Here is a 57,671-nt window from a genome sequence, read left to right as displayed (position 1 = left end):
TGGCGCCTTTGGCATACTGTTAGCCATCAGTAAAGGTGGCAGCATGCTGGCAAACCTCACCAGTAAAGGCGTGTGTGGCGGTTTATTGCTCTACCTTGGTTTTGTTGGAACCGTCTCTCAAGTGAAAAAACTGTTCTCTTGGGCAGAGGGAATAGGGATGAGTCACATCGCTTTTGTCGTGATCTTTTGCACCATTATTTTATATGCACTACTTGAACATTTTCGTAAGCGTTGGCTAGCCGTCCCTCTTAGTTGCTTGCTAGGTGGTACTTTAGCTTTTGCCATGGGGGCCCCGTTTTCTTTTCAAACTGAGCCGGGCTTACCCAATATGAACCCTATGTATTGGTGGGGGGAAGATACGGGATGGATGCTAGGTTTACCGACGATTGAACATTTCATGGTGGTACTGCCTTTTGCTATTTTGGCCGTAGCCATGTGGTCGCCAGATTTTTTAGGGCACCAAGTGTTCCAAAAAATCAGCTATCCAGAGCGTACAGAAAAAGTACATATGAACATCGACGATACCATGACCACCGCTTCAATTCGTCAGACGTTCGGCTCTCTGCTCGGTGGTACTAACTTTACGTCTTCGTGGGGGACTTACATCGTTCCGGCGGCTATCGCTAAACGTCCTATTCCTGCTGGTGCTTTGCTAACGGCACTGTTCTGTATCATCGCTGCGGTTTGGGGCTACCCAATGGACTTAGCGATCTGGCAACCAGTACTTTGTGTTGCGCTCATTGTTGGGGTATTTGTCCCTTTGCTAGAAGCAGGAATGGAAATGACGCGTGAGGGTAAAACCACGCAATCGGCGGCGATTGTTGTATTTTCTTCGGCACTCGTGAACCCTGCATTTGGCTGGTCTCTCACAATGCTGCTAGATAACTTAGGCTTAGTCGGCTGTAAAGAACGTAGTGGGGAACTCAGTAAAATGAGCCGTTGGGTGTTGCCTGGCATTATGTTTGTTGTGCTAACAAGCGTAATGGCGTTGGTTGGTCTATTACCGGGAATTCCAGCGATTATCCCAAGTTTTCGTTAGATAGGCTCATCGTACGATTTATGGTTTGAAGACCCTTTTTCAAACCTGATAGAAACGGTTTAGTTCTGTTGATCTAAACCGTTTTTGGTTCCGAATTGCTCCGGTGATAAAAATGGTTTTCATTGTTTAGTACCTAAATTCATTCAAACTAAGAATGAACTGGTCAATACAGAGCATCGACCAGCTTCTAATGGACATTACAAGACTTATTTCACAAGTACGCTTTTTTCTGACAAATGAATTGTTGTACGTCTATCAAGACTACCACTGACTTGAGTCAGAGCCAGCGCAACGAGAACTATCACGGCACCAATCCAAGGGGTATGCATTAGCCCCATTTCAGACACGATCATACCCCCTCCCCAAGAACCAAGAGCAATACCAACGTTAAACGCCGCAATGTTTAGACCAGATGCGACGTCTACCGCATCAGGAGTGTATTTTTCAGCTAGTTTCACTACATAAACTTGTAGACCAGGTACATTACCGAATGCAAAAGCCCCCCAAATTAAAATGGTCGCTACCGCTGTGATAGGGTTAACTGCAGTAAAGTTAAATATAACTAGGATAGTGGCGAGCCCAGAAAAAATAATTGTCAGCGCTTTAATTGGTCCCATCTTATCGGCCATTTTACCGCCCCAAATGTTACCAATCGCCACGGATACACCGTATACCAGCATAATAAGGCTGATAGCATTGGCGTTGAATCCTGTTTTCTGTTGCAAAATTGGAGCAAGGAAAGTGAAAGCAGTAAATGTACCACCGTAACCTAGCGCTGTAATCGCATAAACGAGTAGGAGTCTTGGTTGAGTTAACACTTTTAACTGTGATGACAGTTTAGCCGCAGGAGGCTGTTTTAGGTTGCGCGGAACTAAGAAAGCACTACCAACCAACGCAATTAGCCCCAATAACGCAACAATCAGAAAAGTTGATTGCCAACCAAAGGTTTGACCGATGTAAGTCCCAAGTGGTACGCCTGTCACTAGCGCAACAGTTAATCCTGTAAACATAATCGCAATCGCACTTGCTGCTTTTTCTTTAGTCACAAGACCTGTAGCGATTGTAGAACCGATAGAGAAAAATACACCATGGGCTAAACCAGTCAAAATGCGAGCAAAGATAAGAGTGTTATAACCAGGTGCTTGCCAGGCTAATAGATTGCCGATCACAAATAGTGACATAACCGCAAGTAACACGTGTTTACGGTTCATCTTACCTGTTAAGGCTGTCAATACAGGTGCGCCTACTGCAACACCCAGTGCATAAAGGCTCACCAACAGTCCTGCGGATGGTAGTGAGACATTTAAGTCAGAAGCCATCGTTGGGATCAACCCAACGATCACAAATTCTGTTGTTCCAATGGCAAAGGCGCTAAGCGTCAATGCGAGTAGTGCTAATGGCATTTCATTTACTCTCTTGTTTGTTAGGTGCAAGTACATAGCAACGAATGTGTTTATCAAGATGTTGCTGAGTCCTGGTTTGGTGGAGAGATTCTGCGTTGAAATTCCATTGCAAAAAATAGGTTATTTAACAAATGATATTTGTTATAAATGCAATAATTAAAATTAAACCGTTCAGAAAATAGTAGGCAAAAATGCGCACAAAATCGGATGATTTAGAAATTCTACTTTCTGTGATCGATACTGGCGGATTTACAGCGGCAGCAGATAGTTTAAATATACAGGTGGCACGGGCATCGCGAGCGGTAAGTAAGGTGGAAAGCCAACTTGGTGTGACGATATTAAACAGAACGACAAGGCGGATTGAATTAACGGATGAGGGGCGACAATTTGTTGATTCGGTACGAATAGGATTGATGCAGTTGCAGTTGGCAGAAGATGAGATCATATCCCGTGGCGAATTACCCAAAGGTAAGTTGCGCGTCGATGCCGCCAGTCCATTTGTCTTTCATCAGTTAGTGCCTTTAGTACAGTCATTTAATCAAGCTTACCCTGATATTGATTTGGAGCTGACCTCCAACGAAGGGTTCGTAGATTTGCTAGAGAAGAAAACCGATGTCGCTATTCGAATCGGTGCATTAAGTGACTCAACGTTACATGCGAAGCCTTTGGGTAGAAGTTTACTTTACATTGTGGCTTCACCTGATTATTTAGCAAAACGTGGCTTTCCGAGCCAAAGTAGTGATTTAGAGCATCATAGTACGATAGGGTTTTCAACGCCGAAAACGCTCAATGAATGGCCTTTGAAAGGTTTTTCTGGGCTAATACCAACGCTAACTTCAAGTAACGGTGAAACAGTAAGGCAACTTGCTTTGATGGGAAATGGAATCGCCTGTCTGTCAGGGTTTATGGTTAAGAAAGACATTGCTGAGGGAAGACTAATTTCTTTATTAGAGGGAGATAAAATTAGTCATTCCGACCGAGAACAAATCAATGCGGTTTATTATAAATCTTCTTCCGTCGCCAAGAGGATTTCTGCGTTCATTGATTTTATTCAGCCGAAGTTGGATTTGTAGCTCGTTCAAAGCGAGACCATCACTGAACTCATCATTAATGTATCGGTTGAGGTTGGAGTCGTTGTATGAGTTTGATGCCTCTGATGAAATATATTGCTCCACCGTATTCCTCTAGTGAGACAGATTAGACTCTTCCAATTTCTACGTTCTTCATGAATTGCTAATGTTCAATTCTTAGTAACGCATTTTTGTCCAAAGGCGTGCTGATGAGGCATGTAACACGAAATTGCCCCAAACCGTGTTTGCTGCCTATCTTCGTTAGTGATAAAACGAGATCGAAGATAAGAAGAACGCCCTCTCACTAGCTTCTCGAAACCACATTTCCATAAATTTTGCGTCTTTTCTGCGGTGAAAGCGTCTTATTGATATAACCAATTAATAGGAAGCTTCTATGAGCATAACGTTCATTGTTTTGAGCGCACTTTTCTTCGGATTCTATGCGCTTCTAGTGACATTTAAAAAACAGAAAAAAACATTCAACTTCAGAGTGTTAAGCGCACTGGCTGCTGGATTGCTATTTGGTGGTGCTATTCAAGTGGTATTCGGGATAGAAAATACTGCAACGGTGGGTTTTGCTGAGCTTATTTCATTGTTCGGTAAAGGGTACATTAAGCTGCTGCAAATGATTGTTATTCCATTGGTATTTGTCGCCATGATTTCATCCATTATGAATGTGGATGGAAATGGTGCCTTATCTAAGATTGCTCCTAAGATCATTGGCGTATTAATAGTGACCGTAGCCATTTCAGCGGCCGTAGGTATTGCAAGTGTTTACCTATTTGGTATTGATGCGAATGCACTCGTAAGTGTAGTGGGTACTAACAGTGCTATTGAAGCTCGAGGTGATTCACTGCTTGCCACACAAGATGCAATGGCAAATACGGGTCTTTCGGGGTTAGCGCTGTCGATTATCCCTACCAACATATTTGAAATGCTGACTGGGTCTGAGCGTACGTCAACATTATCGACCGTACTGTTTGGCATGTTACTAGGATACAGCGTTCTACAAGTGAAGAAACGTAAGCCAGAAAAAGTAGAAAACTTTGTCGCTTTCATTAACTCGGCAAAAGAAGTTGTGCTGTCCATGGTACGCGAAATTCTTAAGCTGACCCCTTATGGTGTGTTTGCGTTAATGACCTCATTTATGATGACTAACGACTTGTTTGCATTGGCTGAAATGGGCCGATTCTTATTGGCTAGTTACGTAGCGATTGGCGCAATGTTTGTGATTCACTTTATCTTAGTGTCGGTATTTGGTTTATCTCCAATCACGTTCATGAAAAAAACATGGCCGGTGCTCGTTTTTGGCTTCGGCTCTCGTTCAAGTATGGCTGCGATACCACTAAACGTTGAAACTCAAACTCAACGTCTTGGTGTTGATGAAGAAACCGCAAATATGTCCGCTACGTTTGGTACCAGTATTGGCCAAAATGGTTGTGCCGGTATTTACCCAGCCATGCTCGCCATCATGGCTGCACAAGTCATGGGTGTACCTGTTGACATCAGTTTCATTATGCAACTGATCTTGGTGATTGCGATTGCGTCATTTGGTATTGCTGGTGTCGGAGGCGGAGCGACGTTTGCTGCTGTCGCTGTACTCACCATTATGGGGTTAGACATTACCGTGGTTGCCATTCTAGTTTCAATCGAGGCATTAATTGATATGGCACGTACTGCACTGAATATTTCAGGGTCAATGCTCTCTGGTGTGCTCACCTCTAAGACAAATGGTTCACTGGATATTGAGCAATACGCCGCTGACAGTGCAACGGCAACAAGCAATGAAATCGCAGCGTAGAGCAGATTGAAGCCTATCAGCATTTAGAACAGCTTAAGAGAAGTACGTCTCTATTCGTCGTATTTCTCTTACTTACCTTGTTCAACTTTGGAAATATGAGATGAAAGTAGTCGTTATTGGCGGAAACGCCGCAGGAATGAGTTTCGCTGCAAAATACAAAAGAAACCAACCATCAGATGATGTTGTTGTGATAGAAAAACGGGATTACCTCTCTTTTGGAGCGTGCGGATTGCCTTATTTCGTGGGGGGGATGTTTGATGATACCGAGCGAATGATTTCACGAACCCCAGAGCAGGCGATAGCCTCAGGGCTAGAGGTTCGAATGAACACCGAAATGTTGTCAGTCAATCGAGTTGAAAAGCAGGTATTGGTGCGTCATCAAGGTGTTGAGAGTGTACTCGATTACGATCGTTTGATCATCGCCACAGGTGCTCGCCCAGTAGTGCCAAATTTTGGCGAATACAATGATGAATATGTGTATACGTTAACCAGTCAAGAAGATGGCTTGGCGGTCAAAAATGCATTAAAAGACAGCCAGAAACAGCGTGTAGCAGTGATTGGAGCAGGTTTCATCGGGTTAGAAGTGTTCGATGCGGCGCATGAGCTTGGTAAACAGGTCACGATTATTGAGCGTGAATCACAGATCATGAGTCAGCAATTTAGCCCTGAAATGATTGATGTGGTTGAAGAGGCGATTCGTGATTCAGGGGCTGATTTAAAAACAGGCACCAGTGTATCGGCTATACGAGATTCAGAGCAAGGTGGCTACATTATTCACACAAGTAACGGTGATGTTGAAGCGGATATCGTTGTGCTGTCACTTGGGTTTAAGCCGAATACCGAAATGTTCTCACTCCCTAAAGCGGCCAACGGTGCCTTGCTGGTCGATGAGTTCGGTGCGACTGAAGATGCTCACATCTATGCGGTGGGTGACTGCGCAGTAGTGCATCACTTAACACTTGGCGAAACTACCTATTTACCGCTAGCGACCACGGCGAATAAACAAGCTCGTATGATGGCAGATAAATTGGCAGGCAAAGACGCGCACATGGCGGGGTTCTTGGGTTCGTCATCGCTCAAAGTTCTTGATTATGAATTGGCGCGTACTGGCATTTCAGAACGGATGGCGCAGGCTCACAACGTGAATGTCAGTGTTTCGGCCATAGCCGACAAAAATCAAACCGATTACTACCCAGGTCAAGAGGATATTAAGGTCAAATTGATCTATCAGCCAGACACGAAAGTGCTTCTTGGCGGCGAGATCATTGGTAAAAAAGGTGCGGTAAGTCGCATCAATGCACTAGCGGTAGCTATTACCGCCAAGTTTACCACCGAGCAGTTGGGCTATTTAGATTTTGCCTATGCGCCGCCATTTTCGCGCACATGGGATGCCTTAAATGTGGCAGGCAACGTCGCAAAATAACGATGTTGCTATTTATGAATGGTTAATTAATTTATATGAGAGAAAACGTGATGGTGCAAAAAATTACCAAAGGCATTAAAGAGCTGACCGAAGAAGCGCGTAAGACAGTACAAGACATGTCGATTGAGCAAGCAAAAGCTCTGTATGCTGATGAGCGGTATGTATTTGTCGACGTTCGTGAAGCACAGGAGAGAGAGAAACAGGGTTTGATTCCTGGTGCGTTCACATGCCCTAGAGGTATGTTGGAATTTCTTATTGACCCAGAATGCCCGGCTCATAACAAAGTATTTGCCCAGGATAAAACCTATGTCTTTTATTGTGCTCATGGGCTGCGCTCACTCTACGCCGCTAAGATCGCCAGTGAAATGGGGATACATTCTGTGAAGAACCTTGCGGGTGGTTTTGCTGCATGGCAAGAAGCTTCAGGGAAGATACAACAGAGTGGTTGATTAAATTGCTTGGTCTTTGCGCTTTACATTTTTTATATTTCTACTATTATCGAAATATTGTGCGTATATATCGATAATTGAGGAAAAGCTATGTTAGCGGAGTGGATGACACACAAAGACCAACTAAGAAGTTACATAGTGAAAAAGACGGGTGATCTTGATTTGGCTGATGACATCTTGCAGGAGGTCTACATCAAGGCCAGTCAAAAGATTGAACAGCTAGAAACAAGAGATAAGCTTCAGAATTGGCTGTATCGCATAACTCATAATACGATTATGGACTTCTATCGGACCCACCAACCTCACGAAGAATTGGTCGACAACCAAGTAGAAGAAGAAACCTCTTCTGAGTTAACGAACCTACAAGAGATGGGGCAGTGTTTACGCCCTATGTTTGATTGCCTGCCTGAGAAATACCGTCAAGCGATGATTCTTGCTGAGCTTGACGGACTATCGCAGCAGGCGGTTGCTGATCAACTAGGTTTGTCGCTCTCAGCAGCGAAAAGTCGAATTCAGCGTGGACGTACAAAACTAAAAGATGTTTTAACTGATTGCTGCAACATCGAGGCTGGCAGTGAAGGAATCGTAGACTTTCACCCTAAGCCGGAATGTGCAAACTTCGCCAAAAACAACAAGTGCAGTGAATGAACTTGATCGTGAGTCGGTGCGGGTGGTCACTACAGTGATTTCTTAAAGATGGGGCGTCCGATTGCGTGATATTTACTATGACGCAGTTGTGACAATCTCCACCAGCTTATTCAATGGCACATTCTCTTTTCCCCTTACCATCAAAATTAATATCAAATAGAACGACATTTTTTGCGTCTTTTAACAGCTAGCTGCGTCTATAAGTAACGAAAGAAAATATGATGCGGAGATAATCAATGTTTAACGTAGAACCAAAAAACAAAGATATTAAAAACAACTTTATTAAGAAAGATAACCAGATGCTCAACCAAATGTGGGGGAGTGATGATGTTGTACCGTACTGGGTCGCGGATATGGATTTTCCAATTGCGCCGTCTATCACACAAGAGCTGCAACGTTTGGTGACACGTGAAACCTTCTCTTATGAGTTCGATTCCGAGTCGGTTTTTGCCTCTATATCTAAGTGGAACAGCAAGCGACATGGCTTAGATCTCAACCCCAAAAACTTTGTACAAGTACCAGGCGTATTGAGCGCTATAGGGTTGTTGATCCGCGAATTTTCTGCTGAAGGTGAAGGCGTTCTTATTCAGACTCCGGTTTATCATCAATTTCGTCGTTTGATCGAATCAGCAGGTAGAGTTGCAGTCGATAACACTTTGAATCTGGTTGATGACCATTATCAAATCGACTTTGATGATTTTGAAGCAAAACTTCAGCACTCTAACGTTAAGATTGTGCTGTTGTGCAATCCTCACAACCCTGTGGGAAGAGTTTGGAAGAGAGGTGAGCTAGAGAAGTTAGTTGCCATCGCCAAGAAATACCAAACCTTGATCATCAGTGACGAGATCCATGCTGATATTGTTTTTGAGGGCTCTGAATTCACAAGTATTGTGTCACTGGGTTACGGCAACACGATTTCTATTATTGGCTCTCCGGCTAAAAATTTCGGACTCAGCAGTATCTCAAATGGCTACATCTATAGCGATAATGCTGAGTTGCACACAAAAGTGAAAGCGATGTCAGCATCAATGTCGTTGGACCATGGTAATGCGCTGACAACTTATGCAACGATAGCGGCTTATCAGCATGGTGAAGAGTGGTTTAATGAGTTTCTAAACTACACGCAAACCAATATGAACTGGATTACATAGTTCTTAGAAACGAATCTCCCTCAGATTAAGGTATACAAGCCTGAAGGAACCAACCAAATCTGGTTAGATTTCACAGGGCTTGGCTTAAAGCCAGAACAACTTAAAGAACTGCTAGTGATGAGAGCAAAAATGGCGCTGACACCTGGCAGCTGGTTTGGAGAGCCGGATAGCAACTATTACAGAATGAACTTTGCCTCACCGTTACCTCAAATTAAAGCGTCTCTGAATCTACTGCTCAGTGAGATTCAGAAGCTTTCATGATAAGAAAACGCCTTCGCGATAATTGATCTTTTGATTAACATGCTGCTTAAAAGTCGCTCTGCTGTTCAGGTCGACTTTTTCTTTTGTTAGACAGATCTGTTCGCTCAGGAACTTATATATCTTCTTTTTAAAAAAACGAAAAAATGTGCGTCTTTTTCTGTTTTGTTGCGTCTTAACTGAGTGAATAACATTTTTATCGAATAAGACGAATGAAAAAAGAAGCCTTCCCCAATGAAATGCACACTCTGACTAATGAGTCGTTGTTAGCCTTTATCACAAGTGATGATGTAAAAAAGACTCTGCAAGGTGTTCGCCGTGGAGTTGAGCGCGAAATGGTTCGAGTGTCACAAAGTGGTGCGCTTTCTCAGCGCCCTCACCCTGAATCCCTAGGTTCAGCACTGACTCACCCATACATCACCACTGATTTCTCGGAAGCCCAGCTGGAGCTGGTGACACCTGCGGTGACGGATAGAACAGAGACCTTTAGAACCTTGTCTTCATTACACCACTTTGTTGCATCACATCTAAATGACGGTGAATCTATGTGGCCGGCGAGCATGCCTCCACTCCTGCCCGTTGATAATGATATCGCGATAGCAAATTACGGAACATCAAATGCTGGTATTGCGAAGATGCGTTATCGAGAGGGGTTAGCGAACCGTTATGGAAAGAGAATGCAGCTGATTTCAGGCATTCATTACAACTATTCGTTACCAGACTCTTTCTGGAAGGCGCTTCATACTCATACTGAAAGTCAGTTGCCGTTAGAAACCTTTATTTCTGAGCGATACTTTCATCTGATTCGCAATGTTCTACGCCATGGTTGGATTATTCCGTATTTGTTTGGCGCTTCACCGGCGGCGGATAAGAGCTACCTGCAAGATCGACCTCACGCATTAAACCAGTGGGATAGCACGACAGATTACTTACCATGGGCTACATCGCTACGATTGAGTAACTTGGGCTATGGGAGTAGTGAACAGTCTCGTTTTCCGATGAGCTTTAATAATATACAAGACTATCTAACCGGCCTATGCCACGCATTAACTCAGCCAAGTGATCTGTACGCTCACCTCACTGAACATCAGCAGTTGAATAGTTCAGTTCTTCAACTCGAGAATGAATTGTACGGTTCTGTTCGACCTAAAATTGTTAATGCACAAATGCGTCCTTTGGTTGCCATGTGTCATTACGGAGTGGAATACATAGAGTTGCGCAGCTTGGACAACAACCCTTTGTTGCCATTTGGTATTGATGAACTTCAAAGTCAGTTCATCGACCTATTTTTGCTGTATAGCGCACTCACACCAAGCCCTGAAATGAGTGAGCAGGAAAGCCAACTGATCATGCAAAGACAAGAACTGGTGGCAATGCAGGGCAGGAAGCCGAGTTTGATGCTTCCTACCGTAAATGGCGACATGTTACTGACAGATTTAGCTAAGCCACTAATGGGTATGTTAGCTGAAATGGCAAAAAGCCTGGATGACGCGCAGGAAACCAATAGCTATGTAACGGCAGTAATGCGTGAACAAGCAAAGTTTGACGACAGCCAATTAACGCCTTCTGCACAGATCCTAGCGGTTATGGAACAAGAAAACATCAGCTTCACAACGTTAATGAGAAGGTATTCAGGCGAGCACAAGCAAGGTTATTTGAACAATACGCTCTCTGTCGATGACATGACGCAACTGCAATCGATGGTGGACAACTCGCTAGTTGAGCAAAAACGCCTAGAGTCTGAAAACGAAACCAACTTTGATGATTATTTAGCTCAAAAAAATCAAATTGATTGTGGAGTCCCTTCTCGAGGTGATGCCTCACAGTCAATGTCAGAACATTTAAACTCATCTCAAGGTAATAAAGAGCACGTAAACCCATTATGAATATTCTTTGGAAGCTAAAAGACTACTTAACAATGTTTGGCCGACACTATCTGATTGCCCTTGTGGCTCTGCAGTTGGTGGCTTTGGTCAACTTGGTTCCTTCATGGTTGATTGGTCGAATAGTCGATGGCATTAGCGAAGGAACATTAGATACACAAACCCTAGTTATCCACGTAGGTGGGATCATTGTTTCGGGCGCGGCAATGTATGGTCTGCGTTTTGTATGGCAAAGCAAGTTATATGGGGCGTCTATTGCGATTACTCGTGTGATGCGCGGTGAGCTATTTCAAAAGTTCTCACAGCTCCCTCCAGCCTTTTATGCCCGCCGCAGTACCGGTGATTTAATGGCGCATGCCACCAATGATCTGAATGCTGTCGAAGAAACCATGGGCATGGGTATTATGACATTGGTGGATTCGTTCATCGCAGGCATGACCGTCATTTTAGGGATGATATTTGTTGTCAGCGGGCAGCTCACGACCATTGCATTGCTTCCCTTCCCGTTGTTGGTGCTGATCACTCGTCGTTATGGTGTGCAGCTACATAAAGCCTTTGGCAAGGCGCAGGCTGCATTTTCTGATTTGACAGAAGAGACACGAGAAACAGTAGCGGGTATTCGTGCGGTTCGTTCACATGGTATTTCTGGTCGTCAAGAACAACGTTTTGGACAAACCTTAGATCAAACGGTTGATGCCAATCTAACTGTAGCGAAAGTGGATGCAGCGTTCGCTCCAACAATCCAATTGGTTTATGGCTTGTCGTTTGTGATCGCTCTTGGGTACGGCGCATGGCTAATCGAACAAGGTAGCATCACCGTCGGACTCTTTACGACTTTTACTTTGTACCTTGGTCAATTGCTGGGGCCATTCATGCAGTTTGGTTGGCAATTTAATGTCTTTCAACGCGGCAAAACATCTTGGCAGCGACTAGAGCAATTGTTTGCTGAAAACCTAGAAGTCGTCGAAGGTGACAAAACGCTAGCTGCCGATTCGGATTCAAGTATGTCATTTGATATCTGTGAATTTACCTATGAGCAAGCAAATCGAAGAGCTTTGGACAACGTAAAGTTTGAACTGCCGTCAGGTGGGTTAGTGGGCATTACTGGACCAACAGGCGGTGGCAAAAGCACACTCCTGCATCTGGCGTTGCGTCAATTTAAACTTGAGAAGCCATCTAGCATCCACATTTCAGGTATGCCAAGTGACAGTCTCACCTTTGATGCCTTGCGCAGCAAGTTGGCATGGGTTCCTCAAAAGCCGTATTTATTTTCCGGCACTATCGCAGAGAACATTGCGTTATCGAAACCGAATGCGTCACTGTCAGAAATAAAACATGTGGCGGACATGGCGGACATTCTAGCAGAGATTGAAGCGATGCCCGATGGTTTTGATACCCCGCTTAGAGAGGGAGGAACAAATCTATCAGGGGGCCAAAAACAGCGATTAACGCTTGCCAGAGCACTCCTGTCAGATGCAGATATCCTGTTGTTAGATGACCCTTTCAGTGCGTTAGACATGAAAACAGAGGTGCAAGTACGCCGAAATTTAAAAGCGCATTATTCTCATAAAACGATGCTGCTTGTTACCCAGCGTTTGACCAACCTTATCGAAGCTGACCATATCTTAGTCTTAAATGATGGTCAGATAGAAGAGCGTGGCTCTCACTATGAATTAATGGCAAATCAAGGTTGGTATTCGATGGTTTATCAGCGCCAAAGTCAGTTAGGAGGCAAACAATGAAAAATACTACCATTTATCGTCGGTTGTTGGCGTTTTCCTTGCCTCACAAAGCCCGTTTTGGCTTTGCATTCCTCATGTTGGGGCTAGCGGTTACTGCTGAAATGACGATCCCTTGGTTGGCGAAAATCGTCCTTGATGAGGTGATTGTGCCTCAGCAATTTGAATGGCAACAGCTTATCACTTTGATTGGACTGGTTATGGTTTTCTACGTATTAGCTGCGGTGTTCGGGTATTTGCAAGCTATCGCGTTTAAACACGGTGCATTGCTGGTGGTCAAAAATGTGCGAGAGCAGTTATTTCGCCATGTGTTGAACTTTCCGATAGCGACCTTCGACAAGTTGCCGACAGGGAAACTGGTTTCTTACATTACTAACGACACCGAGTCGCTGCGAAATATGTTCGTGTCGACGCTCCCAACTGTTGTTCAAGGCGCCTTACGTATCTTAGCGATCTTCATCGCCATGGCGTTATTGGACTGGCGTTTGATGTTATTGAGTTTGGTGTTGATCCCCGTGTTACTTATGACCATGCATCTGTATCGCAAGATTTCAACACCAGTATTTGATGGAATTCGAGTTCAAGTCAGCAACATTAATGGCCAAATCAATGAGTCATTACAGGGAATGGCGTTGATTCAAGCGTTTCGCCAGCAAAAAAACTTTCAAACCAAGTTTGAGAAAGAAAATCAAAGCTGGTTTAACTTCAGAACCAAGTCAGTAGCCATTGATAGCTTAATGTTGTTACCACTGACGCGTTTAATTGCGACGCTGACTGCAGCGGGTATTGTCGCCTGGTTTGCTGGGGCTTCAATGTCGACCGTTGTTGAGGTCGGCACCTTATACGCCTTTTTGAATTATGTTGAGCGATTCTTTGACCCGTTCCGACAGTTATCGATGGAACTGCATAAATTTCAGGTTGCCACGGTATCGTCAAAACGTATTTTTGAGTTACTAGACGATGAGTCTGAGGTTCATAACCAAGTGATGCCTGAAGTAACGTTCAACAATCGTCACGATATTGAGTTCCGCAATGTCACTATGGGGTACGAAGAAGATAAACCCGTGCTTAAAGACGTTAGCTTTACAGCAAAAAGCGGTGAGTTCACCGCTATTGTAGGGCATACCGGTAGCGGGAAAAGCTCTGTGATCAATCTGTTAATGCGTTTTTATCAACAGCAGCAGGGTGACATTTTCATTGGCGGGCAATCGCTTCAAACTCTGCCAGAAGCACAATTGCGTAAGTTGTTTGGCTTGGTATCGCAAGACCCAACCATCTTTAGTGGCTCAATCGAGGAAAACATTAACTTATCTCACGGTTTAGTTAGCACAGGTGACACAAATGAAAACGCAGCAGCGAAAAGCCGAGAGAAAGCGGTCAGTGCAGCCGAAATGGTGCAAGCAGATCGTTTCATTCATCGTCTGCCTGATGGCTTTGGACATAAACCGGGCAATGGCGGTGCCTCACTTTCAGTTGGGGAAAGGCAGTTATTAGCGTTAGCTCGGGTAATTTCCCACGATCCGAAAATATTTCTGCTAGATGAAGCCACGGCGAATATCGATAGTGAATCAGAGGAAGCGGTAAAACAGGCGTTAGAGAATATCCAGGATGGTAGGACTGTCATTACCGTTGCACACCGTTTATCAACGATTCAAAACGCTGATCAAATCTTGGTGATGAACAGTGGCAAGGTCGTACAAAGAGGCACACACCGAGAGCTGATTGCTCAAGATGGCGACTATCGAGATTTGTACCTAAGTCAAAAAGCACAAGAAGAACATGACACTCAGAACAGCACGCTTGGCTTAACCACCGTCAGTGCAGCATAAGTGATTAATTATGAAGAGAAAGAACATTATGAACAACCAAACAATATACATCGAATCTAATGATACTGCTCAAACACAATTTGTATCTGAGCAAGTGATTGAAGATATCCTTGAGTGGGAAATCATGCACGGTGTAGCCTTTCGTCAGACCGACAATACCGCAAGGCATGTACCATTTAGTATTGCCCCGATGACAATGGAACGTTCAGCCTATGACCACCTACGTAAGGTCACACCATTGATTGCTAAGTTGGTGAGCAACGTTTCTGAAGATCATCGTTTTCTGCAAAACTCATTGAGTGAGATGGCGAAAGCCGACCCGTTCTTCGGTCGCTTAATGGAGCTGCACCAGCAAGCTCATGGTGATGCAACCTCCCCCAAGCAACCTGAACGTCAGCCACTGTTATTAATGAGAACAGACTTTATGGACGATCGCCAATACGGAGCAAAAGTCATTGAATTTAATGGCATAGCCGCAGGAATGGGACCTTTCGGTCAACGTGCTTACGAGCTGCATAGCTTTGTGAAAAATCAATGGAACGAGGTTTACCGAGAGTGGCTAGAAGATGATTCGGCGACTCCTGCAGATAATCAAGGGTTGGAACAATTAGCCTTAGGCATCGCGACAGCTGCAAAAAAGGTTCAAGCTCATTTTGCAGATTCAAGTGCTAATAGTGACAGCAAAAATCCTGCTCAAAAGCCGACATTCTTAATGATCGTTCAAAAGGGTGAGGATAATGTGTATGACCAGCACCTTTTGGAGGTGGCCTTACATAAATTGGGGGTTCGTACCTTTAGGAGAACCTTCGAACAATTGAGCACTCAGCTCTCAAGTGGTGACAACCAACGTCTTATCCTTAATGGGGTTGGCGGAATTGATACAGTGTACTTGCGTGCTGGCTACCAATATTCAGATTATTGGGCGCCAGAGCTGAACGAAGACATTTGTTGCCAGACCCTGAGCCAAACTCGACTGTTTATTGAGAAACATTACGTGGCGATGAATGCCACTATCAGTCAACAATTGGCGACTAGCAAATCAATGCAAATGCTACTCACACAGATGCCTGCCGAAACCTATGCTGAGTGGGGACTATCACTTGATGAAGCTAATCTGGTTAAAAGCGTGTTGGCGGATATGAAAGCCATCACGACAGAGAGCATTAAATGGTTTAATGAAAGTGCAGACAAAAAAGAGTGGGTATTAAAAAACCAAGGGGAAGGCGGTGGCCACTGCGTATTTGGCGAGGATATTAGTGCTACTTTAGAAACGCTAAAGCCAGAAGAGTACAGTGCGTGGGCATTAATGCAGCGCCTGTACCCACACGAACGTGAAACCCCAACCATTGCTGTAAGAGATGGCCAGCAAACACTAGTTAACGATCTTGTTAGTGAAGTGGGTCTCTTCACTGCGCATTATCAAGGAGAGCCCGTAACTGAAAATAATGGTTATGCCGGATACTTAATACGCAGTAAGCCTGCCAGTGAAAATGAAGGTGGAATCCATAGCGGGCAAGGTATTTTGGACTCGTTAGTTTTGATTGACCAATAATTGGCTTTGATTTTGGTGATGTACAGCCTGAATGCAGGTTGTACATCAGCGTTTAGTACAAATGGGTAACAGAATTGTGGGGAATTTGATACCAATGCTTGGATTGAGATGTATCTGTTTGATGGACCGATATCGACCCATCTTACTAAATCAACCCCTACCGCACGATTTTCCAGTACCTAGAGTTATTCGTATATTACTAAATTAGCAAAGCCGCTAACTCAGAAATGTCCAGAAACAAGCCAGTGACTCTTCAGGTCAACTCAGTCACTAGAACATCGACACAAACAAAAAGGGGCTACGTGAGCCCCTTTCTTAATTGGATGTAAAGCGATTAACCTAAGCTTTCTGTTACTACTGGTTTGGTATTGCGTTTGGCAATCCAGTAAGCAACGCCGCCCCATAATACCGTCAGAACCCAAAGAGCAGTCCAGTGTTTAGCTACTTGTTGCCACGTTGCGCCCATTTGGTTGAGTGCTAAAAAGCCTTTGATTGCCCAAGTGCTTGGGCTTAAATCTGCAAACCAAAGCAGCGGGGTAGGAATTGATTCAACCGGCCAAATAAACCCAGCTAGAAAGATCAACGGCATTGAGCTCACTAATACGACGAATGTCACGAGCTCGCGTCTTGGCAATAAATAGCCTAGCCATAAGCCTAAGCCACAGCAGCTAAGTAAGAAAGGCAGCAGCAAGGTGAGTAGCTCACCTGCGTTGGCAACATGGTTAACGTTCAAACGTTCGAAGCTATAGCCAAAGTAATATGCGCTCAGTAGGTAGTAAATCGCGACAAAAACTACGGTTCTTGCTAATAACAATGCACCGGTTGAAACCTGCGACCAATAACCGCGACCATGGCGTTGCGTACCCGTTTGTAAACCGACCGCCATCAACAATGTTTGCTGAAGGATCAACACAAACACCGCTGGCACAACGTACTCAATGTAGCCCATAGTCGGGTTAAAGGTTGGCTTCATGTTCAGCTTAATGGCAGAGTAATCATGGCTCGCCATACTCAGTGGCACGCCATCAATCACCATCTTACTGACTTTAACTTGAGCACCAAGCGTACCGCCTGCTGTTGCCAGGCCTTCTACCACGGTGCCGTAGACCAAGAAGTAGGAAGCATCAGCCGCATAAGCAAGAGTAGGACTGCTGCCAAGCATCAAGTCTTTATAGAAGTGTTCTGGAATCACCAAGAAACCCGTGATCTCTCGGTCTAAGAACGCTTGTTTCGCGTCAGCAATGGTGTGTAGGCGTGTCACAACTTTAACTTGTGGCGTCGCATCGACCATACGCTCAAGCTTCAAGCTGGTTTGGCTTCCATCGAGATTCACGATCGCTATCGGCTGTTCTCTTGGCGTTTGTTGCGCGTACGGAAGTGGGTATAAGAACGAGTAAAACACTACGCCACCAAAGACAGTCAGTACCACGACAGGATTGGTCAGCACTGAGCGTAACTCGGTTTTAATCAATTGCCATAAGTTCATATTGCCCCCTGCTTACCATCAGCACCAGTTGCGCTATTGAGTAAGGCGGTATTACGATGTTTTGCCATCAAAGCCGCCGTCATCAATAACGGAATAACGTACCCAGCCATCGGCCATAGGGAGCCGATAGATTGCGCCACACTAGCGCCGTAATTTGCTTGATCCACTTGTACTTCAATGTAATGAGTGATCGGTAGTAGACTTCGCCATGCTTGCGCCAATGTGTTCATGTCTGAAACTGGGAAGGTGATGCCCATGAATGCAAAGCTCGGTGCGGTAAATGCGCCAGCAAAGCTCATCGCGCGTGCTGGGTCCATGGATAGGAAGAAGAACAATGCCCCCATGATGATGCATGCAATGGTCGTTACGAATTGCGCGAATAACATTGTCAGATAACTCCCTTCCATCGGCCAATCTAGCACCACATAGAACCAAACTAAGAACAGTGCGCCTTGTGCCATAAATACAGGAATGTACTGGCTCAGAACTTTGCTTAGTCGAGTGAAAGGACGTTCGCCTAAGAACGCGAAGCTGTTATGGCCATTACCATATAAACGGAAATGCGCCGCGAGGATCAAAATGGTGCTGACCACGACGCAGATTTGCCAGATAGCTGGAACAATCGCGGTTACCAAGAACTGAGCGTAGTTAGTGTTACGGTTAAACAGAGCAGTAATCTGGGTGGAAATCGGCACGGCTTGCCCAATGGCGGCTAACGTTGTGGTATTGCCTTTCGCTAGATTACCCATGGCTTCAAGCTGAGCATCAAAATACCCTTGAGATTGCGCGACCGCGGAGTTAATCAACTTCGCAACCAAAATGTATTGGCTGTTGAAGAAGACCGATAGCTGCGGTTGGCGATGCAAAAGAATGTCTTGGTCAAATTGAGGGGGAATCACAGCATAAGCGTAGATATCACCCTCGATCATTGCGTTCTTCGCTTCTGTTGAACTGACGTAGTGGTAATCAACAGAAAGGGTGGATGAGGCGTCAAGAGATTGAATCATCTTGCGTGACAACTGTGAGTGCTGTAAATCGACCACGCCAATAGGAAGATCTCTGGCAATGCCTGCAGAGAATACCCCCCAAATACTGATTGCCAATAAGATCGGCACCCAAGTAAGGCAAGACAGCAACCACTTATCGCGCCTTAGGACCTGTCGTTGTGAGATTTGAATCGTCATAGTACTAAACCAACGCGATTACAGGTCAACCACGACGCTCATGCCCATTCGAAGCTCAGGCTCTGGCTGGGTAGGGCGAGCTTCGACTTCAAATGTACGAAGATCAAAACCTTTTGATGCATCTGTGGCGCGCCATGTCGCGAAATCACCCATAACGGCAACGTGCGTTACTTTAAACTCAACGTCTTTATCAAGGGCAGGCAGATAAGCTTCGAACGTAGTACCTTTGGTAAAGTGTTTGAGCAAATCTTCACGTACGTTAAGGGTTGCCCATGAGTCTTGCGTATCGATAACCGTCACAACCGGGAAGCCTTGAGGAGACAGCTCACCACTTTGCAGTAGTACTTGAGAGACTTCACCATCAAACCAACTAAAGATTTGCGTGTCTTTTGCATACGCTTCTACTTCCGCTACAGCGCCAGCCGCCATACGCGCTTTCTCTGCTGCAGCGACTTTGGTTTCGCTACGCGCACCTTCTTTTGCCATGTTGTACATTTGGAACGCTGCGCTCTCGGTGTACTTAGAAGCTTGCCACTGAGTCAGCGCCTCATCGCGTTTTTGTTCTGCGACAACGCCATCTTTGTAGAGGTTATTTACGCGCTGGTAAGTTTTTTCCATCAAATTAGCAGCCGCTTGTGCTTTCAACCACTGGTCTTTTGCTGCTTGAATTTGTTGCTCACGCGCGCCTTTTTCTGCTTCTAACGCCAACGCGCCAGCGGCTTTTTCACCCGCTTTTGCTTGTTCTAGCTTTGCTTCGATTTCTGGGCTGTGAAGGGTAAAGATCAACTGACCTTTTTCGACATCATCGCCTTTGCGCACCATGACTTCATCAATACGACCTGGGACTTTTGAAGAGATGCTGTATTGCTGCGCTTCAATCAATCCTTGTAAACGAGCTGGTTCCGGTTGATACGCTTGGTAGAACTGGTAACCAACCCAAGAAGCGACACCCAAAGCGCAAATTGATAGTAGAGCGGGTTTTAGAGATTTTGCTGCCATGACTTATTTTGCCTCTTTGGATGTTGATGCTGGAACGTAAGCAGTATGTTGGTATTGAGCGAAGCTGTTCATTTCGCTACTTAGTGCTAATAGTTTGGTCAAAGAAATTAGATAGCGGAAACGCGCCGCAGATTGCTGTGTTTCTACGCTGGCGACATACAGTTGCGCGTCGACCACATCCAAAGATGACGATAAGCCCTGAGTGAAGGCTTTTTCGCGTAAGCGTAGGTTCTCGTCTGCAAGGGCGATACTGGATTCTAAACCTTGGACCTCATCAATGGCTTGCTGCGCCTCTAGGTAGGTTTTCTGTACCAGAAGCGACAAATCTTGCTTGGCTTGTGACTTTAGTGCATCCACTTGCGTGACCATACTTTGCGCTGCTTTTACTTTTTCACTGCGACCGGTGGATTCAATCAGCGGAATATTCACTCCGACACCAACTAACCAATCGGGCTTAATTTGGCTGGCAAGTGAGTCGTCTTCATACAGGTTGTAATCACCGTACAAATAGACTTCTGGATAGTATTTGCCTTTCTCGGCTTTTATCAGGCTCGATGCTTGTTTGTGTTTTGCATTTAATAAATCCAAGCCAGGGTAGGTCAATAGAGTTTGATCGACAAAAGCATTCAATGGAGGAAGGTTGTCATTGATGAAGAGGGATTCTGATGGCTCTACTGAATCATTCTGCGCCAAGATTTTGCCAAGAGCAGCTTGGGCAATACTTAAATCGCTGGCCGCTTTACGAGTTTCTACTTTCGCTTTGTCTAGTGATGCTTCTGCTTGAAGGCGTTCAACTCTTGCAATCTGGCCTTGCTCTTCCATCTTAATTGCAAAATCACGGTGTTTGGTTAAGCCTTTTTCGACGGCTTGGCGAGTCGCCAGCACTTCTTTCGCTAATACAACCGAGAAGTAGTATTTAGAGAGGTCTTCAAAACGCGCCTGTTGCTCCATTGCGAGCTGGCTTTTTGCTTCGTCTGTTTTACCTTCTGCTGCTGATTGAGCAGCATTAATGCGACCCCCGGTAAAGATTGGCCAGATAGCACGAATCGAAGAGGAGAAGATGTCACGCTCAGTGATCGTTGAAGTAGTATTCGCAAGTGCACTAAAGATAGGTTGAAAGACTGGTGGCACACTGATTTGTTGCCCAGTACTGTCGAATAACTGCTGACCCGAGACCGTTACGTCAGTGTCTAAGCGCGTGTAATTCGCTCCGATGCTGACTTGTGGAAGATTAAGGTTGTCTGTCGCACTTTGTTGGTATTCGTAACTTTCAACGTTCGCACGCTGTGCTTTTAGTGAATAGTTGTTTTCTAACAACAATTTCCATGCGTCATCAAATGTGATGGGAGCCGATTGACAGGCAAGAGAAATTGAGCTGCTGAGAAGGCCCAAGATCCAGAACTTTCCGGTTTGTTTCATAGTGGCTGCTTTGCTTTAGAGTATTAGCTCTAATATAAAGTATTCATTCGAAAGTGTTAAGTGATTGGCGAAAAGAATTGTTGAAGAAATGTTGCGCTCAATTGAGTGTAGACCACTTGAGCGCAGCTGTGTTGTTTTTTATTTCATGGAAGGGCAGTGAAACTCTGCTCTCCACTCAAGTTGGCGAGAACCTCGCATTGTATTCAGCAGGTCTTTACCACTCATCTGTGGGAACGATAGCAGCACCTTAAGATCTGGGGAGCTGGCATCACTCTTTTCGTAAGCTCTGACGTGAGTAAACGTTGAATACATATTCTCTGACAGCATAGCCTTATTCAGGCAAATTCCAAATGTATCGCGTTCCATGTTTAGGTGTTCCTTCTAACTATAAAAGCGCCTCTGTTTATAGTTATTGCAGTGGCAGATGGTGTCTAAGTGATTGTCTTAACGTCAGTATTTGTATTTTTATCAATGTGTCTTCAAATTTTCTGACGCAAGTGTTGAGCGTTAAATAGACTTCCAGTTGGCTGCTTTCTTTTGCCGAAGCTCTCTCAGGCTTCTTGACTAAAAATTATACGATGGAAAGTCTCAAAACGCCTCAAAAACCGATAAATTTGATGTGATCGTGTTCAAGATTTAGATGGCAATTTATGTATGGTGTTGAATAAATAACAACATTATTTGGCTGGCGATTTGATTGCTTTTTTATATTTCGTTTCGCTTATCAATGATGGATCGCGTACGTGACATAAGCATGAACCTGATGATTTTAAAGCGTCAAATGTTGTCACTGTTGCAGCGTTGTTAATTCGTACTCCCTTTTGTCTTTATCTCTACTTATTTCGACTTAACTCTTTGCGAGAAAGGCATTCTGATTTTTATTAATGCAATAAAATCATGTTAAAAATGCAAACGATTCATTTTACTCATGCGCATAAATCAATAATATTTTTGAGGTTATTAGAGGATCTGACTGGTTCTCATATCAAAAATGCTTGTGATGAGTAAATCCTTTTTGCAGGTGCGTTTCATATGAGAATTAATCTGTTAAAGGAAACTATTTATGGCTCAGTTAGTCGATGAAATCGTATTTCAGTCAGGGGTCAAACTCAGCAATCGCATCGTGATGGCACCGATGACGATTCAGTCCGCTTTTTTTGATGGCGGGGTGACTCAAGAGATGATCAATTACTACGCCGCTCGCTCAGGTGATGCTGGCGCAATTATTGTTGAAAGTGCTTTCGTTGAGAATTACGGTCGTGCTTTCCCTGGTGCTCTGGGGATTGATACTGATAGCAAAATAGCAGGTTTGAAAAAGCTCGCCACCGCGATTAAAGCGAAAGGTTCCAAAGCCATTCTTCAAATCTACCATGCCGGTCGTATGGCTAACTCTGAATACAACGGTGGTCATCATCCTATTTCGGCAAGTCCTGTCGCTGCACTTCGCGAGAATGCGGAAACACCTTTAGAAATGACAAAAGAGCAAGTCGAAGCCATGATTGAAAGCTTCGGTAATGCAGTCAATCGTGCCATCCTCGCTGGTTTTGACGGTGTTGAAATTCACGGCGCAAATACTTACCTGATCCAACAATTCTTCTCACCGCATTCAAATCGTCGACGCGACAAATGGGGTGGTAACATTGAGAAGCGCACCAGATTCCCTCTTGCGATTTTAGATAAAACGAAACAAGTCGCGTCATCTCATAATAAGTCGGATTTTATTATCGGTTACAGATTCTCGCCAGAAGAGATCGAGCAACCGGGCATTCGCTTTGAAGACACGATGTTCCTATTGGATAAGTTGGCGAGTTCAGGCTTAGATTACTTCCATTTCTCGATGGGCAGTTGGGCACGTAATTCAATTGTTACTCCAGAAGATCAAGAGTTACTTATCGACAAGTATCGTCAACTTCAATCTGATGCCGTAGCAAAAGTGCCTGTAATTGGTGTTGGTGGTATCGCTCAACGTGCAGATGCGGACAGTGCATTGGCACAAGGTTATGACATGGTCAGTGTTGGTAAAGGCTATTTGGTCGAACCAACATGGGCAGGTAAGGTGCTGGATAATGAAACTTGCGCTGAGTTTGCTGATATTGCTCAGCAAGAAGCATTGCAGATCCCAACACCGCTTTGGGAAATCATGGATTACATGATTGTTGATAGTGCAGCCGAAGCGCTAAAACACCAACGTATTAAAGAGCTCCAAAACATTCCGATTAAATTCAATTCGGGCGAGTACACGGCATATGGGCGCGGTCACAATGGTGACTTACCAGTAACGGTTACCTTCTCTGAGGATAAAATATTAGAGATTTTTGTCGATTCATCTAAAGAGTCTGATGGTATTGCAAACCCTGCTTTTGAGCGTATTCCGCAGCAGATCCTTGACGGACAAACACTGAATATTGATGTTATTTCAGGTGCGACAGTCAGCAGCCAAGCGGTTCTTGATGGCGTGTCAAATGCGGTTGATTTGGCTGGTGGCAACTCAGAAGCATTGCGTTGTAAAGCGAAGGAAGCAGTTGAATGGTCATCAAAAACCATCGAAGAAACCGTTGATATTGTGGTTGTTGGCGGCGGTGGTGCTGGTTTGAGTGCAACGCTGACAGCGCTTGATAAGGGTAAGTCAGTTATTTTGCTTGAGAAGTTCCCTGCGATTGGTGGTAACACTGTTCGAACGGGTGGTTGGGTTAATGCTGCAGAACCTGAATGGCAAAATGACTTTGCTGCGCTTCCGGGTGAGAAAGAGACGCTAATGTTGCTGGCGAAAACGCCAGAGTCAGAATTTGTGGATGAGTACCTTGCTGATTTCAAAGTGCTGAAATCACAACTCGATAACTACTTCACTGACCTAGAAAGTGGCAAACAGTACTTGTTTGATTCGGTAGAGTTACATCGTATCCAAACTTACCTTGGTGGTAAACGCACTGATTTAAATGGTGAGTCTATCCATGGTCAGTATGACTTGGTTGAAACGCTGACTTCTCGTTCTATGGAATCCATCGATTGGTTGAGTGAAAAGGGCATCGACTTTGACCGCAGTGTCGTGGAAATTCCAGTCGGGGCGTTGTGGCGTCGAGCACACAAACCAAAGCGTCCAAAGGGCGTTGAGTTTGTCGATAAACTGTCAAAACGTATTCAAGACCAAAACGGGCGCATTATTACTGATACGCGAGCTACCGATCTGATTGTAGAGGATGGCAAAGTCGTTGGTATCAAAGCGGTTCAAGCGAACGGCACTAAGCTTGTACTGCGCGTAAATCATGGTGTTGTTCTGGCCTCAGGTGGTTTTGGTGCAAACACTCAAATGATCAAAAAGTACAACTCCTACTGGAAAGAAATCGCGGACGATATCAAAACCACCAACTCACCAGCGCTTGTCGGTGATGGTATTGAAATCGGTGAAAAGGCCGGTGCAGAACTTGTAGGCATGGGATTTGTGCAGTTAATGCCGATCGGTGACCCTAAGTCGGGTGCTTTGCTTACGGGGCTGATTGTTCCGCCAGAGAACTTTGTGTTTGTTAACCAACAAGGTAAGCGCTTTGTTGACGAGTGCGGAAGTCGCGACGTGCTTTCGGATGCCTTTTTCGACAATGGTGGCCTTATCTACATGATTGCCGACGAAAATATTCGTCAAACCGCGGCGAACACATCGGATGAAACCATTGAGCGAGAAATTAAAGAAGGCATTATTGTTCAAGCCGATACGCTAGAAGAGCTGGCTGAGAAGATTAATGTGCCAGTTGCTGATTTGACCAATACGATTGCACAGTACAATGCCTGTGTAGAGCAGGGGCATGATCCTGAATTTCATAAGAGTGCGTTTGGTTTGAAAGTGGCGCAAGCCCCGTTTTATGCCACACCTCGCCAACCATCGGTTCACCATACGATGGGCGGCTTGAAAATCGATACTAAAGCGCGCGTTATCGGTAAAGATGGCAACATCATCGAAGGCTTGTACGCTGCGGGAGAAGTTACGGGTGGCATCCATGCGGGTAACCGTCTGGGCGGGAATGCCTTGATCGACATCTTCACCTACGGCCGAATCGCAGGTGAAAGTGCATCTGACCTTGTTTAATCGTCATTAAGTTAAGAAGTACCAGTTAAGAGGGGAGCGATGCTTCCCTCTTTTTCACATTGGACATTCAGGATCTTCAGATGAGCATAAAGAAATACAGCGCACGATTTCCGATGATGGGCACATTCATCGACCTTGTCGTTTACCACGCCAATGGTGAAAAGCTGATAAAAGAAGCTTATTTTCAGCTAGAGCAATACGCTCAACGTTTTACGGTGAATCAACCAGATTCGGAACTGATGCGCGTTAATCAAAACGCAGGTATTGCTCCCGTTTGTGTTCAACCGGACCTTTTTGCCCTGATTAAACTGGCAAAATTGGTCAGTGAAGACCGAAACCATCCTTTCAATATTGCGATTGGTCCTCTTGTGAAAGCGTGGCGAATTGGATTTAAAGATGCCAAGGTTCCGAGCCGTGAAGAGATTGAAACAAAGCTTAAATTGGTTGACCCTAGCCAAGTCATCCTTGATGAGCACCAATGCTCTGTTTATTTAAACCACGTCGGTATGGAGATAGATTTGGGTGCCATTGCTAAAGGATATTTCGCCGATCAGGTTAAACGAGAGTTAGTCTCTGCTGGCGTAGAAAATGGTTTTATTAGTTTGGGGGGGAACGTATTAACGATTGGTCAATCACCAACTAATACGAATCAAGCATGGAATGTTGGCATTCAGAATCCGTTAGGAGAACGTGGTGATGTGATTCGCGTTGTTCCACTTAAAGGGATGTCGATGGTCACTTCCGGGATCAACGAGCGCTTTTTTCAGAACAATGGGCAACGTTACCATCATTTGTTGGACGCAAAAACGGGAATGCCGATTGAGACTGATATCGCTGGGCTTACGATTCTATCGGAGCATTCGGTCGATGGTGAAATATGGAGCACAGCAGGGTTTTTACCATCAATGCAAGAATCTATGTCTTATTTGAATCAGCAAGCTGGCATTGAAGCAGTGGCGGTTTCAAAGCTAGGTGAGGTTGTTGTTACCGAGGGATTAATCGATCGAAATGGCGGGATTTACCTACGCTGAGGCTTATCGACGCGAGACACGAAACAGAGGCAGAAAGTATACATTCTCCCCCTTGTTATCTCATGATTTTATTGAAGTCAGGTGATTAGTCATCGGCTCCACACTTCACGCATTCTTCATAAGTGCGTTCTTCTTCACTGATCACCACATAGCCACTGACACACTTGTCACACAGCGCGAGTTTTGGGTAAGCCAGTTTTTGCTTTTTGGCGCTCGTGTCGCCTTCAACAATGTAATATTTTCTCATGTTATTTTTTCATTTTAGAGCGAACCGTGTACTTTAACATGCCGCTAGTTAAGGGGAGCAAACGCAAAATAAAGCCGCTGATTCTGCTTTATAAGAACTTAACTCGTTCATCAAGGCATTCATCCGATCCCATTTCGAACTCGCGACATATCCAAGGCCGATTTTCATAAATAGTGCACATTAAACTGTCTCTATCTAACGCTGCGCACCAACCATCATCCAGTCGCATCATTGTCTCACCGCCATATTGATCACGTTCGATAAATTCTTCTGGAACGCCAGTATCTGAGATAATCATAACTTCAAGACGACAGCAGCATGCTTGGCAGTTTGAGCAAGAAACATTGGAGGATAACGGGTTTTTAGTGGGTATGTTCATGGATAGCTACAACTAGATCAATTGTGCATGATACCGTAAATGCTAGTTCAAATGACCTTTATTTTTTAGCTGGGGGCGCCTAACTGAACCCTTTGGGCAGCATTTGTTGGTCATTTCTACTACGTTATCGATTTCTCATGTAGGCAAGCTACTCCGCAAAGTCTCTGTCTTGTATAAATACCCAACAATTCGCTGCAAAAATCAGCTCAAAGGTCAACAGACCCTAACTTTGTCAGCCAGAAAGTAACTTAAGTAGGAGAGTGGACGATCATATTCTCTTCCCTAGCGCCTAAAAACTGAGCACCAGCCAGCGAGATTATTTCCCTCGTTCACATATTTGTCATTTAGCGGGTACGGCTTTGTTAACTCAGTGTTAACGTAGGAGCGTCGTCACAGTGATGTGGTAGTTTGAAAGTCGATAAAGGATATATCAATGAGTTGGAGAACGATCAGCTTTCGCAAGCGCATGCTCATTATTATGACGCTGTCGGGTTTGATCGAACTTCTTATCCTTGTGGCTGCGGGCTTTACTTACCTTAAGTTCGATCAAGAACAAGAGATGGGTGAGAAAGCACTGGGTGTGGCGCGTTTCTTATCGACATCCCACATCGTCATCGAGATGATCGAATCTCAAAACCCTGAGCCATACCAACAGCGATTTCGTGAAATGACCGATGCGTTAGGTGCTGCGTTTATTGTTATCGGCGATAAAGATGGCGTGCGTCTGATTCACCCTGTCGATGAACGTATTGGCAAGCCGATGAAAGGCGGTGATAACCAAAGAGCGTTGGTGGAGGGGAAGTCCTATATCTCAACGGCTCAAGGTTCTCTAGGCTATTCCGTTCGTGGTAAAGCGGCGATTTTTGACCAGCAAGGCAACATCATTGGGGTGGTTTCTGTCGGTTATCTCTTGGAGCGCCTACAAGATCGAATCGAGCCGTTTCTTGCTTTTCTAATTGTAATGGCATTGGTTGTGGTTGCAGCCAATGCCGTGGTCTCTAACTATGCGTCACGTAAATTCCAACGAGCGATCATGGGCTTTGAGCCGGAAGAGATTGGTCGCTTATACGGTGAATTGGATGTGACTATGAGCACCATTAAAGAAGGGGTGCTCAGTGTTGATGCGCAAGGTGTATTACGCTCAATCAACCGTAGCGCATGCCAAATTCTAGGTATTAACCGAGAGGCTGCGCTCAACAAACCGTTGACCGATACGCTCCGAGATAGCGATTTGTATACGGTGTTAGAAACAGGACAAGAAGATCACGACATCGAGATCTTCCTCAATCACAAACGCTTAATCGCAAACCGTTCACCGATCTTTGTAGATGGCAAAATCGTCGGTGCCGTATCGAGTTTTCGTTTGCGTGATGAAATCAATGAACTCACCGAGCAACTTTCGCAAACCAAAGAGTATGCGGATTTGCTTCGCTCACAAACGCATGAACACCGAAACAAACTCAACACCATTAGCGGCTTGGTTCAAATGGGTGAACTAGATGCGGTGCAGCAGCTTATTGGACAAGAGACGGCGCATTACCAAGCGATGATTGAGTTCTTACGGGACACCATTAAAGATCCTCTTATCGCTGGCATGCTTTTAGGCAAGACAGAACGTGCACGGGAGCTTGGTTTGCAACTGGTGGTCGAAGAAGGCAGTCGCCTAGAACCGCTACCTGAATGGCTCAATGCCGAAGATTTGGTGACCATTCTTGGCAACCTAGTCGATAACGCATTTGACGCAACTTTGTCTGCTATTCGTGTTGAATCTGCGTTTGCCTTAGAGCGTCGCAGTATTGATGTGTCGATCAGTGATTACGGAAACGAAGTGATATTAGAGGTGGTCGACCAAGGTTGTGGGCTACCGGAAAACATTGAGCCACAAGAGCTCTTGAAAAAGGGCATTTCAACCAAGTCTCGCCAGAATCGAGGGGTAGGATTACACCTTGTGAATCAACTGGCGACGCGTTATCACGGTTATGTTGAGATGCTACCAAATACAGAACATGGAACGAGAATTACCGTGTATTTGCCTAAGGAAGAACAAGTATGAATACGGCAACGCGAGTCATGATCATCGAGGATGATATTGCCATTGCAGAGCTTCACCATAAATATCTTAGCCAACTCTCCGGCTTGGAAGTAGTGGGCATTGCAACGACACGGATGGAAGCAGAAATGCAGCTAGAGATCCTTAAACCAGATTTGTTACTGATGGATGTTTATTTGCCAGACGGAACGGGTTTGGAGATTCTCAATACGCTGCGCTCAAACAATCAAACTTGTGACGTGATTTTAATTACTGCGGCGAGAGATGTGGATACGCTTCAACAAGCGATGCGTGGCGGGGTCGTTGATTATCTACTCAAACCTGTCATGTTCCCTAGATTAGAAGCGGCATTGCAAAAGTACATTTCTCAACGCCAACAACTGAACGTTGCAGAAAGCTTGGATCAGAACCTAGTCGATAAGATGCTTCAATCGAGTACGAGCGCAGATAGCACGCCACAACGATTACCAAAAGGGATTGATGGCGTAACTTTAGACAAGATTCGTACTTTGTTTGTTGGAGAAGGCATGTTTACGGCGGACGAAGCAGGCGAACAGATCGGCGCCAGTCGCACGACGGCCAGACGTTATTTGGAATACTTGATTAGCTCAGGGGAGCTAGAAGCGGATTTGAACTACGGAACCGTAGGGCGACCAGAACGCAGTTATAAAAAAGTGATTCGATAGCTCGTACTGTTTACACGCAAGAACGGCGGCACGATTTCCCGCCGCTTTCATTTTCCTAAGAATTTGCCACTCCAGATCGGGGAGGTTTCTGATAGAACACTCGAGTGTTGTTCCGTCAAAATCAAACGCAACAAAAAACGCGCAACATGACAAATGTAGCCTATTGCACATTACTTATGTAATGGATTGCAAATCTGAACAATTATTCCTCAATTTAGAGTTTTTGCTTGAATTTTACCCAGTCAAAATGAGTTGGCTTTATTCCATTATATTCAATTGCTTATGTCGTATTGTGTAAATTATTTAAACGTTTGCACTACCAAGTGTTGATGTAAATCAAATAGTCGTAGACAATACGCCCCCGTGTCGGAAATCTCCTCCGTAGAGTGCAAGGTTGTACTCGAGAGACATAAGTGTCCTAAAAGACCGTCAGTTGTTGAATTTCAAACTATGGTTAAGGAGTTCAACCGTTGAGGTGGGTTTTAGGGCTATAGGCTTTACCTATCAACGTAATAGGTAAGACCAATTTTCTATTTTGGGGTGCCATTGATAGGGTTGGCTCAATCCTTTTAGCCGTATCCGGGCACACAATAAGTACCTCGTTTTTAAGGGAAAGATGATGGTAATACCAGAAAACAGCAGCATCGTTATTTTTGGTGCTTCAGGTGACCTTACATACCGTAAGTTAATTCCTGCTCTATACCACCTTTATGCGAACAAGCAGCTTCCAGAGAATTTTGCCATTCTAGGTGTAAGTCGTACTGAATACAGTGACGAGTCTTACCGCGAGAAGTTGAAAAAATCGCTTCAGGAAATGGAAAAGACAGAGCCAGAAACGCTTGATGCATTTATCAACCACCTGCATTACCAAGCAATCAATACTTCTGACACACAAGATTACAGCAAGTTGGTGGTTCGACTAGACCAACTCGCAGACGAATATCAATTCGAACAACGTAATACGCTTTTCTACCTTGCTACACCACCAAGCCTTTACAGCGTGATCCCTGCAAGCCTTGCAGCGCACGGTCTGAATAACGAGGATGATGGTTGGAAACGTCTGATCATTGAGAAACCTTTTGGTTACGATCTTGAATCAGCGCGCATCTTGGATAAAGAAATTCACGAGCACTTTCAAGAGCACCAAATCTACCGTATCGACCACTACCTAGGTAAAGAAACGGTTCAAAACCTTCTTGTACTTCGTTTCTCTAACGCTATGTTTGAGCCGTTGTGGAACCGTAACTTCATTGATTACGTTGAAATCACAGGCGCAGAATTCTTAGGCGTAGAAGAGCGTGGCGGTTACTACGATGGTTCTGGTGCAGTACGCGACATGTTCCAAAACCACTTGCTACAAGTACTGGCAATGGTTGGTATGGAACCACCTGCACAAATCAATGCTGACGCGATGCGTGATGAAGTCGTGAAAGTGCTTCAGTGTCTTAAACCACTGGATGAAGACGCACTTCGCAACGACCTTGTATTGGGTCAGTACACGGCGTCTGAAGTTCGTGGTCAACAACTTCCTGGTTACCGTGAAGAGAACGGCGTAGCAGACGATTCTCGTACTGAGACTTACATCGGCCTGAAAGCTTACATCAACAACTGGCGTTGGAATGGCGTGCCTTTCTACGTACGTACAGGTAAGCGTCTACCGACTCGCGTTACTGAGGTGGTTATCCACTTTAAACAGACACCACACCCAGTGTTTGGTCAAAACGCACCAGAGAACAAGCTGATTATTCGTATTCAGCCAGACGAAGGCATTCAAATGAGCTTTGGTCTGAAAGAGCCGGGCGCAGGCTTTAAAGCGAAGGAAGTGAAAATGAACTTCCATTACGCTGATCTGCAAGAAACCCAAATGCTAACTGCTTATGAGCGTCTACTACTTGATGCCCTAAACGGTGATGCAACGCTATTTGCTCGTAGCGATGCGGTTGAAGCGTGTTGGAAATACGTACAACCAATTCTAGATTTCAAGCAAGACCCACAAGCGCTATTCGGATACGCATGTGGTACATGGGGACCAAAAGAGGCGGACGACTTGCTACAGCGAGCTAACCGCGCATGGCGCTTCCCTTGTAAAAACCTAACAGATACGGACTACTGCGAACTATGATCAACCATAAGATCTACCAAACAGCAGAGCAGGTAGTAGAAAGCCTTGCTAACGACATGAAAGCGTTTAGCGAAATGGGCCGACCTGTTCACATCTCTCTTTCTGGCGGCAGCACACCTAAAATGCTGTTTAAGCTATTGGCAACAGAAGCTTACGCGACGTCAATTCAGTGGCAAAACCTACACTTCTGGTGGGGTGATGAGCGTTGCGTTGCTCCTGATGATGCAGAAAGCAACTACGGTGAAGCAAATACGCTACTATTTAGCCAAGTAAGCATTCCTGCTGAGAACATCCACCGCATTCGTGGTGAAGACGAGCCAGAAGTTGAAGCACAGCGCTTTGCGAAAGAGATGGCAGAAGTGATTCCAACTGAAAATGGCACTCCTGTGTTTGATTGGATCTTACTTGGTGTTGGCGCAGACGGTCATACCGCATCGCTGTTCCCAGGTCAGACAAACTACGATGATGAGAACCTATCAGTATTGGCGTCTCATCCTGAGTCTGGTCAGATTCGTGTATCGAAAACGGCACGCGTACTAGAAGCAGCGAAGCGCATCAGTTACTTGGTACTTGGCGCTGGTAAAGCAGACATTATCGAAGAGATTAATAGCTCACCAGCACGCGTACTTCCATATCCGGCAGCGAAGATCCAAGCGAAAGCGGGTCTGACGGAATGGTATTTAGATTTAGACGCAGCGGCAAAAATCGCTTAATGCGGCCGCTGGTCGAATAAAAGACAATTGGAGAGAAACAATGAAAGGTGATATCGGTGTAATCGGCCTTGCTGTAATGGGGCAAAACCTTATCCTAAACATGAACGACCACGGCTTTAAAGTTGTGGCTCACAACCGTACTGCTGCTAAAGTAGACGAGTTCCTGGAAGGTCCAGCGAAAGGCACAAACATCATCGGTGCATACTCTCTAGAAGAACTAGTAGAGAAGCTAGAAACACCACGTAAAGTGATGCTTATGGTTCGTGCAGGTGACGTTGTTGACACGTTCATTGACAACCTAATTCCGCTTCTAGACGAAGGCGACATCATCATCGACGGTGGTAACACTAACTACCCAGATACAAACCGTCGCGTAGCACATTGCCGTGAGAAAGGCATTCACTTCATCGGTACTGGTGTATCTGGTGGTGAAGAAGGTGCACGTTTTGGTCCTTCAATCATGCCTGGCGGCGCGGCTGAAGCTTGGGAAGCGGTTAAGCCAATCTTCCAAGGTATCTCTGCAAAAACTGACGCTGGCGAGCCATGTTGTGACTGGGTTGGTAACGATGGTGCTGGTCACTTCGTTAAAATGGTACACAACGGCATCGAATACGGTGACATGCAGCTTATCACTGAAGCTTACCAGTTCATGAAAGACGGTCTTGGTATGTCTGCAGACGAGATGCAAGCAGTATTCGCTGATTGGAACAAGACTGAGCTAGACAGCTACCTTGTTGAAATCACTGCTGACATCCTTGGCTACAAAGATGAAGACGGTGAGCCTCTAGTTGAGAAGATCCTAGACACTGCGGGTCAAAAAGGTACTGGTAAATGGACTGGTATCAACGCACTAGACCTAGGCATTCCACTAACGCTTATCTCTGAGTCTGTATTCTCTCGTTGTCTATCTGCACTGAAAGACCAACGTGTGGAAGCTGAGTCTCTATTCGGTAAGACAATCACTACAGTTGAAGGCGACAAGCAAGAGTGGGTTGATGCACTACGTCAAGCGCTACTAGCTTCTAAGATCATCTCTTACGCTCAAGGCTTTATGCTAATGCGCGAAGCGTCTAACGAGAATGGTTGGGATCTAAACTACGGTAACGTAGCTCTAATGTGGCGTGGTGGTTGTATCATCCGTTCTGCGTTCTTGGGCAACATCCGTGATGCGTACGAAGCGAACCCAGACATTGCTTTCCTAGGTTCTGATGAGTACTTCAAAAACATCCTACAAGGCAGCCTAGCAGCATGGCGTAAAGTAGCAGCGAAATCTCTAGAGTCTGGTATCCCAATGCCATGTACGATTTCAGCGCTATCTTTCCTAGACGGTTACACAACAGCTCGTCTACCAGCGAACCTACTTCAAGCTCAACGTGACTACTTCGGTGCTCACACTTACGAGCGTATCGACCGTCCACGTGGTGAATTCTTCCACACAAACTGGACTGGTACTGGCGGCGACACAGCGTCTACAACATACGACGTTTAATCCGCAGTCAGTAAACTGATCAAAGCAAAAGGATGCCCAAGTGGCATCCTTTTTTATTACCTGCAATTCATGAGAGAGATAGTACTAAAACTAACAGTTTCACAATGATTTGAAGTCAAACGCAGTTCTCACAAATGGAGAAGAACCTTTCAGCACTCTCCTTAAAATACTTCTCAACATCAGGTTTGGGAATAAGTGTATGGCAAGCGATAGATTTCAGTGTTTGAGCAAGAGAAACAAAAGTCAAAGAGATCAATGTCTAAAGTCTTTAGACATGCATGAAGTAGATATTTATGTACTAGACCAAAAGGGACTCGTCGATCTTTGGTTATTTGAAAAGAAAATGAAAGGGTTAAATGAACAGCAAATAACCGACTTAATAACGGGAATGGAGTTAGTAGAGGTTATCAGTGCAAAGGGAAGTTTAATACATGACTTATCTGCGTTTTATCTCTTAGCCGAGGACCTTAAGAAAGGTGGTTCAATACTAGGGAAGTATGAAATCACAAAGAAGGGAGCACAAAGTTATATTAGTTTTTCTGGCAACCATAAATTACGTAGTATTATCAAACAGTCAAGGTATTTATCCTCGAATGCACAGATGCTGGCTTTGGGGATAGGAAAACTTGGCTTAAAGGCTGCTGCAAAAGGTGGTGTGATCTTAACGGTTATTTATTCTGTGCCTTTCAGAACACTAGAACTTGCTCTCAAAAAAGACTACTTACTGTCTAACTGGGTTGTAAATGTTTCAACTGATATTGTAATAGCTGCTATTTCTGGAGTACTGGGCTATGTCGCTGGTGTAATGATTTCTGCTGTGACAACTACGGTATTAGTGCCAATAGGATTCGGTATCGCTGTCGCAGCAATCTTCGGATTATTTTTAGAGTATTTGGAGGGCGAATACCTAGTTAAAAAGAGACTGATCGCTCAGTTAAACAGTTTTGTTGAGGCTCAAGTAAAACATGAAAGCGAGATGAAGATTCAAAGATATAAATCAGCTCGAGCTATGAATCAGTTTCTAAGGTTTAATAATGGATGATACGCCAAGCATAAAAAAAGTTAGCCTGGTCGCTCTTGTTATCAGCTTGATTACATGTGGCATTGCTTTTACGTTGCTCAGTGATCATTTCGAATCTCTAAGCTTACAGGTTCAATTAGCTAAGCAATATCAAATAATCTACATTAATACGCGCTATGTAATCGTTATTGGCGCTAGTATCACTATTCTTGTAAGTTGTGTTTATGCCATATACAAAGCAAAGATAGGCAAAGCCGTGTCGACGGCATTAAGTCGTTCGCTTGAAGTTATGTTGTTGTCAGCAATAGCTCTAGCGTGGCCCGCTTCTCTTATAGAGCAAGAAAGATTAATTTCACTCGCGACAGGTCAAGGCTACTATGAATGCCCGTTATTTTCTTTAGCATCGAGTAAGCCGAGCATTGAGGTAATGGTCAGAGAGCCTGAGTTATGTCGAGATGAGACGATGTTGACTATGACCGAAGACGGCAACTTATATCAACTTGATGAAATAAATGCTTATCTGAAGTCTAGGAGCATTGTTCATTAGTACTCAAAGAGCGTCTAAGCGCTCTTTTCTTTTACATTGCCTTTTGGGTGATGGCCGAATTTGTCATTCAAGTAGAGAAGTCCACTGACGAAAAGTGCCACAACGGAAACCGTAAAGAGGGCATACATACTTAATACCCAAGCGAATGTGGCTGTCAGAAAGGCAATGAAGGAAAACATTCTGCTGAATGACATTACATGACCTAATTTTTTACTTTTCATAACGCCTCCCAGAGCTTAGTGGGTAGAGCCAGAGTGTTTTCACTCCGCATTTGTATTGTCTCTTTTTTGCTCAGAAGATACCCAAAAAGTAGGCTAAATATTTCTCAAAAAAGATTAAATATTGACCTGGTAGACAGTTTTCAATCGCCAATTGTTGTGAGTTTCATTGCATAATGCTTAGGACAGCATTTTTGATTCTGTTGAGCGTCAAAAATGATTTTTATCTTTGACTAAAGTAAATGCATCCCAACTGAAAACGCAGGAAACTCTTATGTTAAAGACTCAACTTAAACGTGTCGCATTGATTACCAGCCTATTGGTTTCATCATCAGTGATGGCAAGCACAGGCGCTTACAACACTGACATTCCATCAAGCATCATGACACCTGATAAGGTTGAAACCAGCATTGGTACTCTGAATTTCAAGGATGGCGTGCCAAGCCAACAAACCATGGATACGCTGTACAACAATCTCGATACCATGCGTGCGACAGAAGTGTTTATGAACGCGATTCCTATGGCCTCTATGGAAGCGTTGAGAGTCGGGCATGAGAAGATGGGGCTAACCAATTCAAATCAGGTGATGCTGTTTGATGATCTGATGGATTCAAACCCGCTATTTTTAACGGGTAACACGGATACGGTTTACGCATCGGCATTTCTTGATTTAGAACGTGATGGTCCAACGGTTGTGGAAATCCCGCCGGGCATGGGGCCAACTACAGTCAACGATGCCTTCTTCCGTTTTGTGACCGATATGGGCGTTGTAGGTCCAGATAAAGGTCAGGGCGGTAAATACCTCATCTTGCCACCAAACTATGAGGGGCCAGTACCTGAGGGTTATCATGTTTCGCAATCGACAAGTTATACCAACTGGTTTATTGCGCGTGGCTTCCTGAAAGATGGTAAGACGGATGCAGCGGTTAACTCATACCACACAGGTTTGAAGATTTACCCACTGGCGAAGAAAGGCGAACAACCGAAGATGGAATTCATCTCAGGTAGTGGTAAGTCCTTCAATACTATCCATGCGAACGACAACCATTTCTATGATGAAATCAAAACGGTGATCGACAAAGAGCCGATTGAATTCATCGACCCAGAAATGCGTGGTTTGATTGCGACTATCGGTATTCAGAAGGGCAAACCATTTGCACCGGATGCTCGCATGCAAAAGATCCTTGAAGATGGTGCTGCGATTGGTAATGCAACGGCACGTGCACTGATGTTCAACCCACGCACCGAGAATGCATATATTTGGAACGATCGTAACTGGAAAACCGCATTCATTGGCAACGACTACCAGTGGCTAATTGAAGAAGGGAACGGTGGACGAAACCTAGATGCACGTACCTATTTCTTCTACATGGCAACGGTTAACACGCCTGCAATGGCATTGAAGATGGTTGGTAAAGGGTCTAAGTACGCGATTGTCGATAAGTCTGCGCAAGGCGAGTACTTTGATGGTGGCAAGAATTACAAACTGACGATTCCTGCCAATGTGCCAGCGAAGAACTTCTGGTCTGTGGTGGCTTACGATACGCAAACACGTTCGGAGCTACAAACGAGCCAACCGTTCCCAAGCAAGAACGACAAACGTGATGAGATGCTTGAGAACTCAGATGGCTCGATTGATTTGTACTTTGGCCCGCAAGCACCAAAAGGCAAAGAAGCAAACTGGATTCAAACCGTACCTAACAAAGGCTGGTTCACCATCTTGCGTGTATATGGCCCATTAGAACCTTGGTACGACGGTACTTGGAAGCCAAGTGATATCACTGAGGTTAAATAAGATAAGAGCTTAAGTCCTAGAAGCTGAAGAAGTAAGCCGACCTGTTTATTGGTCGGCTTTTTTGTATTCGTTGACGATGTGGCAATTGAATCTAGTGGTTTATCTAAGTGCTTGTTTAATAAATGCTTCTACTTGCGCAATGATTGGGTGTTGGTAGAAGGCACGATGGTACTGAATACCTACGTCAAACATCATGGGTTTACCTTCCAACTTCAAAGGTAATCGACGAATGCCTGCGGGTAGCTCTTGGTCATCGATATACATACCGACAAATACATACGGGCTGAATTTGACGCAATCTAGCGCAGCACTCATGGAGGAGACAGTCAGCTTTTGTTCTAGATTCACGCCAGTCAACTTACGCATTCGCTCGTAATAAGCGCTCACATCGAGCGATCCCATTGAGACGCGCACAGTATCTAGGTTCTCCATATCACTCAGCTCTATTTCTTGCTGTTGACTGAGTGGGTGTTGATCATTGACGTAAGCGAAAATCGGCACTGAGCTGACTTTGCGTTCTACCATCCTTTCATTGAGTTCATTCGGAAAACCACCAATACCAATCGCGACAGCACCACGTTTGGGGTTTTCTATGCTTTCAATCGACCAATCAATAAAGGCGATCTTAGGCTTTTGCTCTTCTGTTGTGAGGGCGGTGACCAAAGGAATCGTCAACATGGCAGAAAGAGGATTGATAATGCTGAATAGGTATTCGTTCGCATGCTGATTCGCATTGTAGCTTTGTGCCAGTTGCGGTATCTGCTCAAGCTGTTCTAACGGCTCGCTTATGGCTTCACATAGCTGCTGGCAAAGGAGAGTGGGGGTGTAGAAGCCTTTCTCTGCATTGAACAGTTCGTTGTCAAATCGCTGGCGACATTCGGCGAGCTGTCGAGTAAAAGTCGCTTTGCTGATGTCGAGGGTGTGACACACTTTCGCCTGCGTTTTTTGCTGGCTGAGTAGATAAAGAAAGCGATACAAATTTAAATCAATGGTATTTTTCACGAAGTAAGCGCCTCAAAACATTGAGCTTTAAGTATCAACGCCTCTCATCCTCTGTTCCAATAAAATCTGCATCATTTTTTTCTTTTGTGACATAGAGTTAGCTCGTAAGGGTATGGTGTATCAATACTGATATCGAAACTAAGATTACGTAAAAGATGAAAAACAGTGTTAGGTAAGCCCTTGATCTCCTCCTATAATTAGCATGCATATGGAGGATGTTTAGTAGACAAACATCCTCTATTTTTTGAAACCTACAACAAGGAACCGGCATAAGTCGTTTTTGCTGGTGTTGTTTACATTTACCAAGAAGGTGATTTAACACTATTAATTGAGGTTCTTACGATGACTCTTAACAAGTACTTTGTTTTCATTCCGGCAGATATGGATCAGGAAACGCACAAGGAACAGAAAGTGAATTCTGAAACGGAAACTCAACGTCAGGCATTAGTAAAACAGGCGCAGCAAGAAGGCGGACTGTAAGGCTAGGTTTCAAAACAAGAAGAGCACCCAAAGAGGTGCTCTTTTTTTATCTCTCACACTTCATTATTTCAGCATACCAAGACTCTTGAGTTTGCGATAAATGGTATTGCGGCTCAGACCCAACATGCGCGAGGTTTTACTGATGTTGCCTTGGTTTGCTTGGTAGGTTTTCACCAACTTATCTTCCACAGTCGTACGCATGTCTCTGGTTTTTGACGTATCCACTTGTTCGATAGCGTTTGTTTGGCTTAGCTTTTTGGCAAGGTGGTTCGGTACGTGGCTAAGCTCGAGTTGCACTTCTCCTTGCGCCATCAAGGCTGACACTTTGATTAAGCTGTCGAGCTCACGCAGATTCCCCGGCCAACCATAGCCCAACATTAATGACAGCAGGTGAGGGCAAATGCTTTGTTCAGACTCGGCGTGACGACGATGAATGTTTTCAATCAGTGCTTGTTTGTCACTACGCTCTTGGAAACGAGGCAGCTCAACGATTAATCCGTTCAAACGGTAATAAAGATCCTGACGAAATTCCCCTTGCTCAACCAATCGCTCTAAGTCTTTGTGTGTGGCGGCGATGATTTGTGTATCCACTTGGATGGTTTGGTTAGAGCCGACAGGCAACACGGTTTTGTCTTGTAGCACATGCAGCAGTCGGCTTTGCGCTTCTAATGGTAAGTCTGCGATTTCATCTAAGAACAAGATGCCTTTGTGCGCTTGACGGATCTTACCTTGGTAGCCTTTGTTGTTTGCTCCGGTGAAGGCACCTGCGACATAACCAAACAGTTCGGATTCGACCAAGTCTTTCGGCAGCGCACCGCAGTTCACGGACACCAAGGGCCCGTTTTTTCTCTGGCTGTTTTTGTGCAGAGCTTTAACAAACTCATTTTTACCTACGCCTGTTTCGCCAAGGATCAACAAGCTTATGTCTTTGTCGATTACGCGATTAGCTTGCTGCCAGCAGTGCTCGACGGTGGTGTCGCCATAATGCAGGTCATTAGAGGCAGAAATGGCACGAGATGATGTTTTACGCTCCGATAGTGGCTGAGTTTTGAAGACTAAAGATTGGTTACTGGCAGAATCGTCGAGTATGGAGGCGAGTTGCTGTCCAACAACGTTGGTTTGATCCAGCAGCTGTGAGGCAACTTGGTTATGAGCCAGAATCTGACCCTCTTCATTGGCGATGATGATGCCTTGCCAACCGCTATTCAGTAAACCTTGCTCACAAGCTAAATCAACTCGAATGTGCCCTTGAGGGATTTGGTTGAGCAGTTGGTTCTCCACTTGCTGAACCATGTTTTGCACTAAGACCTGTGTTGAAAAGTCATGCTTCTTTTGTTCACTGGTGATGTCGAGAACCCCAATCAAGTGACCCAAATGATCAAAGATAGGGCTTGCCGAACAACTGATGAAACGATGATGTTGTATGAAGTGCTGGTCACCAATCACAGAGACGGGTTTTGCTTCCACTAATGCCGTACCAATGGCATTCGTTCCTTTGAGCTTTTCTTGCCAGCATGCACCAGAACTGAGAGCAATCTCGGTCAACTTTTCACGGAATTTGGGTTGTCCCCAACTTCCAATGATCACGCCTTCCGCATCGGTCAATATTAGGCGACTGTCGCTGTGAGCGAATAGCTGGTTAAACAAGGGAAGAGCGAATTGTTTGACCGCATCGATCAAGAAATTGAGTTGGTGGCGTCTGTCTTCAAGAAACGCGGAAGTTACGCGAATATCGTCTGGTCGACGTCGCTGTTTTAAACCGGCTTGCTCACTTCTATCCCATGAGGTGGAAAGCCAATTGCTGTTGGTAATGTGTTGAAGTTCCATGACTGTACCATTTTGTCACAGTGAGGGTGTGCCATTTTGGAACACTTGAACACTGGTGTTCACACCATACATCCGCTCAAACGTCACTCACTTGGTTTGTTATCGCTTGGTAATCATAGTTTTCCATTTAATTAACAACAAGACGCGCGTTGTTGGCATGTGACTTGAGTAATGAAGTGAACAACACAACAGAGTTGAACACTCGGTTGTTTAAAACAAAAACTGAACGAGAACAAAAGGAAGAGTTATGATTTATGCACAGCCAGGTAGTGAAAATGCCATCGTTAATTTCAAATCGCATTACGACAACTACATCGGTGGCGAATGGGTAAAACCAACGGGTGGTGAATACTTCGACAATACGTCGCCAATCAATGGTCAAGCGTATTGTAAGGTGGCTCGTTCTGGAGAAGCAGACATCAACCTTGCACTGGATGCTGCACATGGCGTAAGAGCGCAATGGGCGAAAACCAGTGTGACCGAACGTTCGAACATTCTACTCAAGATTGCAGATCGCATTGAGCAACATCTTGAAGAACTGGCTGTGGCAGAAACATGGGAAAACGGCAAACCCGTGCGTGAAACATTAGCAGCAGACTTGCCTTTGGTCGTCGACCATTTCCGTTACTTCGCAGGTTGTATCCGTGCTCAAGAAGGCAGTGCGGCTGAGTTAGATGAGCATACCGCAAGTTATCACTTCCCTGAGCCGATTGGAGTCGTGGGGCAGATCATCCCTTGGAACTTCCCAATGTTGATGGCGGCTTGGAAGTTGGCTCCAGCGTTGGCTGCGGGCTGTTGTGTTGTGCTAAAACCTGCCGAACAAACGCCGACTTCGATTCTCGTTCTCATGGAGAAAATCGGTGATCTTCTGCCCGCTGGCGTAGTGAACGTAGTCAATGGCTTTGGCTCAGAAGCAGGGCAAGCACTGGCGACCAGTAACCGAATCGCTAAGTTGGCATTTACGGGGTCAACAGAAGTCGGTAACCATATTCTGAAATGTGCCGCAGAGAACCTTATTCCATCAACGGTTGAGCTTGGTGGTAAATCTCCAAATATCTACTTCCCAGATGTGTTTGATCACGAAGACGAATACCTAGATAAGTGTATTGAAGGCACCTTACTTGCGTTCTTTAACCAAGGGGAAGTGTGTACCTGTCCTTCACGTGTGTTAGTGCATGAGTCTGTGTACGACAAGTTTATCGCTAAAGTTGCAGAGCGCGCGCAAACAATCAAGCAAGGTAACCCACTCGATACCGATACTCAGGTTGGCGCTCAAGCCTCGCAAGAGCAGTTCGATAAGATCCTAAGTTACCTAGAAATCGGTCGTCAAGAAGGTGCGAAAGTCGTGTTTGGTGGCGATGTAGCGAAACAAGAAAACGACTTGGAGCAGGGCTACTACATTCAACCGACTTTGTTACAAGGTCACAACAAAATGCGCGTATTCCAAGAAGAGATCTTTGGCCCGGTCATCGCAGTGACCACCTTTAAAGATGAAGCGGAAGCACTAGCGATTGCCAATGACACAGAATATGGCTTGGGTGCGGGTGTGTGGACGCGCGACCAAAACCTCGCTTATCGCATGGGGCGAAATATCGAAGCAGGGCGTATTTGGATTAACTGTTACCACGCATACCCAGCACATGCTGCGTTTGGTGGTTACAAGAAATCGGGTATCGGTCGTGAAACCCATAAGATGATGCTCGATCACTACCAGAATACGAAAAACCTGCTCATTAGCTACGACGTCAATCCGCTAGGCTTCTTCTAGAGTAAAGATAGAAAACACTTTAATTAGAAAGCCCTGAATTATTCAGGGCTTTGCTCATCTCTGAAAACCCAGTCATAACGACTCACTTTTTTTCCACACCGTCACTGATAATTTATATATCAAGCATCAATGAATAAATGTGTTAACTGTTTGCTTTATTTTTGGTTAATGCCTTATTAAACATCAATGGCTTGTATGTTCAACTCAGTGGTTCCTTTCGGACAGAACAATTACACAAGTCATTTGGTTCATCGGAAATGAGATAACTAAATGAAAAAAAGATTTGTACTAATACCCTTGTTTCTCCTATCAGGTGCAGCTCATGCGGCGAGCGATTATGTCGTTGGTCAATTGATTCCTGAAAAAAGCGTCGTGGTAAAAAGTGAAGTCGTCGGCGTGGTGGATTCTTATCGCTACGATAACGGTGATGTTGTGACTCAAGGGCAGGAGCTTTTATCTTTATCCTCAGAAGATTTTGCATTGAGTTTGGACTTAGCCCGTAACGAGTTAGAGGTGAGTCGTGCTGAGTTGGATATTCAAGAGAAACAACTAAAACGTTATCAATCCTTGCTGACCAGCAATGGCGTCTCGGCAAGTGACGTGGACAACCAAATTCGTGTGACTAACATTGGTCGAGCTCAATTCAATGTAAGCAATACTCACTACAAAATTGCCGCACGAACATTGGATAAAGCCTCTCCAGATGCGCCTTTTGATGGAGTGATCATCAATCGCTCTGTTGAGTTAGGCCAGTTCATTTCGGTGGGCGATGCGCTCTTTACCATTGCAGATATGGAACGATTGAAAGTGCGTTTTCACCTGTTAGAAATTGATTTCAACAAGTTCAGTAAAGGCGAGAAGGTTAAGGTCGAAGTGCCTTCCGTTGAGCAAACACTAGATGGCACCATCACCTTGCTTTCTCCTGCTTTCCAAAACAGTGAACCGGGCTTCCTTGTCGAAGTGACGGTCGATAACGCCAACGGCGAGCTTAATCCGGGCATGGAATCGTACGTGTATTTCAATGATCAGGAGGCACTGTGAATTTCTTCTTAGATTTGCTCTCTCATCGAAAGTTTGCGTCTAAAATCCTGACCATTTTGATCATCAGCATTGGTGCCCTCACTGCCTACAATCTTCCCCTTGCTGAGAAGCCTCGATTTGACTTAGGAAAAGGCGATATCGTCACGGTTTATCCTAGTGCCAGTGCGAAAGACATTGAAAGCAACATCACCAGTAAAATTGAGAAAGAACTGCTGTCTATTTCAGGTTTGAAAGAGTTTACCTCTACGTCGGAAACGGGCGTCTCAAACATCAGCGTGGTGTTGGACAGCAATGTTTCTGATCCGAATGCGGTTTACCAAGACATTAGAGATGCTCTGGCAAGGGTTACGGATTTACCTGCTGGTGTGACCGAAGCACCAGCGTTGTCGATCAAAAAGTCGTACAGCTTGGATTTCATGGTGGTCGGTATCTCTGGTGATGTTGGTTATAAAGCACTGCGAGATAAAGCCAAAGACCTAGAGTTGGCTTTGCGGCGTGTTGAGGGGATTGGTGAAGTTTATACCGTCGATTTGCGTGCACCTGAGTTCTTAATTCAACTCGAACCAATTTCTTTAAGACGCTACGGCTTAACATTGGATCAAGTGGCGGCATTGATTGCAGAGCGTAATACGCTGATCAGCGGTGGTCGTCTGGAAACCTTAAAGAACAACCCTGAACTGATGACCTCTGCCGAGCTGGATAGCATTGAAGAACTGCGTGAAATGTTCATCTCATTCAGCCCGAATATTCAGCTCAAAGACGTCGCAGGTCTTATTGAGGATGGGTTTGAAAAAGGTGAGGTTTATGGCTCAATCAACGGTAGCAAGAGCATTCTTTTTGACTTAAGAACTAATGAAAGCGCGGACGTTATTAGCACCTCTAACGCGGTGAAAGCTCTGATTGCAAATCAGCAAAATCTACTCGGTGACAAATACACTATCGCCATCGGTTCTGATTTGTCTGAGGACATCCAAGAGAAAGCGCGCATCGTGCAAGACAACGGCTTGGTTGGACTTGGTTTGGTGCTGATTACGTTGGCACTTTTCCTAGATAGACGCATTGCATTTTGGGTCGCAGTTTCTATTCCAGTATGTATCTTTGGCACGTTGGCTTTGCTGCCTCCTTTCGGCCAGATTCTTGATGTGTTCACCATGTCCGCCTTAATTCTGATTGTCGGAATAATTGTCGATGATGCCGTGGTGGTGAGCGATAAAATTGTGGCATTGGTTGAAGAGGGTTATCCGGTTGATAAGGCCGTCACACAAGGGGTGAAGAGTGTATTCCCAGCGGTGTTGGCAAGCATTTTATCGACCATGATTGCCTTTATACCTTTGCTTTTCTTGCCGGGAAACAGCGGCAAATTGGTGTATGTGATTCCGCTTACGGTCATTATTGCGTTGTGTTTTTCGTTTATCGACGCGCTGTTCTTTATTCCTGCGCACTTAAAAGGCATTTTGAATAAGAAGAGTCAGGTAAAGAAAAAGCCATTTTTAGATTTAAGCGCACTGAATCGTTTAATTGAATTTGTCATTCGAAACAGCAAGGTCGCGTTGCCTTGTATTACAGTGGTGATTCTGACTTTAGGGGCAATCTCATATAAGAGCTTGAGCTTCTTGTTCTTCCCAACAGACGGCGCGTATTTGATAGAAATCAGTGCTGAATCGAATCCAGAGTTGGATTTGGATGACGTCTGGAAAGAAACACAACAACTCGAAGCGCTGATCAAAAGCACTGAAGAGGTGAATTATTGGTATGGCGAAGTGAGTTCACCAAATAGCTATTGGGTGATTTCATTAACGCCGCCAAATAGCCGAACAAGAACCGCAGAGCAAATCGTCGAAGAGTGGGAAGAGAAAGCAACGCAAATTACTGGCTTGGCTCAAATTGAGTTCGATATTGATGGCGGCGGTCCTCCGGTAGGGCGTCCGGTGGATTTGCGCGTCGTTGGCGGTACGGATGAAGGGCGAGAAAAGCTTGCTAATGATTTGACGGCGTACATTGAATCATTAGAAGGGACGAGCCGAGTACGACGTGATTTAAATGCTCCAGCACCACAAATTCAAGCTGAGCTGCAGCATCATTGGCTCAAGTACTACGGCATCAGTGCCAACAAGGTCGGCGATATCATTAAGTTTGCGATTGACGGTCAACGCGTGACGCGGATCTTTAATGGCGAAGAAGAAGTTTACTTCCGAGTCGCGCTAGAAGAAGACGACAAATCCTTAAAAGAACTGGATAACATTCTGGTTCGTGCCAGCAATAACAAGCTGGTCCCATTAAGTGAGTTGGTTCGCTGGAAAAATGCCGATGCAGAAGCGCAAATCAAACACTTTAATGGTGAGCGAGTGATTCGTGTATCGTCAGGTGTCGATTCGACCGTGACCGATCCAGTCGCCGTTTTTGCTGCGGTTCAAGAAGCCTTTGCCAATAAAGAATACGGCGGTGCTTCTATCATTGCGACCGGGCAGATCTTAGAAACACAAGAAGCGCAACAAGGCTTTGTCATCGCGATTAGCGTGGCGTTTATTGGTATTGCGTTGCTTCTGATTCTTCTGTTTGACCGAATGCGCGAAACCTTGATTGTGTTGACAGTGATTCCATTTGGCATCGCAGGCGCGCTATTCATTCTGTTCTTACATAATCAGGTGCTGAGCTTTTTCTCTATCATCGGGATGATTGCCTTGATTGGTATTATGGTGAACAACAGCTTGGTGCTGATTTGGCATTTCAAAGAACACGAAGCGGAATGTGACGACACTAACTTGTTGGAGTTTGTCATTCGTGGAACGCAAAGCCGCGTAAGGCCAATCACCTTAACCACAATCACAACTGTTGCAGGGCTTATACCGCTTGCGTATGGCTTAGGTGGTTACGATAACTACATGTCACCGATGGCGCTGGTGGTCGGTTGGGGCTGTGTGATCTCAATGATTGTCACACTTACCGTGATTCCATCCATTTATCTATGGACACACAGGAAAGGGAATCAAAGTGTATCCGCAGTCAATGACAACGGCGAGGAGAGAACCTTAGCGACCGACTAAGTACGCTTGAAACACCGGACAGCCCGTAGGCAAACTCTGCGGGCTTGTTACTTTGGACTAAAACTAAAGTCGTACGCGGTTCATAATTGCTTACCGATCAATGCCTTTTGCGACGTGGTGATAATTCTCAGGATGTGATCTCGAACGTTATCAACTTGTTAACGGTTGCTATACTTATCTGGCCATAAACAAAGGAAAAAATAAGGACGTTCAATGTTAAAGCTCAAGCAAATTGCTGTCGCGGCTTCTCTGGCTGCACTAAGTGCAAGTTTTTCAGTTTCTGCTAAAGATACGTTCGTAACCATTGGTACGGGCGGTGTAACTGGCGTGTACTACCCAACAGGTGGTGCTATTTGTCGTTTGGTGAACAAATCACGTGCTGACCATGGCATCCGTTGTTCAGTAGAAAGTACCGGTGGTTCTATCTACAACATCAATACCATTCGTGCAGGTGAGTTAGATTTAGGTATCGCTCAGTCAGACTGGCAGTACCATGCTTATAACGGTACGAGCAAGTTTGAAGATAAAGGACCTTTCAAAGAGCTTCGTGCTGTGTTCTCTGTACACCCAGAACCGTTCACCGTTGTGGCTCGTAAAGACGCGAACATTCAATCGTTTGATGATTTGAAAGGTAAACGCGTTAACATCGGTAACCCTGGCTCTGGTCAGCGCGGCACGATGGAAGTGCTGATGAAAGAGTACGGTTGGACGAATGACGATTTCAAACTGGTGTCTGAGTTAAAAGCATCAGAGCAGTCTAAAGCACTGTGTGACAACAAGATTGACGCGATGATCTACACAGTAGGTCACCCAAGTGGTGCGATTAAAGAGGCGACTACCTCGTGTGACAGTAACATCGTAACGGTAGCTGGCCCACAAGTTGAGAAGTTGGTTTCTGATAACAGCTTCTACCGTATCGCAAACGTACCGGGTGGTATGTACCGCGGTTCAGAAAGCGATGTACAAACCTTTGGTGTAGGTGCGACGTTTGTTTCTTCAACGGCAGTGCCAGACGAAGTGGTTTACAACGTAGTGAAAGCGGTATTCGAAAACTTTGATGATTTCCGCCGTCTACACCCAGCATTCGCCAACTTGAAGAAAGAAGAAATGGTGAAAGATGGTCTATCTGCGCCGCTTCATCCAGGTGCTGAGAAGTACTACAAAGAAGTGGGTTTGATTAAGTAATCTCACTCAGAACCAATAAAAACGCCATCGTAATTTGCGATGGCGTTTTTGTTTGGGTGCTATCTGAACTTGTTGTTATTGAAGTATAAAGTAGAGGCTAATATTCAATACCTTTAGAGGTGGGTTCTCGAACGCTATTTAGAATGCGTAAATGATCGTCATTCCGTTAAGCGTGTCGTCTCTTTTTCCTGCTCCTAATCCATCTTCTTCTGTTGCTCTTACTTCCCCTGAAATGATGAATTGTGGTGTCGCGTGGTAGCTGATGCCGAATGAGTAGACATTGCGATTGCCGTTTACCTGTAGCGTTGAGTTATCGAAATCTACGTTAGATAGGTAAATGTAAGGACGAATACCCATTGCGAAGTAGTAGTGTACGTATACGTCATAGGCATTTGCATCAGCGTAAAGGTTGGGTTTACCTGTTGGCGCTGTACCATCAAATCCGTAACCAAACAAATCGGTTTCGTGTGCATTTTCCCCGATCGTATAGGCTGCCGATATTTGGAAGCCTTGGTTTACGTACTTTGCGGCAAGAGTCGTTAGTTCTTGCGAATCACCATCATTTAAACCACCAGAGCTACCTTCCACTTTGTTGCGCATATAGGTAGTACCAAGGCTCAGGCCGGAATCAAAATCGTAACTTAGCGCGAGTGCTAGGTTGTTATCCCTAGTCAGCCCACCCATTTGATTGCTCACGTTATTGAAGCCGTATTGAGCTGATAGGTTCAATGCATCAAAGCTATTACGATAAACGACAAGGTTATCACGCGTGCCGTCGCTAAAAAACCACCGTCTTTTCCATCGCTGAATAGTGGTGTTGCGTCCGGATCAAAAACAATGAGGTTGTCCATGTATCCCGCTACGTCGTAATAAGCAGAATATTGCTTACCAATTCGTAAGCTACCCAACTCAGTGTGGTTGACGGATATGTAACCCAAACGACTACGGAATTTATCTCCATTTTTATTTCCAAATTCATTCGATGGTGGATTCAGAATCGTGTCCCATTCGAACTTAACGTCCGTAGACCACTTGTCATTGAGGGTACGTGCTACACCAATGTTCAATGTACTGCGACTTGTGTTAAAGAAGTGGTCAAGAAAATGAACAGGTTGGAAGTAGTCCATGAGAAATGCACCACCAATATCGACTTTGTTTACTTCGTCTTCATAAACAGTTACCGAATAAGCATTGTTAGAAAGTAGAACCGTAGAAGCGACAATAAGTAACTTAGTTTTCATCTTAAACTCCATTTCAAAATCTCTGTTTATTGGTTAATAAGGGTGGGTAGGAGATCCATCATCGACATGAAGTGGAAGGTGGCAGTAAGCAAACCAAACAGAAGCACCATGACGATCATTGTGTTGCCAAACGGGGTTTTAAATCCTTCTTGTCCACCTTCGAGTTGACGAGTTTTATAAACAAGTAAGGCCGGGATAAAACAAGTCCATATGGTTGCGGCAGCGCCTGCGTATCCAATTGCTATGGCGAATCCAAATGGGAATAGTAGGGATAAGATGAGTGGGGGAAGGAAGGTTACGAGACACGTTTTGGTTCGGTCTTGCCGCGTATCTGAAAACTTGAAAAAGTCAGCAAGGTAATCAAATAGCCCTAGTCCCACACCGATAAAAGAAGAAAGAATCGCAGCCATTGAAAAGGCGTTAATCGCGTTGGACACCTTATCTGAGTCAATGACGGAATCTAACGCGGCAAGTAGTGTTTCGACGTTTCCGCCTTGCTCGATTACGGGAATAAACTCAGAACGAGGTAAGTTGCCATTAATACTCACTAGCCAAAGCACGTAGAGTGTAAACGCGATGCTTGTACCGCCGAGAATCGCCAACTTGGCGTGGTACTCACATTTGTAATAAGCACGCATAGTCGCTACCGAGTGATGGTAACCGAAGGAGGTTAACGCTACGGGTAGCATCGCTAAAGCAAAAGGCGCGTAATTTGTTTCTTTACTGATATGGTCAAACAATATGTTGGTATCAATATTTATCGCTAAACCTGATACACCAAATATAAAACTCAATATCATGAAGATAATCAGAATGACTGAAATTCTGTCTACCGCTCGTGTTGAATGCCAAACAAATAAAGAAAATATAGCGACAAATAAAACAGAGGAAACTTTACTGTTAATACCAAGGATACCTTCAATGATCAGACCTGATGATGTGATATAAGCATAAAGTAATATGCCTCCAACAAAATAAACTGCGATATTATTAAAAATATTTACTCTATTGCCAAGAACGTCTTGCGTGACAGTATTAAAAGATACTTTTAAATCATATCGCTTAAAAGATTCTAAAAGCATCCATCCTGATATTGTCATCATGATCATGGTTACAAAAATGGCAATAATACTCCAGGTTGTCCAAGCGCCGGCTCCAGCACTTGGTAATCCGAGCATTCCTGCACCTACGCAAACACTTGCAATTATACAAGCGCCGCCAAATAAGGACGGTTTCTTTTCCATGTTTATATTCCTGTAAATGAAATGAATAAACTCAAACCAAATAACGTGTAAGAAAGGAATCTCGCGCATCTAATTATCGATGCGCGAGTGTCTTTTAGACCTCTTTTAAGCGAGCAGTAAAGTGACGTAGTACTTTTGGTTCATAAGTGAAATTCAAGCCTTTTACGTTTTGAGCGTTCTCTTTCACTTTTTGGAAAGCTTCTATGACAAAGTCCATATGGGTTTGCGTGTAAGTAGCGCGAGGAATGGTAAGACGTAACAGTTCTGCGGGACACGGATGTTGTATGCCGGTAGCGGGATCTCTGCCAAGCAACAAAGAACCGATTTCAACCGCACGGATGCCCGCTACTTTATACAGTTCGCAGGCGAGCGCATGAGCGGGGAACTGCTCTGAAGGAATGTGTGGGAGTAATTTTCCGGCGTCAACAAATGCTGCATGGCCGCCCGCTTGTTGGCAGACTACGCCAATGGCTTCTAAGCCATCCACCAAGTATTGGACTTGTCCAATGCGGTATTCCAACCACTCGGTGCGCATGCCATCATACAATCCCACAGCAAGGCGTTCCATGGCACCGCCTTCTAAGCCGCCGTAAGTAGGAAATCCTTCTTGCACGACACACAAAGTTCGGCTCTCGGTATACACATCCATCATTGAGTCATCTTTGAAACACAACAGACCTCCCATTTGTACCATTGCATCTTTTTTCGCAGACATCGCAAGGGCATCAGCGTATTTGTAAGTCTCTTTGGTGATCTCTGCGATGGTCCAGTCTTTATATTCAGGCTCACGCTGTTGTACAAAGTACGCGTTCTCGGCGTAACGTGCAGAATCCATGATGACAGGGATGTCGTAGCGTTGAGCTATCTCATAAACGGCTTTTAGGTTGGCGATAGAAACAGGCTGACCACCGGCTGAGTTACATGTAATAGTGCTGACAATGTAAGGGACGTTTTCTGCTCCCGCCTCTAATATTGCGTGTTCTAATTTCTCTAGATCAAAGTTACCTTTGAAGTCAGCAGTGACGGACGTATCGAACGCCTCTTCGGTATAAACGTTTTTGGCAACGCAGCAATTCACTTGCGTATGGCCTTGCGTTGTATCGAAGAAGTAATTGGATAGCGCCACCATTTTTGAGCGATCTAAGCCTTTTTCCTGCTCACGCTTTTTGATGAGTATTGGGATGTAAATCTGCTCTGCACCGCGGCCCTGGTGGGTCGGGATGGTCAGTTCATAGCCGAAAATGTCTTTAACCGCGTTGGCTAGGGCATAGTAACTACGACTTCCGCTATACGCCTCATCACCCATCAACATTGCAGCTTGCATTTGTTGGGTAATAGCACCAGTACCACTGTCGGTGAGTAGGTCGATAAACACATCTTCACTATCGAGCAGGAATGGGTTCATGCCTGCTTTTTGAATGGCTTGTTCTCGGTATTCACGTGTGGTGGTTTTTACTGGTTCTACGACGCGAATGCGGAATGGTTCTGGCAAATGTTTAAAGTTTTCCATAATTAAGTCTCTTATTTTATATAGACGTGCGAAGCTAGCCTTTAATATTTTTATATTTAATAAAGGAAGTGCTAAGAAAATAAATGTAATAAGGATCGACTAACCTTCTTACCGATGGTTAGTAAGATGAGACTAGAGAATAGAAAAAAGAGGTAGGACAGATAGTTTAAAGTCGTTGGTGTACCAAGCTATTGAGCTTGACCATAACTTTTCTTGGATCTGAATATACTTCATATTTAATCCTGTGAGTTATAGTGGTTAGACACATTATTATGCTTACATAACTAATATAAATTAAAAATGTAAACGTGCAACAATTGTGAGGTTGTTAATGTATATACTGGGAAAATGTTATATACGTTCACATAATAAATCCGTGATTATGCAAGGAGTTTCTATCCAGATTTTTTAACTTATAATGCTTTAGTTGGTGTTTTTTAGTATGAACAACTTTAATTTAATGAGTAGTTAAGGTTTACATAATTAACTTGTTTCTAATATTTTCTAAAGAAATAGCAATTGATTGCGTATTAAAATGTTAGCAATAACCATGTTCTTTTTACATATATACATCGATAAAAAAGTAGATAGTGATGGCGATAGAAGAAAGGGCAACAAAGCCTTTTACGTGGCTGGGATTCAACTGGCGAGACACACGTGCTGCCAAGTAGCCGCCCACTAATGTGCCAACCATCACAACGCTACCTTTGGTCCAATCGATTGAACCGTTAGCAACAAAAATCACGATAGCAATCAGAGAAACACAGGTCGAAACGAGCAGCTTGAGCCCGTTCATTAAGTTGATGTCTTGGTGTCCTGCAACCACTAAATAACTCAACACGATCACGCCTAGTCCCGCGTTAAAGAAACCACCGTAGGCCGAAACTCCAACCAAAAGTAGACTCAAAGCTATTACGCCTAAAATGCCGGCGTGTTTGGTCTCTTTGGCTATAGACTTAATCAACGCTGTCATGCGTGAGCCAGTTAAAAAGAGTACGGTTGCGAATAACAGTAGCCATGGAATCGCTTCAAGAAAAACAGATTCTGGCGTGTTCAGCAAAAGGTAAGCGCCGACAGCGCCACCAATCAAACTGAAAGAGATAGTGAAAGCCAGTTCTTGCTTGTTCTTCATGATTTCTTCGCGAAAACCGATTGCACCACTGATGTAGCCTGCGCAAGAAGCATAGGTATTCGTCGCGTTCGCCATAATGGGAGGCACGCCAACCGCCATCAAGGCAGGAAAGGTTATGAAGCTGCCACCACCGGCGACGGAGTTCATGATCCCACCCACGACGCCTGCAGCAAACAAGAGAGCAAATTCTAGCAGCATAAAAGGTCCTTTTTGTTTTTATGATTTTTTTTCTGAACGGTTAACACTACGCAACTCACCCAAAGAAATAAAGTAGCGATTAGTCCAAGAAAAAAGCCACCGCAGAGGGTGGCTTGGTTTCAAAGGTCTATCTTGAGGGAGAGATAGAATGCTTATTGCTCAACTTTTACTGGTTGTGCTTTAAGCTTTTGAAAAAGTTTTACAAACAGTGGACTACCAAGTACCAATACCGCAAGTACGGTGAATGTCAGCGTGATTGGGCGTTCCCACAAGAAGCTCAGTTCACCATCGGAAATCATCAATGCTCGGCGTAGGTTCTCTTCCATTAATCCACCAAGGATAAAGCCAAGCAACAGCGGTGCGAGAGGGAAGTTTGCCAGCCTCAGCGCGATGGCAGCCATTGCCACAAGTAACATCACAAACACGTCCATGGTGTTGAAAGAAACCAGATACACACCAGTGATGGAGAAGAACAGAATCATCGGCAACAACACGGTTCTTGGTACGGCCAACAGCTTTGAGATGTATGGGATCAGCGGTAGGTTAAGAATCACCAACACAATATTGCCGAAGTACATAGAGATGATCACTGACCAGAACACATCTGGATGCTCAACGAACAGACGAGGACCTGGTTGAATACCGTAAGCGATTAACGCTCCAAGCATGATTGCGGTTGTACCGGAGCCCGGAATACCAAGGGTCAAAAGAGGAACGAAAGAACCACTTGATGCTGCGTTGTTCGCTGACTCCGGAGCCACCAATCCTCGGATGCTGCCTTTACCAAACTGTTCTTTTTTATCCTTTGGAGCAAGGTTACGTTCCATGCCGTAACTTAAGAAGGCGGCGATGGTTGCACCTGCGCCCGGAAGAACACCTGTAAAAAAGCCAAGGATTGAAGAGCGAATAGAAACCGGTGCCACTTCTTTGATTTCTTCCTTGGTGACTTTCATCGAGCCAATGTTGCTCAGCTTATCTTGTTCCTCATCACGTGTGTCCTCGGAAGGCTTCAAAATACCCATCAAAGTTTCACCTAGCGCAAAGGTCGCCATTGCTAACAATAGGAAGCTGAAACCATCCATCAAATCTGTTAGACCAAAGGTGAAGCGCTCAACACCGACGCCTTTATCAATACCGACGGTAGATAGCATCAAACCCAGGATAGTCATCATCCATGCTTTTATTACTTGTCCTTTGCCAGCGAACGCAGCCACTGCGGATAAGCCAAGAAGCATTAGCGCAAAGTAGTCAGAAGATTGGAAGCTTAACGAGACGTTAGCCAATGCTGGTGCCGCCACAAGTAGCATGATTGCTGAAAGCGTGCCACCAGTGAAAGAAGAGTAAGCCGCCAGAGCTAGTGCTTTACCTGCTTGTCCTTTCTGTGCCATTGGGTAGCCATCAAACGCGGTGACTACGGTTGAAGAACAACCCGGTGCGTTGATAAGAATAGAAGATGTTGAGCCGCCAAATACAGCACCATAGTAAACACCTGCCATCAGAATCAGACCCGAAGACGGATCCAAGCCATAGGTGATAGGGATCATCAGAGCGATGGCAGAAATAGGACCAAGCCCCGGTAGCATGCCGATAAATGTACCGACAAAACAGCCAACAATCACCATCATGATGTTCATTGGCATCACGGCGGTGGATAAACCTTGTAGAATTCCATCTAACATAATTCAGTCCTTTCTTTTTACTACCAGATGGTGAAAATCAGACCAGGCTCAAGGTAGATATCCAAACCCTGAGTGAGCAACAAGTAAAACGCGATAACGAACGGAAATGAGGCTCCGAACAACACCGATTTACGTCGTTCGCCAAGAAGGTAAAAGCCCGCAATCAGGAAGAATCCTGTCGCTAATACAAAGCCGATGTAAGTCAACCCCAGACCATAAAGTGCCATCAAAACTAAAAAAGCGATCAGCAGTTTCCAGTTGAATGACATCACAGCGCCGCTTTGTTTATCGGGCTGACCAGTGACCAGTAGCATTAACGCTAAACCAATCCCGACGTAGGTCAGAATGGTCGGTAAGGTGCGAGCCGTGAAGGGTTCGTATTCATCCCCGGGAAAGAGAGGGATCTGCGTGGTTTGGTAGCCATAGCATAGGCAAAACAATAAAAAGATCATCGCACCGACACGATCGCGGCACAGCAAATTTTCTTTGGTAAAAATATTGGTTGAATGAGACATATCCAACTCCTAGAACAACAGGAAAAGACCGTATATGGGCGTTAATGAAGAAGGACTAAGTCATTAACAATTAAGCGCATCGCTGCTAGTCGAGTTACTTAGTGTTTACCAATCAATAAACAAAGGAGTTTTTACTTGTCGATTATCGACAATGCCCATATACGGTGAAATTAGAGTGCAAATACAACTGGGGCCAGGGATAGCCAACCCCATAAACTCGGATGGGAGTTATTGCTTCTTAAGGAAACCTAATTCGCGCATTAGATCGCCCATTTGCTGCTCTTGCTCTTCTAGGAACGCGAAGAACTCTTTATCCGCTTTGTAGTTGTCAATCCAACCATTGCGGTCACGAACAACTTGCCATTCGTCCGTTTTGTACATCTTGGTCAGAGCTGCGTTCCATTCGTCGAGCTTGGCTTGGCTTGTGCCAGGAGCGGCAAAGAAGCCACGCCAGTTCGCGAACACAGTCTCATTGCCATATTCTTTGAGGGTAGGGATGTTTGGAGCGGCGTCTAGACGTTTTGGTGCCGTGATCGCCAGTACTTTTACCTGACCAGATTTCGACATCTCTAGCACTTCGCCAAGACCGGTTGAAAGCAATTGTGTTTCGCCAGACAGAAGTGCCGCCATTGCTTTGCCGCCAGCATCGTACGCGATGTAGCGAACTTTACGTGCGTCAAAGCCTTCACCTTTAAATGCGGCTGCGACGACAAGGTGATCCATCGAACCTCGAGCAGAACCGCCTGCGATTTTTACTTTACGTGGGTTAGATTCGAAATCTTTGACCACATCTTCCCATGTGTTGTACTTCGAATCCGCGGAAGTCACGATAGCGCCGTAGTCAGCAATCGTTGCGGCTACTGGCGTTAGATCTCGGAAAGATTGCGGGAAGATCCCCGTCAGTGAGCGAACAACGATTGGGGTGGAGTTGACCATTAGCGTGTCAGGTTGGCGCTCAGCGGTTTCGATGAGGTGCGCAATGGCTTTACCACCACCGCCACCAGAGAGGTTTTGGAAAGAGACATTCTCAACGATGTCGGATTTAACCAGAACATCACCTGTGCCACGAGCTGTCATATCCCAACCGCCACCAGCACCACCAGGGATTAGGAAATGGAGTTTTTCAACATCAGCAGCAAAAGCGTGGAAAGAAAATGAGGCTGCAATGATGGATGCGGCGAGCGTTGGTTTGAGTACCTTTAACATGTTTCACGTTCCTTATGTTGGTGACTCTCTTGTTTTGAAGAGTCTTATTATTTGTTCTCCTAACGAGGTAGGGAGACTCGCTAGTGATTAGCTAAAGGTTAATAAGGTGTTAACGTGATGTCTCTAATGCGTAGATAAAGAGAATATTGAGCATAAGCGACATTTTGTTCATAAAGTTCACGCAAACATGCGGCCAGAGAATGTGGTGAAAGACTAGGTTGGTCACATCAATTAAGAGTCTAAAACCGCCATAATGATGGAGATTGAATAGGGAGGAACAGCGATGAAAGGAACATGTTTATGTGGCGCTATTGAAGTGGCCGCACCTAAACACAATGAAGTGAGCTTGTGTCATTGCGATATGTGTCGAAAGTGGTCAAGTGGACCTCTGCATGCGGTGCATTGCGGCCCCGATGTGACATTTAGTGGTGCTGAGCCCAAACGCTATCAATCATCCCAATGGGCAGTACGAGGTTTTTGTGCTGAATGCGGTACGAACATCTATTACCATTTATTGGCAACGGATGAATACATTCTTTCCGCCGGGTTATTTAATGAGCCAGATTTCAAATTGAGCTTAGAGATCTTCACGGATGAGAAGCCTGCGTACTATGATTTGCAGCCACACAGCAAGAAAATGACAGCTCAAGAAGTGTTTGACCAATATGCGCCAGAAGAGTAGATAATCATGAAGTTTCTTTGGTTAAAGGTATTACTGACGGTAGCGGTATTTGCTGGTTTGTTTTTGATTGTCTATCAGCAAGTACAAAGTGGCGTAAGTTGAACATAAAAAGCCGAGTACAATGAACTGACCCCCAATAGTTGGACACTAATTATTGGGGGTCTTTTTATGTCCAAATATAGCCGCGAGCTAAAATGTGTCATTGCTA

45 protein-coding genes and 1 pseudogene (1 of these 46 running past the window's edge) are annotated in these 57,671 nt (G+C 44.8%); 27 read left to right on the top strand and 19 right to left on the bottom strand.

The window, feature by feature from the left end:
• Nucleotides 1–1,039: the 3' portion of a DUF3360 domain-containing protein gene (locus tag VJL_RS23535; RefSeq protein WP_038881738.1), read on the top strand. The gene continues 470 nt to the left of window position 1, outside the view; the window shows 1,039 of its 1,509 coding nt (coding positions 471–1,509); its start codon lies off the left edge, out of view; it ends in the stop codon at nucleotides 1,037–1,039.
• 206 nt (nucleotides 1,040–1,245) lie between these two features.
• On the opposite strand, the gene VJL_RS23530 is transcribed toward VJL_RS23535, so the two are convergent.
• A complete protein-coding gene (locus tag VJL_RS23530; protein WP_038881736.1) occupies nucleotides 1,246–2,442 on the bottom strand; it encodes an MFS transporter in 1,197 nt (398 codons plus the stop codon).
• A gap of 191 nt (nucleotides 2,443–2,633) precedes the next feature.
• Here VJL_RS23530 and VJL_RS23525 point away from each other — a divergent pair, with 191 nt between their 5' ends.
• The 10 genes and pseudogenes from VJL_RS23525 to VJL_RS23480 all read left to right on the top strand — a co-directional run bounded on the left by VJL_RS23525 (nucleotide 2,634) and on the right by VJL_RS23480 (nucleotide 16,245).
• Nucleotides 2,634–3,515 (top strand): LysR family transcriptional regulator, encoded by an 882-nt coding sequence (locus VJL_RS23525; RefSeq protein WP_038881735.1) that lies wholly within the window; start codon nucleotides 2,634–2,636, stop codon nucleotides 3,513–3,515.
• Between the two features lie 391 nt (nucleotides 3,516–3,906).
• Nucleotides 3,907–5,313: a cation:dicarboxylate symporter family transporter gene (locus tag VJL_RS23520; protein ID WP_038881734.1), complete on the top strand. Its 1,407-nt coding sequence runs from the start codon at nucleotides 3,907–3,909 to the stop codon at nucleotides 5,311–5,313.
• A 100-nt stretch (nucleotides 5,314–5,413) separates the two neighbouring features.
• Nucleotides 5,414–6,736 carry a CoA-disulfide reductase gene (locus tag VJL_RS23515; RefSeq protein ID WP_038881732.1) on the top strand — a complete coding sequence of 441 codons (1,323 nt, stop codon included), beginning with the start codon at nucleotides 5,414–5,416 and terminating at the stop codon, nucleotides 6,734–6,736.
• Between the two features lie 50 nt (nucleotides 6,737–6,786).
• The gene (locus VJL_RS23510) at nucleotides 6,787–7,185 is read left to right on the top strand and encodes a rhodanese-like domain-containing protein (RefSeq protein ID WP_038881731.1); all 399 of its coding nucleotides are present in this window, start codon (nucleotides 6,787–6,789) and stop codon (nucleotides 7,183–7,185) included.
• Nucleotides 7,186–7,275: 90 nt separating this feature from the next.
• Entirely contained in the window at nucleotides 7,276–7,833 is a 558-nt protein-coding gene (gene sigZ / locus VJL_RS23505; RefSeq protein WP_038881730.1) for an RNA polymerase sigma factor SigZ, read from the top strand.
• A 236-nt stretch (nucleotides 7,834–8,069) separates the two neighbouring features.
• A pseudogene (locus VJL_RS23500) lies at nucleotides 8,070–9,245 on the top strand (MalY/PatB family protein).
• A gap of 209 nt (nucleotides 9,246–9,454) precedes the next feature.
• The gene (gene gshA, locus VJL_RS23495; protein WP_050568888.1) at nucleotides 9,455–11,128 is read left to right on the top strand and encodes a glutamate--cysteine ligase; all 1,674 of its coding nucleotides are present in this window, start codon (nucleotides 9,455–9,457) and stop codon (nucleotides 11,126–11,128) included.
• Complete coding sequence (locus tag VJL_RS23490; protein WP_038881729.1) at nucleotides 11,125–12,867, top strand: ABC transporter ATP-binding protein; 1,743 nt, start codon at nucleotides 11,125–11,127, stop codon at nucleotides 12,865–12,867. The genes gshA and VJL_RS23490 overlap by 4 nt, the downstream gene beginning before the upstream one ends.
• Nucleotides 12,864–14,693, top strand: a complete 1,830-nt coding sequence (locus VJL_RS23485) for an ABC transporter ATP-binding protein (protein ID WP_038881727.1) — start codon at nucleotides 12,864–12,866, stop codon at nucleotides 14,691–14,693. Before VJL_RS23490 ends, VJL_RS23485 begins: the two co-directional genes overlap by 4 nt.
• Nucleotides 14,694–14,721: 28 nt before the next feature.
• Nucleotides 14,722–16,245, top strand: coding sequence for a glutathione synthase (locus VJL_RS23480; protein ID WP_038881726.1), 1,524 nt, complete (start codon nucleotides 14,722–14,724; stop codon nucleotides 16,243–16,245).
• A gap of 334 nt (nucleotides 16,246–16,579) precedes the next feature.
• On the opposite strand, the gene VJL_RS23475 is transcribed toward VJL_RS23480, so the two are convergent.
• From VJL_RS23475 to VJL_RS23455, 5 genes are all read right to left on the bottom strand, one after another.
• Nucleotides 16,580–17,731, bottom strand: a complete 1,152-nt coding sequence (locus VJL_RS23475; RefSeq protein ID WP_038881724.1) for an ABC transporter permease — start codon at nucleotides 17,729–17,731, stop codon at nucleotides 16,580–16,582.
• On the bottom strand, nucleotides 17,728–18,915 hold the full coding sequence (locus VJL_RS23470) for an ABC transporter permease (protein WP_038881723.1): 1,188 nt from the start codon (nucleotides 18,913–18,915) through the stop codon (nucleotides 17,728–17,730). Before VJL_RS23470 ends, VJL_RS23475 begins: the two co-directional genes overlap by 4 nt.
• Nucleotides 18,916–18,933: 18 nt before the next feature.
• Nucleotides 18,934–19,914: an HlyD family secretion protein gene (locus VJL_RS23465; protein ID WP_038867507.1), complete on the bottom strand. Its 981-nt coding sequence runs from the start codon at nucleotides 19,912–19,914 to the stop codon at nucleotides 18,934–18,936.
• Nucleotides 19,915–19,917: 3 nt separating this feature from the next.
• Entirely contained in the window at nucleotides 19,918–21,333 is a 1,416-nt protein-coding gene (locus tag VJL_RS23460; protein ID WP_038867508.1) for a TolC family protein, read from the bottom strand.
• Between the two features lie 138 nt (nucleotides 21,334–21,471).
• The gene (locus tag VJL_RS23455) at nucleotides 21,472–21,699 is read right to left on the bottom strand and encodes a hypothetical protein (protein ID WP_038867509.1); all 228 of its coding nucleotides are present in this window, start codon (nucleotides 21,697–21,699) and stop codon (nucleotides 21,472–21,474) included.
• A 697-nt stretch (nucleotides 21,700–22,396) separates the two neighbouring features.
• Here VJL_RS23455 and VJL_RS23450 point away from each other — a divergent pair.
• Complete coding sequence (locus VJL_RS23450; RefSeq protein ID WP_038881721.1) at nucleotides 22,397–25,411, top strand: NADH-dependent flavin oxidoreductase; 3,015 nt, start codon at nucleotides 22,397–22,399, stop codon at nucleotides 25,409–25,411.
• Between the two features lie 80 nt (nucleotides 25,412–25,491).
• A complete protein-coding gene (locus VJL_RS23445) occupies nucleotides 25,492–26,442 on the top strand; it encodes an FAD:protein FMN transferase (RefSeq protein ID WP_038881720.1) in 951 nt (316 codons plus the stop codon).
• An 85-nt stretch (nucleotides 26,443–26,527) separates the two neighbouring features.
• Here VJL_RS23445 and VJL_RS29720 read toward each other — a convergent pair whose 3' ends face one another.
• Together VJL_RS29720 and VJL_RS28245 are read right to left on the bottom strand one after the other, a co-directional pair.
• Nucleotides 26,528–26,689, bottom strand: coding sequence for a hypothetical protein (locus tag VJL_RS29720; protein ID WP_038867515.1), 162 nt, complete (start codon nucleotides 26,687–26,689; stop codon nucleotides 26,528–26,530).
• An 88-nt stretch (nucleotides 26,690–26,777) separates the two neighbouring features.
• Complete coding sequence (locus tag VJL_RS28245; protein WP_039974426.1) at nucleotides 26,778–27,068, bottom strand: YkgJ family cysteine cluster protein; 291 nt, start codon at nucleotides 27,066–27,068, stop codon at nucleotides 26,778–26,780.
• Nucleotides 27,069–27,501: 433 nt separating this feature from the next.
• Between VJL_RS28245 and VJL_RS23435 the strand changes: the two genes are divergently transcribed.
• The 7 genes from VJL_RS23435 (at nucleotide 27,502) to VJL_RS23405 (ending at nucleotide 35,696) form a co-directional block, all read left to right on the top strand.
• Nucleotides 27,502–29,121 (top strand): ATP-binding protein, encoded by a 1,620-nt coding sequence (locus VJL_RS23435; protein ID WP_038881719.1) that lies wholly within the window; start codon nucleotides 27,502–27,504, stop codon nucleotides 29,119–29,121.
• Nucleotides 29,118–29,804 (top strand): response regulator, encoded by a 687-nt coding sequence (locus VJL_RS23430; RefSeq protein WP_038881718.1) that lies wholly within the window; start codon nucleotides 29,118–29,120, stop codon nucleotides 29,802–29,804. Before VJL_RS23435 ends, VJL_RS23430 begins: the two co-directional genes overlap by 4 nt.
• A gap of 619 nt (nucleotides 29,805–30,423) precedes the next feature.
• Nucleotides 30,424–31,926, top strand: a complete 1,503-nt coding sequence (gene zwf, locus VJL_RS23425) for a glucose-6-phosphate dehydrogenase (protein WP_038881717.1) — start codon at nucleotides 30,424–30,426, stop codon at nucleotides 31,924–31,926.
• Nucleotides 31,923–32,639, top strand: a complete 717-nt coding sequence (gene pgl / locus VJL_RS23420) for a 6-phosphogluconolactonase (RefSeq protein WP_020197501.1) — start codon at nucleotides 31,923–31,925, stop codon at nucleotides 32,637–32,639. Before zwf ends, pgl begins: the two co-directional genes overlap by 4 nt.
• A 40-nt stretch (nucleotides 32,640–32,679) precedes the next feature.
• A complete protein-coding gene (gene gnd, locus VJL_RS23415; RefSeq protein WP_038881716.1) occupies nucleotides 32,680–34,128 on the top strand; it encodes a decarboxylating NADP(+)-dependent phosphogluconate dehydrogenase in 1,449 nt (482 codons plus the stop codon).
• 199 nt (nucleotides 34,129–34,327) lie between these two features.
• Complete coding sequence (locus VJL_RS23410) at nucleotides 34,328–35,170, top strand: hypothetical protein (protein WP_038881715.1); 843 nt, start codon at nucleotides 34,328–34,330, stop codon at nucleotides 35,168–35,170.
• Nucleotides 35,163–35,696, top strand: a complete 534-nt coding sequence (locus VJL_RS23405) for a hypothetical protein (RefSeq protein WP_020197503.1) — start codon at nucleotides 35,163–35,165, stop codon at nucleotides 35,694–35,696. Before VJL_RS23410 ends, VJL_RS23405 begins: the two co-directional genes overlap by 8 nt.
• A 14-nt stretch (nucleotides 35,697–35,710) precedes the next feature.
• On the opposite strand, the gene VJL_RS23400 is transcribed toward VJL_RS23405, so the two are convergent.
• Complete coding sequence (locus VJL_RS23400) at nucleotides 35,711–35,917, bottom strand: hypothetical protein (protein WP_038881714.1); 207 nt, start codon at nucleotides 35,915–35,917, stop codon at nucleotides 35,711–35,713.
• 271 nt (nucleotides 35,918–36,188) lie between these two features.
• Here VJL_RS23400 and VJL_RS23395 point away from each other — a divergent pair, with 271 nt between their 5' ends.
• Nucleotides 36,189–37,709, top strand: a complete 1,521-nt coding sequence (locus tag VJL_RS23395; protein ID WP_038881712.1) for a DUF1254 domain-containing protein — start codon at nucleotides 36,189–36,191, stop codon at nucleotides 37,707–37,709.
• Nucleotides 37,710–37,808: 99 nt separating this feature from the next.
• On the opposite strand, the gene VJL_RS23390 is transcribed toward VJL_RS23395, so the two are convergent.
• Complete coding sequence (locus VJL_RS23390; RefSeq protein WP_038881711.1) at nucleotides 37,809–38,711, bottom strand: LysR family transcriptional regulator; 903 nt, start codon at nucleotides 38,709–38,711, stop codon at nucleotides 37,809–37,811.
• A gap of 342 nt (nucleotides 38,712–39,053) precedes the next feature.
• On the opposite strand from VJL_RS23390, the gene VJL_RS29715 reads away from it, so the two are divergent.
• Complete coding sequence (locus VJL_RS29715; RefSeq protein ID WP_009704374.1) at nucleotides 39,054–39,191, top strand: hypothetical protein; 138 nt, start codon at nucleotides 39,054–39,056, stop codon at nucleotides 39,189–39,191.
• A 63-nt stretch (nucleotides 39,192–39,254) separates the two neighbouring features.
• Here the strand turns inward: VJL_RS29715 and VJL_RS23385 are convergent, their stop codons facing one another.
• Nucleotides 39,255–41,018, bottom strand: coding sequence for a sigma-54-dependent Fis family transcriptional regulator (locus tag VJL_RS23385; RefSeq protein ID WP_038881710.1), 1,764 nt, complete (start codon nucleotides 41,016–41,018; stop codon nucleotides 39,255–39,257).
• A 247-nt stretch (nucleotides 41,019–41,265) separates the two neighbouring features.
• Here VJL_RS23385 and exaC point away from each other — a divergent pair, with 247 nt between their 5' ends.
• From exaC to VJL_RS23365, 4 genes are all read left to right on the top strand, one after another.
• A complete protein-coding gene (gene exaC, locus VJL_RS23380) occupies nucleotides 41,266–42,786 on the top strand; it encodes an acetaldehyde dehydrogenase ExaC (protein ID WP_038881709.1) in 1,521 nt (506 codons plus the stop codon).
• Between the two features lie 270 nt (nucleotides 42,787–43,056).
• On the top strand, nucleotides 43,057–43,827 hold the full coding sequence (locus VJL_RS23375; RefSeq protein WP_038881708.1) for an efflux RND transporter periplasmic adaptor subunit: 771 nt from the start codon (nucleotides 43,057–43,059) through the stop codon (nucleotides 43,825–43,827).
• Nucleotides 43,824–46,871 carry an efflux RND transporter permease subunit gene (locus tag VJL_RS23370; RefSeq protein WP_038881707.1) on the top strand — a complete coding sequence of 1,016 codons (3,048 nt, stop codon included), beginning with the start codon at nucleotides 43,824–43,826 and terminating at the stop codon, nucleotides 46,869–46,871. Before VJL_RS23375 ends, VJL_RS23370 begins: the two co-directional genes overlap by 4 nt.
• Before the next feature lie 213 nt (nucleotides 46,872–47,084).
• On the top strand, nucleotides 47,085–48,056 hold the full coding sequence (locus VJL_RS23365) for a TAXI family TRAP transporter solute-binding subunit (protein WP_038881706.1): 972 nt from the start codon (nucleotides 47,085–47,087) through the stop codon (nucleotides 48,054–48,056).
• Between the two features lie 138 nt (nucleotides 48,057–48,194).
• On the opposite strand, the gene VJL_RS23360 is transcribed toward VJL_RS23365, so the two are convergent.
• The 8 genes from VJL_RS23360 to VJL_RS23325 all read right to left on the bottom strand — a co-directional run bounded on the left by VJL_RS23360 (nucleotide 48,195) and on the right by VJL_RS23325 (nucleotide 56,781).
• A complete protein-coding gene (locus VJL_RS23360; protein WP_369385791.1) occupies nucleotides 48,195–48,752 on the bottom strand; it encodes a hypothetical protein in 558 nt (185 codons plus the stop codon).
• A 29-nt stretch (nucleotides 48,753–48,781) separates the two neighbouring features.
• Nucleotides 48,782–49,297 (bottom strand): porin, encoded by a 516-nt coding sequence (locus tag VJL_RS23355; protein ID WP_038881704.1) that lies wholly within the window; start codon nucleotides 49,295–49,297, stop codon nucleotides 48,782–48,784.
• A gap of 26 nt (nucleotides 49,298–49,323) precedes the next feature.
• On the bottom strand, nucleotides 49,324–50,541 hold the full coding sequence (locus VJL_RS23350; RefSeq protein ID WP_038881739.1) for an aromatic amino acid transporter: 1,218 nt from the start codon (nucleotides 50,539–50,541) through the stop codon (nucleotides 49,324–49,326).
• 94 nt (nucleotides 50,542–50,635) lie between these two features.
• A complete protein-coding gene (tnaA, locus tag VJL_RS23345) occupies nucleotides 50,636–52,051 on the bottom strand; it encodes a tryptophanase (protein ID WP_038867543.1) in 1,416 nt (471 codons plus the stop codon).
• A 559-nt stretch (nucleotides 52,052–52,610) separates the two neighbouring features.
• On the bottom strand, nucleotides 52,611–53,381 hold the full coding sequence (locus VJL_RS23340; protein ID WP_038881703.1) for a sulfite exporter TauE/SafE family protein: 771 nt from the start codon (nucleotides 53,379–53,381) through the stop codon (nucleotides 52,611–52,613).
• 152 nt (nucleotides 53,382–53,533) lie between these two features.
• Nucleotides 53,534–55,060, bottom strand: coding sequence for a tripartite tricarboxylate transporter permease (locus tag VJL_RS23335; protein WP_005451899.1), 1,527 nt, complete (start codon nucleotides 55,058–55,060; stop codon nucleotides 53,534–53,536).
• Nucleotides 55,061–55,080: 20 nt separating this feature from the next.
• On the bottom strand, nucleotides 55,081–55,575 hold the full coding sequence (locus VJL_RS23330; protein ID WP_005530996.1) for a tripartite tricarboxylate transporter TctB family protein: 495 nt from the start codon (nucleotides 55,573–55,575) through the stop codon (nucleotides 55,081–55,083).
• 228 nt (nucleotides 55,576–55,803) lie between these two features.
• Nucleotides 55,804–56,781 carry a tripartite tricarboxylate transporter substrate binding protein gene (locus VJL_RS23325; protein WP_009704382.1) on the bottom strand — a complete coding sequence of 326 codons (978 nt, stop codon included), beginning with the start codon at nucleotides 56,779–56,781 and terminating at the stop codon, nucleotides 55,804–55,806.
• Nucleotides 56,782–57,064: 283 nt separating this feature from the next.
• On the opposite strand from VJL_RS23325, the gene VJL_RS23320 reads away from it, so the two are divergent.
• Nucleotides 57,065–57,463 (top strand): GFA family protein, encoded by a 399-nt coding sequence (locus tag VJL_RS23320; RefSeq protein ID WP_038881701.1) that lies wholly within the window; start codon nucleotides 57,065–57,067, stop codon nucleotides 57,461–57,463.
• Nucleotides 57,464–57,671 lie beyond the last annotated feature (208 nt).

The sequence above is a fragment of the Vibrio jasicida CAIM 1864 = LMG 25398 genome, assembly GCF_000400365.1.
GTDB classification, from domain to species: Bacteria; Pseudomonadota; Gammaproteobacteria; order Enterobacterales; family Vibrionaceae; genus Vibrio; species Vibrio jasicida.
The sequence above is the reverse complement of the archived record's forward strand: the minus strand, read 5'-3'. Positions and strand labels throughout refer to the sequence as shown.

What these genes read in the sequence shown, in the direction of transcription:
- VJL_RS23405 (WP_020197503.1), top strand. Translation starts at nt 35,163, where the DNA reads ATGGATGATACGCCAAGCATAAAAAAAGTTAGCCTGGTCGCTCTTGTT.
- zwf (WP_038881717.1), top strand. Translation starts at nt 30,424, where the DNA reads ATGGTAATACCAGAAAACAGCAGCATCGTTATTTTTGGTGCTTCAGGT.
- VJL_RS23435 (WP_038881719.1), top strand. Translation starts at nt 27,502, where the DNA reads ATGAGTTGGAGAACGATCAGCTTTCGCAAGCGCATGCTCATTATTATG.
- VJL_RS23330 (WP_005530996.1), bottom strand. Translation starts at nt 55,575, where the DNA reads ATGTCTCATTCAACCAATATTTTTACCAAAGAAAATTTGCTGTGCCGC.
- VJL_RS23325 (WP_009704382.1), bottom strand. Translation starts at nt 56,781, where the DNA reads ATGTTAAAGGTACTCAAACCAACGCTCGCCGCATCCATCATTGCAGCC.
- VJL_RS23485 (WP_038881727.1), top strand. Translation starts at nt 12,864, where the DNA reads ATGAAAAATACTACCATTTATCGTCGGTTGTTGGCGTTTTCCTTGCCT.
- VJL_RS28245 (WP_039974426.1), bottom strand. Translation starts at nt 27,068, where the DNA reads ATGAACATACCCACTAAAAACCCGTTATCCTCCAATGTTTCTTGCTCA.
- VJL_RS23450 (WP_038881721.1), top strand. Translation starts at nt 22,397, where the DNA reads ATGGCTCAGTTAGTCGATGAAATCGTATTTCAGTCAGGGGTCAAACTC.
- VJL_RS23465 (WP_038867507.1), bottom strand. Translation starts at nt 19,914, where the DNA reads ATGGCAGCAAAATCTCTAAAACCCGCTCTACTATCAATTTGCGCTTTG.
- VJL_RS23520 (WP_038881734.1), top strand. Translation starts at nt 3,907, where the DNA reads ATGAGCATAACGTTCATTGTTTTGAGCGCACTTTTCTTCGGATTCTAT.
- VJL_RS23395 (WP_038881712.1), top strand. Translation starts at nt 36,189, where the DNA reads ATGTTAAAGACTCAACTTAAACGTGTCGCATTGATTACCAGCCTATTG.
- VJL_RS23340 (WP_038881703.1), bottom strand. Translation starts at nt 53,381, where the DNA reads ATGCTGCTAGAATTTGCTCTCTTGTTTGCTGCAGGCGTCGTGGGTGGG.
- VJL_RS23355 (WP_038881704.1), bottom strand. Translation starts at nt 49,297, where the DNA reads ATGAAAACTAAGTTACTTATTGTCGCTTCTACGGTTCTACTTTCTAAC.
- VJL_RS23525 (WP_038881735.1), top strand. Translation starts at nt 2,634, where the DNA reads ATGCGCACAAAATCGGATGATTTAGAAATTCTACTTTCTGTGATCGAT.
- gnd (WP_038881716.1), top strand. Translation starts at nt 32,680, where the DNA reads ATGAAAGGTGATATCGGTGTAATCGGCCTTGCTGTAATGGGGCAAAAC.
- pgl (WP_020197501.1), top strand. Translation starts at nt 31,923, where the DNA reads ATGATCAACCATAAGATCTACCAAACAGCAGAGCAGGTAGTAGAAAGC.
- VJL_RS23400 (WP_038881714.1), bottom strand. Translation starts at nt 35,917, where the DNA reads ATGAAAAGTAAAAAATTAGGTCATGTAATGTCATTCAGCAGAATGTTT.
- VJL_RS23335 (WP_005451899.1), bottom strand. Translation starts at nt 55,060, where the DNA reads ATGTTAGATGGAATTCTACAAGGTTTATCCACCGCCGTGATGCCAATG.
- VJL_RS23475 (WP_038881724.1), bottom strand. Translation starts at nt 17,731, where the DNA reads ATGAACTTATGGCAATTGATTAAAACCGAGTTACGCTCAGTGCTGACC.
- VJL_RS23350 (WP_038881739.1), bottom strand. Translation starts at nt 50,541, where the DNA reads ATGGAAAAGAAACCGTCCTTATTTGGCGGCGCTTGTATAATTGCAAGT.
- VJL_RS23470 (WP_038881723.1), bottom strand. Translation starts at nt 18,915, where the DNA reads ATGACGATTCAAATCTCACAACGACAGGTCCTAAGGCGCGATAAGTGG.
- VJL_RS23480 (WP_038881726.1), top strand. Translation starts at nt 14,722, where the DNA reads ATGAACAACCAAACAATATACATCGAATCTAATGATACTGCTCAAACA.
- VJL_RS23410 (WP_038881715.1), top strand. Translation starts at nt 34,328, where the DNA reads ATGGCAAGCGATAGATTTCAGTGTTTGAGCAAGAGAAACAAAAGTCAA.
- VJL_RS23515 (WP_038881732.1), top strand. Translation starts at nt 5,414, where the DNA reads ATGAAAGTAGTCGTTATTGGCGGAAACGCCGCAGGAATGAGTTTCGCT.
- gshA (WP_050568888.1), top strand. Translation starts at nt 9,455, where the DNA reads ATGAAAAAAGAAGCCTTCCCCAATGAAATGCACACTCTGACTAATGAG.
- VJL_RS23460 (WP_038867508.1), bottom strand. Translation starts at nt 21,333, where the DNA reads ATGAAACAAACCGGAAAGTTCTGGATCTTGGGCCTTCTCAGCAGCTCA.
- VJL_RS23320 (WP_038881701.1), top strand. Translation starts at nt 57,065, where the DNA reads ATGAAAGGAACATGTTTATGTGGCGCTATTGAAGTGGCCGCACCTAAA.
- VJL_RS23430 (WP_038881718.1), top strand. Translation starts at nt 29,118, where the DNA reads ATGAATACGGCAACGCGAGTCATGATCATCGAGGATGATATTGCCATT.
- VJL_RS23445 (WP_038881720.1), top strand. Translation starts at nt 25,492, where the DNA reads ATGAGCATAAAGAAATACAGCGCACGATTTCCGATGATGGGCACATTC.
- VJL_RS23455 (WP_038867509.1), bottom strand. Translation starts at nt 21,699, where the DNA reads ATGGAACGCGATACATTTGGAATTTGCCTGAATAAGGCTATGCTGTCA.
- VJL_RS23375 (WP_038881708.1), top strand. Translation starts at nt 43,057, where the DNA reads ATGAAAAAAAGATTTGTACTAATACCCTTGTTTCTCCTATCAGGTGCA.
- VJL_RS23385 (WP_038881710.1), bottom strand. Translation starts at nt 41,018, where the DNA reads ATGGAACTTCAACACATTACCAACAGCAATTGGCTTTCCACCTCATGG.
- VJL_RS23490 (WP_038881729.1), top strand. Translation starts at nt 11,125, where the DNA reads ATGAATATTCTTTGGAAGCTAAAAGACTACTTAACAATGTTTGGCCGA.
- VJL_RS23510 (WP_038881731.1), top strand. Translation starts at nt 6,787, where the DNA reads ATGGTGCAAAAAATTACCAAAGGCATTAAAGAGCTGACCGAAGAAGCG.
- tnaA (WP_038867543.1), bottom strand. Translation starts at nt 52,051, where the DNA reads ATGGAAAACTTTAAACATTTGCCAGAACCATTCCGCATTCGCGTCGTA.
- VJL_RS23530 (WP_038881736.1), bottom strand. Translation starts at nt 2,442, where the DNA reads ATGCCATTAGCACTACTCGCATTGACGCTTAGCGCCTTTGCCATTGGA.
- sigZ (WP_038881730.1), top strand. Translation starts at nt 7,276, where the DNA reads ATGTTAGCGGAGTGGATGACACACAAAGACCAACTAAGAAGTTACATA.
- VJL_RS29720 (WP_038867515.1), bottom strand. Translation starts at nt 26,689, where the DNA reads ATGAGAAAATATTACATTGTTGAAGGCGACACGAGCGCCAAAAAGCAA.
- VJL_RS23365 (WP_038881706.1), top strand. Translation starts at nt 47,085, where the DNA reads ATGTTAAAGCTCAAGCAAATTGCTGTCGCGGCTTCTCTGGCTGCACTA.
- exaC (WP_038881709.1), top strand. Translation starts at nt 41,266, where the DNA reads ATGATTTATGCACAGCCAGGTAGTGAAAATGCCATCGTTAATTTCAAA.
- VJL_RS29715 (WP_009704374.1), top strand. Translation starts at nt 39,054, where the DNA reads ATGACTCTTAACAAGTACTTTGTTTTCATTCCGGCAGATATGGATCAG.